Source organism: Klebsiella sp. JN_Kp127 (assembly GCF_040062505.1).
GTDB classification, from domain to species: Bacteria; Pseudomonadota; Gammaproteobacteria; order Enterobacterales; family Enterobacteriaceae; genus Klebsiella; species Klebsiella quasipneumoniae.
Genome location: NZ_JBEAHS010000052.1, coordinates 173,015 through 230,685 on the forward strand (window position 1 = coordinate 173,015; position 57,671 = coordinate 230,685).

Genomic DNA, 57,671 nt, shown 5'->3' on the forward strand with positions numbered 1-57,671 from the left:
CCGGCGGTCAACGGCAGCGCGCGGCGCTGGCCCGCTGTCTGGTGCGCCAGCAGCCAGTGCTGCTGCTGGATGAACCCTTCTCAGCGCTCGACCCGGCGCTGCGCCAGGAGATGCTGGCGCTGGTGGCTGATGTCTGCGAGCAGCAGCAGCTCACCCTGCTGATGGTCTCGCACAGCGTGGAAGATGCCGCACGCATTGCGCCGCGCTCGATTGTGGTCGCCGAAGGGCGCATTGTCTGGGATGGCGCTACCGCCGAGCTGTTAAGCGGCCACAGCAGCGCCTCGCATCTGATGGGGATCAGCGCGCAATAACCTTGTGCAGGATCGCCAGATAGACCGGCATCAGCGGATGGCGGAAGACAAACGTTAACGCCGTTGCCGCCAGCGCGACCATAAGCGGCGCCAGCCACAGCAGACGCCCGCGCGGCAGCCAGCGGGTCAGCCGATCACCAGACGTTTTCGCGCTCCGCCACAGCCGCCAGCACAGCCACCCCGCCAGCCAGGCGAGCAGCGCCGCCCCCAGCAGCAGCCATTTAAAGCTGGCGCTGTTTTCATCGGCCGGAATATCAATCGCCGCCCCGGCGAGAATGCCAGGCAGGAAATAGAGCGGCGGCCAGAGCAGGCAGCCGATAACATTTGGTAGCACGAATTTGGCCACCGGCAGGTCGAGCATCCCGGCGACCATCGGCACCAGCGGACGCGTCGGCCCAACAAAGCGGCCAATCAGGATGGTGATCATGCTGTGCTGGTGCAGCGCATGCTCGGTTTTCTCCAGCAGGGCGCGGTTTTTCTTCATGAACGACCAGCGGTGCAGCGGCTTTTTAAAGCGCCATCCGAGCCAGAATGAGATCCAGTCGCCCAGCAGACAGCCCACGATCCCCGCCAGCCACGCCTGCCAGAAGTTAACCTCACCGCCGCCAATCAGCGCCCCAAGGCCGGCCATCATCACCGTTCCGGGTAAGATAAGCCCCACCAGCGCCAGCGACTCGAGAAAGGCCACCAGCATCACGGCTAACAGCGAGTAGACCGCGGATTGGGTAATAAAGTGTTCGAGCAATGCTTGCATAATGTACCCGGTTAAAAAACGAAGCCCGGATTCTCCGAAGCCATCGCGCCGTCGTCAAGCCACCAATTGTCTTAATAGTTTACTGGCTGTGACATTTAAGCGGGTCATCATTTCACTTTCTTTACTTTTTATTCACATCCCGCGCGGAATTCGCTCGGGCTGGCGCCGGTGCATTTTTTGAACACGCGGGAAAAATAGAGCTGATCTTCAAAGCCGACGTTGCGCCCGACGGTGGCGATCGGCATCCGCGTGGTGCTCAGCAACAGTTTGGCCTGGCTGATACGCTGGTCCTCCCGCCAGCCGAGGACGCTGATCCCCAGCTGCTGGCGAAACAGGTGCGACAGGCGCGAGGGCGACAGGCAGACGTGCTGGGCGACGCTGGCGATATCAAAATGGCTGTCCGCCAGATGGTCGCTGATGTACTGGCAGGCGTCGCGCACCCGGTTATCCAGCGGCGGATGCAGCGATTCGTTGATCGCCTCCATCCGCCGCAGCAGGAGCTGTTCCAGCAGATTAATCGCCAGCAGTTCGGAATAGCGCCCCGCCCCTTGCCCGGCATCGACGATCTGGCCGAACAGTTCGCCAAAGCGCGCCTGCCACTGCTCGTCCGGACGGAAAAAGCCGGTCTGGGCGAAGATCGTCGGCCAGTTGAGCCACTCGTGCCAGTAGGCGCGCGGGCGGAAGTAGACCCACTGGTGATACCACTCGCTGGCGTCGGGATGGCGGCCGTAGTGATGGATCTCCCCCGGCGGGAACAGCAGCATATCGCCCGGCCGGCAGACAAACTGCTCGCCGTGGTTGTTGATTACCCCCTCGCCGCGGATCGTCAGGTTGAGGATATAGCCTTTCATACCCAGCGGGCGGTCGATAAAGAAATCCAGGTATCCCTGCGCCTCAATCGGCGTCAGGCCGGTGACCAGATGAGCGTTAAAAGAGTAGCCCGGCAGCAGCGGATCGTTTTGCGTTTCGGCCATACGCGTGGTTCTCCCGAAGGTATTAGTGACACCAATTGTCCATATTCATCATTTTATCGCTCTCGGCCCTGTCACGACTGCGACGGCGGTGGAAATTTCGCTAAAAAGCCGCACAGCAAGCGAAAAAAGCGCCAGCGGCGTGCATTCCACCGGGATATGCCGGGTAACAAAAGTGTCTATAAATACGGCAGGAAAGTCCACATCGAATATTTGCACGGCGTCACACTTTGCGAGGTGACAGCAAAATAATCCATAAGATTAGCGAATCCGGCCTGACGGATTTTGCCGGGGATATCTACTGTTGCTGCATGAATGATTTCTGCATGGAGTAACAAGATGGCAATTGCGATTGGCCTCGACTTTGGTAGTGACTCAGTCCGCGCCCTGGCGGTGGAATGCGCGTCCGGCGCAGAACTGGCGGCAAGCGTGGAGTGGTATCCGCGCTGGCGGGAAGGACAGTATTGCGATGGCGCGAACAACCGGTTCCGCCACCACCCGCGAGATTACATCGAGTCCATGGAAGCGGCGCTGAAAAGCGTACTTGCCTCCCTGAGCGCCGAACAGCGCGCCGACGTCGTGGGCATTGGCGTCGACAGCACCGGCTCAACCCCGGCTCCCGTTGATGCCGAAGGCAACGTGCTGGCGCTGCGCGAAGAATTCGCTGACAACCCTAACGCCATGTTTGTCCTGTGGAAGGATCATACCGCGGTCGAGGAAGCCGAGGCGATCACCCGCCTGTGCCACCAGCCGGGCAAAGAGGATTACTCGCGCTATATCGGCGGGATCTACTCCAGCGAATGGTTCTGGGCCAAAATCCTCCACGTCACCCGGGAAGATAGCGCCGTCGCCCAGGCAGCCGCCTCGTGGGTGGAGCTTTGCGACTGGGTGCCCGCCCTGCTCTCCGGCACTACGCGTCCGCAGGATCTGCGCCGCGGCCGCTGCAGCGCCGGGCATAAATCGCTGTGGCATGAGAGCTGGGGGGGTCTGCCGCCGGCCAGCTTCTTTGATGAGCTTGATCCCATCATTAACCAGCATCTGGCCTGGCCGCTGTTCACCGATACCTGGACGGCCGATGTGCCGGTCGGCACGCTAAGCGCAGAGTGGGCCCAGCGCCTGGGTCTGTCGCAGACCGTGGCCATCTCCGGCGGCGCCTTCGACTGCCATATGGGCGCCGTTGGCGCCGGCGCGCAGCCTAACGCGCTGGTGAAAGTCATCGGCACTTCCACCTGCGACATTCTGATTGCCGATAAAGAGAGCGTCGGCGACCGCACGGTCAAAGGCATCTGCGGCCAGGTCGACGGTAGCGTGGTCCCGCACTTTATCGGTATGGAGGCGGGCCAGTCCGCCTTCGGCGATATTTACGCCTGGTTTGGGCGCATCCTCGGCTGGCCGCTGGAACAGCTGGCCCAGCAGCATCCGGAATTGCGCGAACAAATCAAAGCCAGCCAAAAACAGTTACTGCCGGCGCTCACCGAAGCCTGGGCCAGTAACCCATCGCTCGATCATCTGCCGGTAGTGCTTGACTGGTTCAACGGCCGCCGCACGCCGAATGCCAACCAGCGCCTGAAAGGGGTGATCACCGACCTTAACCTGGCCACCGACGCGCCGGCGCTATTCGGCGGACTGATCGCCGCCACCGCCTTCGGCGCCCGCGCCATTATGGAGTGCTTCACCGAGCAGGGGATCCCGGTTAACAACGTCATGGCGCTCGGCGGTATCGCGCGGAAAAACCAGGTCATCATGCAGGCCTGCTGCGACGTGCTGAATCGTCCGCTGCAGATTGTCGCCTCCGATCAGTGCTGCGCGCTGGGGGCGGCTATCTTCGCCGCCGTCGCCGCCGGCGTCTATGAGGATATTCCAGCCGCCCAGCAGCGGATGGCAAGCCAGGTGGAAACCACCCTGCAGCCGCGCCCGGCGCAGGCACAGCGTTTCGAACAACTCTATCAGCGCTACCAGCAGTGGTCGGTCAGCGCCGAACAACACTATCTCCCTTCGGCTGCAAAGGCGGAAAAAGCCCCGCAATCTCAGGCAGCGCTCACCCATTAAGGATACGAAAATGACGATTTTTGATAACTATGAAGTATGGTTCGTTATTGGCAGCCAACATCTCTACGGCCCGGAAGCCCTGCGCCAGGTGACGAAGCATGCCGAACATGTGGTGAACAGCCTGAATGCGGAAGCCAAACTGCCGTGTAAACTGGTCCTCAAGCCGCTGGGCACTACCCCGGACGAGATCACCCATATCTGCCGCGACGCCAACTACGATGACAAATGCGCCGGGTTAGTGGTCTGGCTGCATACCTTCTCGCCGGCAAAAATGTGGATCAACGGCCTGACCATCCTCAACAAGCCGCTGCTGCAGTTCCATACGCAGTACAATGCCGCGCTGCCGTGGGACAGCATCGATATGGACTTTATGAACCTGAACCAGACCGCGCACGGCGGCCGCGAGTTCGGCTTCATCGGCGCCCGTATGCGCCAGCAGCACAGCGTGGTGACCGGCCACTGGCAGGATAAAGAGGCCCACCAGCGCATCGGCGGCTGGATGCGCCAGGCGGTCTCCAGACAGGATACCCGTCATCTGAAAGTGTGCCGTTTCGGCGATAACATGCGTGAAGTGGCGGTGACCGACGGCGATAAAGTCGCGGCGCAGATCAAGTTTGGCTTCTCAGTGAACACCTGGGCGGTCGGCGATCTGGTGCAGGTGGTCAACAGCGTCAGCGACGGCGATATCAGCGCGCTGGTCGATGAATACGAGAGCAGCTACCGTCTGACCCCGGCGGCGCAGGTTCACGGCGACAAGCGCCAGAACGTGCTGGACGCCGCGCGCATTGAGCTGGGGATGAAACGCTTCCTCGAACAGGGCGGTTTCCACGCCTTTACCACCACCTTTGAAGATCTCCACGGCCTGAAACAGCTCCCGGGTCTCGCCGTACAGCGCCTGATGCAGCAGGGCTACGGCTTTGCCGGCGAGGGCGACTGGAAAACCGCCGCTCTGCTTCGCATCATGAAGGTGATGTCAACTGGTCTGCAGGGCGGCACCTCCTTTATGGAGGATTACACCTACCACTTCGACAATGGCAACGATCTGGTGCTCGGCTCGCACATGCTGGAAGTGTGCCCGACGATCGCCACCGCCGAGAAACCGATCCTCGACGTCCAGCCGCTGGGCATCGGCGGCAAAGCGGATCCGGCGCGCCTGATCTTCAATACCCAGACCGGCCCGGCGATTGTCGCCAGCCTGATCGACCTGGGAGACCGCTTCCGTCTGCTGGTCAACACCATTGAAACCGTCCCGACGCCGCACGATCTGCCGAAGCTGCCGGTGGCCAACGCCCTGTGGAAAGCGCAGCCGGATCTGCGTACCGCTTCGGAAGCCTGGATCATCGCCGGCGGCGCGCACCATACCGTCTTCAGCCATGCGCTGAACCTCGACGATATGCGCCAGTTCGCCGAGCTGAATGATATCGAGCTGACCGTCATCGACAACGATACCCGTCTGCCGGCCTTCAAAGACGCGCTGCGCTGGAATGAAGTCTATTACGGTTCAAAACGCTAAAAGGTCGTCCCCTCACCCTACCCCTTTCCCCGCCGGGGAGAGGGTACCGGCCGGGCGCGATGCCGCCTTCCTCCCTCTCCCGCCGGGAGAGGGCCGGGGTGAGGGATACCCGACTCGCCTGCTATTCGGAGCACACTATGTTAGAAGATCTTAAACGCCAGGTTCTGGAAGCCAACTTAGCGCTGCCGCAGCATAATCTGGTGACCTTAACCTGGGGCAACGTCAGCGCCGTCGACCGCGACCAGGGCGTTCTGGTTATCAAACCCTCCGGCGTGGATTATCGCGTAATGACCGCCGACGATATGGTGGTGGTCAGTCTGGAGAGCGGCGAAGTGGTGGAGGGTAAGAAGAAGCCCTCGTCGGATACCCCGACCCATCGCCTGCTGTATCAGGCTTTCCCGACGCTGGGCGGCATTGTGCATACCCATTCGCGCCACGCCACCATCTGGGCGCAGGCCGGGCAAGCTATTCCGGCGACCGGCACCACCCACGCCGACTATTTCTATGGTCCGGTGCCCTGCACCCGGCTGATGACCGATGCGGAGATCAATGGCGAATACGAATGGGAAACCGGCAAGGTGATTGTTGAAACCTTCCGCCAGCGCGAGATCGACCCGGCGCAGATGCCTGGCGTGCTGGTTCATTCCCACGGCCCGTTCGCATGGGGTAAAAATGCCGAAGACGCGGTGCATAACGCCATCGTGCTGGAAGAGATCGCGTATATGGGCATCTTCTGCCGCCAGCTGGCGCCGCAGCTGCCGGATATGCAGCAGACCCTGCTGGATAAGCACTATCTGCGTAAGCACGGGGCTAAAGCCTACTACGGCCAATAATCACCCTGCTCGCGCTGCGCCTGGCAGGGCTACGGCTCTGCCGCGTCGGGTAGCCCGGATAAGCGCGCAAGCCGAAATCCGGCGCCACCTTAGCGCCGAGTACCTGTATAAAACCCCAGCACCCACTGAGAAACCAGGCTATAATCAGGCCTGGTTTTTTATCGTTGAGAGCACCCGTGACCCAGCCACGAGCAGGTTTTTTACTCACCCGTCACTGGCGGGACACTCCGCAAGGCACCGAGCTGTCCTTCTGGCTGGCCACCGACGACGGCCCGCTGCAGGTCACGCTGCCGCCGCAGGAGTCCGTCGCCTTTATCCCCGCCGCGCAGCGGGCGCAGGCTGAGCGACTGCTGCAGGGTGAGAAAGGCTTCCGCTTCGCCCCGCTGGCCCTGAAAGATTTCCACCGCCAGCCGGTGGTCGGCCTCTACTGCCGCGCCCATCGTCAATTGATGCGTCTGGAGAAGATGCTCCGCGATAGCGGCGTCACCCTCTATGAGGGCGATATCCGTCCGCCGGAGCGCTACCTGATGGAGCGCTTTATTACCGCCCCGGTGTGGGTGGAAGGCGAAACGCGTGGCCCGCATCTGGTCAACGCGCGCATGAAACCCCATCCTGACTATCGCCCGCCGCTGAAATGGGTGTCGCTGGATATCGAAACCAGCCGTCACGGCGAGCTGTACTGCATCGGCCTGGAAGGCTGCGGTCAGCGGGTGGTCTACATGCTGGGCCCCGAACCGGAAACGCCGCCAGACGTCGATTTCGATCTGGTCTACGTCGCCAGTCGCCCCCTGCTGCTGGAAAAGCTCAACGCCTGGTTTGCCGATCACGACCCCGACGTGCTGATCGGCTGGAACGTGGTGCAGTTCGATCTGCGCGTCCTGCAAAAACATGCCGAACGCTATCGTATCCCGCTGCGGCTCGGCCGCGGCAACAGCGAGCTGGAGTGGCGCGAGCACGGCTTTAAGAACGGCGTCTTCTTCGCCCAGGCCAACGGCCGGCTGATTATCGACGGTATCGAGGCGCTGAAATCGGCGTTCTGGAATTTCTCCTCCTTTTCGCTGGAGGCGGTGGCGCGCGAGCTGTTGGGCGAAGGCAAAGCCATCGACAACCCGTGGGATCGGATGGACGAGATCGATCGCCGCTTCCATGACGATAAACCGGCGCTGGCCATCTATAACCTACAGGACTGCGAGCTGGTGACGCGGATCTTCCACAAAACGGAGATCATGCCGTTTCTGCTCGAACGAGCGACGGTCAACGGCCTGCCCGCCGATCGCCACGGCGGCTCGGTCGCCGCCTTCAGCCACCTCTATTTTCCGCGCATGCACCGCCTGGGCTACGTGGCGCCGAACCTCGGCGACGTGCCGCCGCAGGCGAGCCCCGGCGGCTATGTGATGGACTCCCGCCCCGGCCTGTATGACTCGGTGCTGGTCCTGGACTACAAGAGCCTGTATCCGTCGATCATTCGCACCTTTTTAATCGATCCGGTCGGCCTGGTGGAGGGTCTGGCGCAGCCCGATGACCAGCACAGCATTGAGGGCTTCCTCGGCGCCCGCTTCTCGCGAGACAAGCACTGCCTGCCGGGGATTGTCAGCCAGATCTGGCATGGCCGCGATGAAGCCAAGCGCCAGCACAATAAGCCGCTCTCCCAGGCGCTGAAGATCATCATGAACGCCTTTTACGGCGTACTGGGCACCAGCGCCTGCCGCTTCTTCGACCCGCGTCTCGCCTCGTCGATCACCATGCGCGGCCACGCGATCATGCGTCAGACCAAAGCGTTAATTGAAGCCAAAGGCTATGACGTTATCTACGGCGATACCGACTCCACTTTCGTCTGGCTTAAGCGCCCGCACAGCGAAGCGCAGGCGGCGGAGATTGGCCGGACGCTGGTGAACGATGTCAACGCCTGGTGGGCGCAAGAGCTTGGCAAAAGCCAGCTTACCAGCGCCCTGGAGCTGGAATACGAAACCCACTTCTGCCGCTTTCTGATGCCGACGATCCGCGGCGCCGATACCGGCAGCAAGAAGCGTTACGCCGGCATGATTCAGGAGGGCGACGGCCAGCGCATGGTTTTCAAAGGGCTGGAAACGGTGCGCACCGACTGGACGCCGCTGGCCCAGCAGTTTCAGCAGGAGCTGTACCTGCGCATCTTCCGCAACCAGCCGTATCAGGATTATGTGCGGGAGACTATCGCCAGGCTGATGAACGGCGAGCTCGATGAGCAGCTGGTTTATCGCAAACGCCTGCGCCGGCCGCTGGCGGAGTATCAGCGCAACGTGCCGCCTCACGTGCGCGCCGCGAGGCTTGCCGATGAGCACAACCTGAAGCGGGGTCGGGCGCAGCAGTATCAGCAGCGCGGCACCATCAAATACGTCTGGACCACCGGCGGCCCGGAACCGGTGGATTATCAACAATCGCCGCTCGATTACGACCACTATTTGTCAAAGCAGCTGCAGCCGGTGGCGGAAGGGATCCTGCCCTTCGTCAACGACGACTTTGCTACAATAGTGACAGGACAGCTGGGGCTATTTTGATTTTTTCACACCCATTCCGCGGGCGCAGAAGCCTGAAAATGAACCGTGAGGAGGACGTGACGAACGTTCTGCCATCCAGTAATATAGCGCCCTTTCCATTCCTGGCCCCAATTTTGACGCATCTCCGGTTGTACATGGGGATGATCAACTATTGCCTGCAATTAAAGAACTAAAGAGCCGAACATATATGCCTTTTACACTTGGTCAACGCTGGATTAGCGACACAGAGAGCGAACTAGGATTAGGGACGGTGGTAGCGCTGGATGCGCGCATGGTCACTCTCCTCTTCCCCGCCATCGGCGAAAACCGTCTGTACTCACGCAACGATTCCCCGATCACTCGCGTGATGTTTAACCCGGGCGACACCATTACCAGCCACGAAGGCTGGCAGCTCCACGTTGACAAAGTGCATGAAGAGAACGGGCTGCTGTCCTACACCGGCACCCGCCTCGATACCCAGGAAGCGAACGTCACCCTGCGTGAAGTGCTGCTCGACAGCAAACTGGTGTTCAGCAAGCCGCAGGACCGCCTGTTCGCCGGCCAAATCGACCGCATGGACCGCTTTGCCCTGCGCTACCGCGCGCGCAAGTTCCAGAGCGAGCAGTACCGCATGCCGTGGAGCGGACTGCGCGGCCAGCGCACCAGCCTGATCCCGCATCAGCTGAACATCGCCCACGACGTGGGTCGTCGTCACGCTCCGCGCGTCCTGCTGGCCGATGAAGTGGGCTTAGGTAAAACCATCGAAGCCGGGATGATCCTGCACCAGCAGCTGCTCTCCGGCGCCGCCGAGCGCGTACTGATTGTGGTCCCGGAAACCCTTCAGCACCAGTGGCTGGTGGAGATGCTGCGCCGCTTCAACCTGCGCTTCTCGCTGTTTGACGACGAGCGCTACGCCGAAGCGCAGCATGACGCCTATAACCCGTTTGAAACCGAACAGCTGGTGATCTGCTCTTTAGACTTCGTGCGCCGCAGCAAGCAGCGTCTGGAGCATCTGTGCGACGCCGAGTGGGACCTGATGGTGGTCGATGAAGCGCACCACCTGGTGTGGAGCGAAGAGGCGCCGAGCCGCGAATATCAAGCCATTGAACAGCTGGCCGAGCGCGTGCCGGGCATTCTGCTGCTGACCGCGACGCCGGAACAGCTGGGGATGGAGAGCCACTTTGCGCGCCTGCGCCTGCTGGATCCGAACCGCTTCCACGATTTCGCGCAGTTTGTCGAAGAACAGCAGAACTACCGTCCGGTGGCCGACGCCGTCGCCCTGCTGCTGGCGGGCAACAAGCTGAGCGATAACGAACTCAATACCCTCGGCGATCTGATCGGCGAGCAGGATATCGAGCCGCTGCTGCAGGCCGCCAACAGCGATCGCGAAGACGCCCAGGCCGCGCGCCAGGAGCTGGTCTCGATGCTGATGGACCGCCACGGCACCAGCCGCGTGCTGTTCCGTAACACCCGTAACGGCGTCAAAGGTTTCCCGAAACGCGAGCTGCACACCATTCGCCTGCCGCTGCCGACCCAGTACCAGACGGCCATCAAAGTGTCCGGCATCATGGGCGCCCGCAAAACCGCGGAAGAGCGCGCGCGCGACATGCTCTATCCGGAGCAGATCTATCAGGAATTTGAAGGCGATACCGGCACCTGGTGGAACTTCGACCCGCGCGTCGAGTGGCTGATGGGCTACCTGACCAGCCACCGTTCGCAGAAGGTGCTGGTGATCTGCGCCAAGGCCGCCACCGCGCTGCAGCTGGAGCAGGTGCTGCGCGAGCGCGAAGGTATCCGCGCCGCCGTGTTCCATGAAGGAATGTCGATTATCGAACGCGACCGCGCCGCGGCGTGGTTTGCCGAAGAAGATACCGGCGCCCAGGTGCTGCTGTGCTCTGAGATCGGTTCCGAAGGACGTAACTTCCAGTTCGCCAGCAATCTGGTGATGTTCGATCTGCCGTTTAACCCGGATCTGCTGGAGCAGCGTATCGGCCGTCTCGACCGTATCGGCCAGGCGCACGATATCCAGATCCACGTCCCGTACCTGGAAAAGACCGCGCAGTCGGTGCTGGTGCGCTGGTACCACGAAGGTCTCGACGCCTTCGAACATACCTGCCCGACCGGACGGACCGTCTACGACAGCGTCCATGACGAGCTGATCAACTACCTTGCGGCGCCGGAATCCACCGACGGCTTTGACGATCTGATCAAGTCCTGCCGCCAGCAGCATGACGCCCTGAAAGCGCAGCTGGAGCAGGGCCGCGACCGTCTGCTGGAGATCCACTCCAACGGCGGCGAGAAAGCTCAGGCCCTGGCGGAGAGCATCGAAGAGCAGGATGACGACACCAGCCTGATCGCCTTCTCGATGAACCTGTTCGATATCGTCGGCATCAACCAGGACGACCGCGGCGAAAACCTGATCGTCCTCACCCCTTCCGACCATATGCTGGTCCCGGACTTCCCGGGTCTGCCGGAGGACGGCTGCACCATCACCTTCGAGCGTGACGTGGCGCTGTCCCGTGAAGACGCGCAGTTCATCACCTGGGAGCACCCGCTGATCCGCAACGGCCTCGACCTGATCCTCTCCGGCGATACCGGCAGCAGCACCATTTCCCTGCTGAAGAACAAGGCGCTGCCGGTCGGCACTCTGCTGCTGGAGCTGATCTACGTGGTCGAAGCGCAGGCGCCGAAGCAGCTGCAGCTCAACCGCTTCCTGCCGGCGACCCCGGTTCGCATGCTGCTGGATAAAAACGGCAACAACCTCGCCGGCCAGGTGGAGTTTGAAAGCTTCAACCGCCAGCTGAGCGCGGTCAATCGCCACACCGGCAGCAAGCTGGTCAACGCGGTTCAACAGGACGTTCACGCCATTCTGCAGCAGGGCGAAGCGCAAATCGCCAAGGCGGCGCGGGAGCTGATCGACGCGGCGCGTAGCGAAGCCGACGATAAGCTGACGGCGGAGCTCTCCCGTCTGGAAGCGCTGAAGGCGGTCAACCCGAACATCCGTGACGACGAACTGGCGGCGATTGAAAGTAACCGCCAGCAGGTGCTGGAGGCGCTGGGACAGGCCGGATGGCGTCTGGACGCGCTGCGTCTGATCGTCGTCACTCACCAGTAACGGAACGCAAAATGGCGATGGAAAACTACAATCCGCCGCAGGATCCCTGGCTGGTGATCCTGTATCAGGATGAGCACATCATGGTGGTCAACAAGCCGAGCGGCTTGTTGTCCGTGCCGGGTCGTCTTGATGAACATAAAGACAGCGTGATGACGCGCATTCAGCGCGACTTCCCGCAGGCCGAATCGGTGCATCGCCTTGATATGGCCACCAGCGGCGTGATTGTGGTGGCGCTGAATAAGGCGGCGGAACGCGAACTGAAGCGTCAGTTCCGCGAGCGCGAGCCGAAGAAGCAGTACATCGCCCGCGTCTGGGGCCATCCGCAGCCGGCGGAGGGCCTGGTGGATTTACCGCTGATTTGCGACTGGCCGAACCGGCCAAAGCAGAAGGTGTGTTATGAAACCGGCAAAGCGGCGCAGACCGAGTATGAGGTGCTGGAGTACGCGGAAGATAACACCGCCCGCGTGCGCCTGAAGCCGATTACCGGACGGTCGCACCAGCTGCGCGTGCATATGCTGGCGCTGGGGCATCCGATCCTTGGCGACCGCTTTTACGCCACGCCTGAGGCGCTGGCGATGGCCCCGCGCCTGCTGCTGCACGCTGAGACGCTCACCATTACCCACCCCGCCTACGGCAACGCGATGACCTTCCGCGCGCCGATCGACTTTTAGGACCTCCCCGGCAGCGCTTTGCCGCCGGGGAATACTGACCCGTTAATCGCGGGCAAACCACGCGTCAATCATCTGCTCAACGCGGGCAACGACGAGATCGGTGTCGTGACGACGACTGCGCGCGCAGGCGTGCGCCGGCTCATCGCACAGCAGGCAGCGGCGCTGCGACTCGCCCAGCGACTGGCGTCCCACCTGCCCGCTCTGCGGACAGATCACATCGATATCCCACAAGCGTCCCAGCGGATGGCTCTGCTCCAGCGTACTGCACATCGCTTTGATTTCGCTGGCCGGGTGCGCCACGCACCACAGCGCTTCAGGCCCGGTCGGCAGCCACAGCACCTGACGATCCAGCGTTTGCCAGCGGTGCTTCCACAGCAGTTGATCGCAGGCCTGGAGGGCTACGCCCATCATGTTGCGATAGCGAATGCTGTCCTTCACCGCCCCGGGGGTCACCAGGGTCAGGGAAATAACAGGCTGCTGATAATGGGCCAACCAGTCGGCCTGGCGGGCTGCACGCTGCTCTTTCGCCGCCAGCAATGCGTCGATGCTGACGCCCGCCTGGGCGGGAGTATCCACTGACATTAATTCCTCTCCTACATATGATAAATGCGACAGCGCCTGGACTGTCATGATGATGGTTGCGATAGCCGATCGCGCGCTGATTGTAACGCTAAATGCGGAGCATTTAGGATACAGAACGCAGATATTTTCGGCGTTCTGTAGCGGAAAATAGCAGGTTTATCGCTGAGCGTAGCGTTATATCACGCCAGATAGTGGCTGAGGAACAGCAACCCCAGAGAGACATTTATCGCCCCGCCAATCCGGGTAGCGATCTGCGCGAACGGCATCAGGCTCATGCGGTTGCCGGCGGTCAGGATCGCCACATCGCCGGTGCCGCCCTGCCCGCTCTGGCAACAGGAGACAATCGCCACATCGATCGGGTGCATCCCTATCTTTTTACCGACCAGGAAACCGGTCGCCACCAGCGCGGAGACGGTGCTGACGATCACCAGCAGGTTGGTGAAGGTGAAGGCGTTCACCAGCTCCTGCCACGGGGTGATCGCCACGCCGACGGCAAAGAGGATCGGGTAGGTGACCGCGGTGCGGAAGAATTTATACACCATCTGCGATCCCTCCTGCAGGCGCGGAGAAACCACATTAGCCAGCTTTAACAGCACCGCGAGAAACAGCATGCCCACCGGCGCCGGCAAACCAATCAGTTTGTGGCCGAGCATCCCCATCATATACAGCAGCACCGCCAGCAGCGCGCCGGAGGCCAGCGTCCCGACGTCGGTTTTGCCGCTCACGCCTTCGCTCTCGCCGAGGCTGCGGGTTTCATGGCTGCGGTTCGGCATCAGCTGCCCTTCGCCGGTCAGATGCGGGAAGCGCTTGCCGAGCTGGTTGAGGCAGCCGGAGATGACGATCGCCGTCAGGCTGCCGAGCATCACCATCGGCAACACCCGGCCCAGGGCCACTCCCTGCTCCATATGCATTAGCGCGGCGTAACCCATCGATAGCGGGATCGCCCCTTCTCCTACGCCGCCGGCCATGATCGGCAGCACGATAAAGAAGAACACCTGGAACGGCTCCATGCCCAAGAGCGTGCCGACGCCGATGCCCACCAGCATGCCGACCACCTCGCCGCACAGCATTGGGAAGAAGATCTTCAGGAAGCCCTGAATCAGGGTGGTGCGGTTCATACTCATGATGCTGCCGACGATAATGCAGCAGATATAGAGATAGAGGATGTTGGTGGATTTATAGAATTTGGTGGTGGATTCAACGACCACGTCCGGCAGCAGGCCGTAATGGACCAGCGCGGAAGGAATAAAAGTGGCGCAGATCGCCGCCGCGCCGAGTTTTCCCAGCACTGGCAGACGTTTGCCAAACTCGCCGCAGGCGAAGCCAAAGAAAGCCAGCGTAGCCACCATCACCACGATATCGCTCGGCAGTTTACCGCCAAGGCAGTCGAGAGCGATCAGCCCCCCGGCCAGCAGAAACAGCGGCAGCGGGACGATCCCTACCTTCCAGTTATCCATGATGTGCCACCAGCGCTGCCTGAGCGTGGTTTTCGGCGTATTGATCGGTTCTAGGGTTGCAGAGAATGCGTTGTCTGTGGTGCTCATAAATTCAGCCCTGTCGTTATTATTCATTTTCAGCGTAAAGGGACAGCGGCGTCGTTAATGTGAAGCTCCCCGAATTAAAAAAGAAGTTTTAATGGTCATTATGGTTTTTATGGTTTCTATTCGCTGATCCGCGCAGGGGTGATATATCTCTGATTTATTATTGTGGTTTTTATGGTTTTTATTTCCCGCCACGCGTTATTTCCGCCGCGACCACTGGCGGTAGCCCGCGCCTGCGCCGCTGATCACAACTTTCCCTTAACATTTACGTCACGTGACAGAAAAATGATAGAGTGCCGGTATGGTGAATACGTCGTCCGGGACCTATGAAATTATCTTTTCAATATAAGCTGTTTATTTCGCTGGTCGCTTTTTTCTCAGTCCTGTTTATCGCGCTGGGTATTTATTATTACTTTGACGCCAGCCGCCAGCTTTATCAGGAAATGAGCGCCCGGGCCAAAATTCAGGCCGAAGAGATAGCCCTGATGCCAAATTTACGTCAGCAGGTCAGCCGGCATGACCCACAGGCGATTCAGGCGTTTATGCAGCAAATCGCCGCCCATAGCGACGCCAGCTTTATCGTCATCGGCGACCGCCAGGGGATGCATCTGTTTCATTCCGTCCATCCGGAGTGGGTCGGCACGCGGCTGGTCGGCGGCGACAACCAGGCGGTACTGGAGGGAAAGTCCATTACCACCATTCGCAAAGGCGGCCTGGGCGTCTCGCTGCGCAGTAAAACGCCCATCATCGATGACGCGGGGCGGGTGATCGGCATTGTCTCCGTCGGCTACCTCACCAGCTATCTCGACAGCATTACCCTGAGCAAAGTGATCAATATTTTTATCGCCGCCGTCCTGCTGCTCACCGCCCTGTTTATCTTCTCCTGGTACTTTACCCGCAGCATCAAGAAACAGATTTTTTCGCTCGAGCCGCGGGAGATAGGCCTGCTGGTGCGCCAGCAAAAGGCGATGATGGAGTCGATCTTTGAGGGGGTGATCGTCATCGATCGCCAGCGGCGCATTGAGGTGATTAACCATGCCGCCCGCAGCCTGCTGGGACTCAGCCAGCCCGCCCGTCAGCTGCGCGGCCAGTCCATCGACAGCGTGATTTCCCCGCAGCCCTTTTTCGCCAGCGGCGACATGCTTGAGCGCGACACCCATGATGAGCTGTGCCGCTTCAACCAGTTGACCGTGCTCGCCAGTCGGGTGCGCATTATGCTGGAGAATACCCTGCAGGGCTGGGTGATTACCTTCCGTGACCGCAATGAAATCAATGCCCTCACCGCCCAGCTGAGCCAGGTGAAGCGCTATGTCGACAATCTTCGCATCATGCGCCACGAGCAGCTCAACCGGATGACCACCCTCTCCGGCCTGCTGCATATGGGCCATTATGACGAAGCGATCCGCTATATTCAGGCCCAGTCGGAGCATGCTCAGGAGCTACTGGACTTTATCTCCTCGCACTTCCACTCGCCGACGCTGTGCGGTCTGCTGCTCGGCAAAGCCACCCGCGCCCGCGAAAAAGGCGTGGCGCTGAGCTTCGACCCGGCCTGCCGCATTGACCGTCCGCTGCCGTCGCTGATGGAATCCGAACTGATCTCCATCATCGGCAACCTGCTGGATAACGCCATCGAAGCCACGCAGCGCGCCGAGCTTCCGCATGAGCCGGTGGAAGTTCTGATCCAGCTCAACGCCCGGGAGCTGATTATCGAAGTGGCCGACCGCGGCGTCGGCATCCGCCCCGATATCCGCGAGCGCATTTTTGAACGCGGCATCACCACCAAAACCCGTGGCGATCACGGCATTGGTCTGTATCTTATTGAACATTATGTCACTCAGGCGGGCGGCACCATCGAAGTCGCCGATAACGCGCCGCGGGGAACGATCTTCACCCTGTTTATCCCGGCCGACGCGCCCGCCTGTCCGCAACCGGAGGCCCACGATGCATCATGACCTGGTCGATGTGCTAATCATTGAAGATGAGAGCGAGTTGGCGCGCCTGCACGCCGAGCTTGTGCAAAAACACCCGCGCCTGCGGCTGGCGGGCATGGCGGCCTCCCTCGCTCAGGCCCGTCAGTTGCTCCACGCCACACCGCCGCAGCTGGTGCTGCTGGATAACTATTTGCCGGACGGCAAAGGGGTGACGCTGATGACCGACCCGGCGCTGGCGACCAGCCAATGCTCGGTGATCTTTATCACCGCCGCCAGCGATATGGAAACCTGCAGCCAGGCCATCCGCAACGGCGCCTTCGACTATATTCTTAAGCCGGTATCATGGAAGCGGCTGAGCCAGTCGCTGGAGCGTTTTATCCAGTTCTACGATCAGCAGCGGGAGTGGAAAATCGTCGATCAGCAGAACGTCGATTCCCTCTATCAATTGCAGGCGAAGAACTATCGTATGGATAGTGGCAGCAAAGGGATTGAAGAGAAAACGCTGGCGCTGGTGCAGGGTCTGTTTAGCGGCCGGGAAGCGCACTGCTTTTCCGTTGATGAGGTGGTCAGCGCCGCCGGGCTCAGCAAAACCACCGCCCGCCGCTATCTTGAACACGGCGTTGAGACCGGTTTTCTGGAGGTGGAGATGCTGTACGGAAAAATCGGCCATCCGCGGCGGCTGTATCGCCGCGCACAGGCCAAACGCTAATCCCCTCGCCGGGTGGGAGGGGCTGGAAAACTCAGAAACCGCGCTGCTCTTTAATCAGCTCCCAGGCCTTCTGGATCTCCTGGGCTTTCTGTTTGGCCATCTCCATCATCTCCGGCGGCAGCCCTTTCGCCACCAGCTTGTCCGGATGGTGCTCGTTCATCAGCTTACGATAGGCGCGCTTCACCGTCGCCGCGTCGTCAGTCGGTTTCACCCCCAGCACGTTGCAGGCGTCCTCCAGCGTTGGACCGCGCTGCGCCTGCTGCCAGCCGGCGTTGCCGCCGTGCTGACCATAAGATTGCTGCTGCGAACCGCCGCCGAACTGGGCGCCGCCCTGCATCATTCGCAGGAATTGATCGAACTGGGCGCGGGAGATGCCAAGCTCATCGGCGATGACGAACAGCACTTCACGTTCGTTAGGGTGCAGTTCGCCGTCAGCGAACGCCGCCTGCAGCTGAATTTCCAGAAACATCCGAATCAGATCGAAGCGGCCAAAGCAGACGCTGCGCAGCTGGCGCATCTTCTCGCGCAGCGGATAATTGTCGGCCTTGCCGTCGCGAAACGCCTGCTGCGCCGCGGTGCGCGAAGCGCCGTGCAGATTCATGCGATCCATCAGCACATTGGCGACGTGAATATCCGCTTCGGTAACGCGGCCCTTGGACTTGGTCAGATGACCCATCACTTCAAAGGTGGTGGAAAAGAAGAGCGACTGACGCTCCTGCTGATTGGCGAAGAGATTCAACCGGCGGCTGCGCGCCCGGTCAAACATATGGCCGACCAGGAAGCCGAGCACCACGCCCCAGAACCCACCGCCCATCAGCAAAGCCACTGCCACGCCAATCACTTTACCCAAATACTGCATAGACTCCCCAACTGTTTGTCGCCGTTAAGCACGAATATGACCGCACGTTACCCGGCACTCGCGCCTCGGTCAATTGTGGGACATAGCCTATAATTTGCTTTATCATACTCGTCATTCAACAGGGTGCCTAACGCTCGGGCTCGAAACGGGCAGGATTAACACTAGCGTGATAAAGTTGAGTAAGTTAGGCTCTGACCGTTTGCAAGCCGCTGCCACAAGATGATGGAACAATAAATACAACGTATGAAAAAACGTATTCCCAGCCTCCTGGCTACGATGATTGCCAGCGCCTTGTATAGCCAACAAGGCCTCGCTGCCGATCTCGCAACGCAATGTATGCTTGGCGTGCCAAGCTATGATCGTCCGCTCGTGGAAGGTCGGCCTGGCGATCTGCCGGTGACGATTAACGCCGATCATGCGAAGGGCAACTACCCGGACAACGCCGTCTTTACCGGTAACGTCGATATTAACCAGGGGAATAGCCGCCTCCGCGCCGACGAAGTTCAGCTGCATCAGCAGCAGGCCGCGGGCCAGGCGCAGCCGGTGCGCACGGTGGACGCGCTGGGCAACGTGCACTACGACGATAACCAGGTGATCCTCAAAGGGCCAAAAGCCTGGTCGAATCTGAATACCAAAGATACCAACGTCTGGCAGGGCGATTATCAAATGGTCGGACGCCAGGGACGCGGCACCGCTGACCTGATGAAACAGCGCGGCGAAAACCGCTATACCATTCTGGAAAACGGCAGCTTTACCTCCTGTCTCCCGGGCTCCGACACCTGGAGCGTCGTGGGCAGCGAAGTCATCCACGATCGCGAAGAGCAAGTTGCCGAGATCTGGAACGCCCGCTTCAAGCTTGGCTCCGTGCCGATTTTCTATAGCCCCTACCTGCAGCTGCCGGTGGGCGATAAGCGTCGTTCAGGCTTCCTGATCCCGAACGCGAAATACAGCACCAAAAACGGCGTGGAATTCTCCCTGCCGTACTACTGGAACATCGCGCCAAACTTCGATGCCACTATCACCCCGCACTATATGAACAAGCGCGGCGGCGTGATGTGGGAAAACGAATTCCGCTATCTGACCCAGCTCGGCAGCGGCTTAACGGAGTTTGACTACCTGCCGTCGGATAAAGTCTACGAAGACGACCACTCCAGCGACAGCAACAGCCGCCGCTGGCTGTTCTATTGGAACCACTCCGGGGTTATCGATCAGGTGTGGCGTCTGAACGCTGACTACACCAAGGTCAGCGATCCTGACTACTTCAACGATTTCAGCTCGAAGTATGGTTCCAGTACCGACGGCTATGCGACGCAGAAATTCAGCGCCGGGTATGTCAATCAGAACTTTGACGCCACGGTCTCAACCAAGCAGTTCCAGGTCTTCGATCGGGAGTCGAGCAACTCCTACTCGGCTGAGCCGCAGCTCGACATCAACTACTACCAGAACGATGTCGGTCCGTTCGATACCCATCTGTACGGCCAGGTCGCCCATTTTGTTAACTCGAACAACAACATGCCGGAAGCGACCCGCGTTCACTTCGAACCGACGATCAACCTGCCGCTGTCCAACGGCTGGGGGAGTCTGAATACCGAAGCCAAGCTGCTGGCGACCCACTACCAGCAGAGCAATCTTGATAAGTACAACGCCGCCAACGGTACGGACTACAAAGAGTCCGTTAGCCGCGTGATGCCGCAGTTTAAAATCGACGGCAAAATGGTCTTTGAGCGCGACCTGCAGGAGGGATTCACCCAAACGCTGGAACCGCGCATGCAGTATCTGTACGTGCCGTACCGCGATCAGAGTGAAATCGGCAGCTACGACTCCACGCTGTTGCAGTCGGACTACACCGGCCTGTTCCGCGACCGTACCTATAGCGGTCTGGACCGCATCGCGTCGGCCAATCAGGTCACTACCGGTATCACCTCGCGCGTGTATGACGCCGCCGCGGTGGAACGTTTTAACATTTCCGTTGGTCAAATCTACTATTTCACCGAGTCACGCACCGGTGATGACAACATCAACTGGGAGAACAACGACACCACGGGTTCACTGGTATGGGCCGGCGACACCTACTGGCGCATTGCCGATAACTGGGGTCTGCGCGGCGGGATCCAGTACGATACGCGTCTGGATAACGTCGCAACCGGCAACGGCACCATTGAATACCGTCGCGATGAAAACCGCTTAGTCCAGCTTAACTATCGTTACGCCAGCCCGGAATATATTCAGGCCACGCTGCCGTCATATTCCACTGCGGCGCAATATAAAGAGGGTATCTCGCAGGTGGGGATGACCGCCAGCTGGCCGATCGTCGATCGCTGGTCCGTGGTCGGGGCCTACTACTACGATACCAATACCCGGAAAGCAGCAAACCAGATGTTGGGTGTCCAGTATAACTCCTGCTGCTACGCCATCCGTCTTGGCTACGAACGTAAAGTCAACGGTTGGGATAGCAACAACAATGGCGGCGAGAGCAAATACGACAACACCTTCGGAATCAATATCGAATTGCGCGGTCTGAGCTCTAATTACGGCCTCGGCACCCAGCAGATGCTGCGTTCGAACATTTTACCGTACCAGAGCTCCCTGTGATGCGGCTGGTTTACAACATCATCCGCATTTGCGGTTAATCGAAATGGAAAAAGTATGAAGAACTGGAAAACGCTGCTTCTCGGTATCGCCATGATCGCGAATACCAGTTTCGCTGCCCCCCAGGTGGTCGATAAAGTAGCGGCCGTCGTCAATAATGGCGTCGTACTGGAAAGCGACGTCGATGGTTTGATGCAATCGGTTAAGCTCAATGCTGGTCAGGCTGGCCAACAGCTACCGGATGACGCGACCCTGCGCCATCAGATCCTCGAAAGACTGATCATGGACCAGATCGTGTTACAGATGGGGCAGAAGATGGGCGTGAAGGTCTCTGACGACCAGCTCGATCAGGCCATCGCCAACATCGCCAAACAAAACAATATGACCATGGATCAGATGCGCAGCCGTCTGGCCTATGAAGGCATCAACTACAACACCTACCGTAACCAGATCCGTAAAGAGATGCTGATTTCGGAAGTGCGTAACAATGAAGTGCGTCGTCGCATCACCGTGCTGCCGCAGGAAGTGGAAGCGCTGGCCAAACAGATCGGCGACCAGAACGACGCCAGCACCGAGCTTAACCTGAGCCACATCCTGCTCCCGCTGCCGGAGAACCCGACCTCTGATGAAGTCGCCGCGGCTCAGGAGCAAGCGAATGCCATCGTTGAGCAAGCACGCAACGGCGCCAACTTCGGTAAACTGGCGATCACCTACTCCGCCGACCAACAGGCGCTGAAGGGCGGCCAGATGGGTTGGGGTCGTATCCAGGAGCTGCCGGGCATTTTCGCCCAGGCGTTAAGCACCGCGAAGAAAGGGGATATCGTCGGTCCGATCCGTTCCGGCGTCGGCTTCCACATTCTGAAAGTGAATGACCTGCGCGGCGGGACCCAGAACATCTCCGTCACCGAAGTGCATGCCCGTCATATTCTGCTGAAGCCATCGCCAATCATGAACGATGCGCAGGCTCAGGCTAAGCTGGAGCAGATTGCCGCCGACATTAAGAGCGGGAAAACCACCTTCGCTAAAGCGGCGAAAGCGTATTCTGAAGATCCAGGCTCGGCGAACCAGGGCGGTGATTTAGGCTGGGCCACGCCGGATATCTTCGACCCGGCGTTCCGCGATGCGCTGATGCGTCTGAACAAAGGGCAGACCAGCGGACCGGTGCACTCCTCCTTCGGCTGGCATCTGATCGAACTGCTGGATAGCCGTCAGGTCGACAGAACCGACGCCGCGCAGAAAGATCGTGCTTACCGTATGCTGATGAACCGCAAATTCTCTGAAGAAGCGGCAACCTGGATGCAGGAACAGCGCGCCAGTGCGTATGTTAAAATTCTGAGCAACTAATATCGATGCCTGAAACCCGTAAAGTTGTTATCACTCCCGGCGAACCCGCCGGGATTGGCCCTGACCTGGTCGTGCAGCTTGCCCAGCGCGACTGGCCAGTTGAGCTGGTGATCTGCGCCGATGGCGCCCTGTTAACTGACCGAGCCCAGAGGCTCGGTCTTCCTTTATCTCTCCTGCCATATGATGCTGCGCAACCGCCCGTTCCGCAGCGTGCCGGTACGCTGACGCTGCTTAACGTACCGCTGAGCGTCCCGGCGGAGCCCGGCGTGCTGAACGTACAAAACGGCGCCTACGTAGTCGAGACGCTGGCGCGCGCCTGCGACGGCTGCCTGAGCGGCGAATTTGCGGCGTTAGTGACCGGCCCGGTGCACAAAGGCAACATCAACGACGCCGGCATCGCCTTCACCGGTCATACCGAGTTCTTCGAAGAGCGCGCGCAGGCCAGCAAAGTGGTGATGATGCTGGCGACCGAGGAGCTGCGGGTGGCGCTGGTGACGACCCATCTGCCGTTGAAAGCCATCAGCGAGGCGATAACGCCCGACCTGCTGCGCGAGATCATCACGATTCTCGATCACGACCTGCGCACGAAATTTGGCATTGCCCAGCCGCATGTGCTGGTTTGCGGGCTTAACCCGCACGCTGGCGAAGGCGGTCATATGGGAACGGAAGAGATAGACACCATCATTCCGGTGCTGGAAGAGATGCGCGCGAAGGGGATGCACCTCAGCGGTCCGCTGCCGGCTGACACCCTTTTTCAGCCCAAATACCTTGACCATGCCGATGCGGTACTCGCGATGTACCACGATCAGGGCCTGCCCGTGCTAAAATACCAGGGCTTTGGCCGCGGCGTGAATATTACGCTCGGTTTACCTTTTATTCGTACCTCCGTCGACCACGGCACCGCGCTGGAATTAGCGGGCCAGGGAACAGCGGACGTCGGCAGTTTTATCACGGCGCTTAATCTCGCCATCAAAATGATTGTTAATACCCAATGAATAATCGAGTCCATCAGGGCCATTTAGCCCGTAAACGCTTCGGGCAGAACTTCCTCAACGATCAGTTTGTGATCGACAGCATCGTCTCGGCGATTAATCCGCAGAAAGGCCAGGCGATGGTTGAAATCGGCCCCGGTCTCGCCGCGCTGACCGAGCCGGTCGGTGAACGCCTTGACCAGCTGACCGTTATCGAGCTGGACCGCGATCTGGCGGCCCGCCTGCAAACGCATCCGTTCCTCGGGCCGAAGCTGACCATCTATCAGCAGGATGCGATAACCATGAACTTCGGCGAACTGGCGGAGAAAATGGGTCAGCCGCTGCGCGTCTTCGGCAACCTGCCGTACAATATTTCGACCCCGCTGATGTTCCATCTGTTCAGCTATACTGATGCCATTGCCGATATGCACTTTATGCTGCAGAAGGAAGTGGTGAATCGTCTGGTTGCCGGACCGAACAGTAAGGCGTATGGTCGGTTAAGCGTGATGGCGCAATATTATTGCCAGGTGATCCCGGTACTCGAAGTGCCGCCGAGCGCGTTTACCCCGCCGCCTAAGGTCGATTCCGCGGTGGTCCGCCTGGTGCCGCACAGCACGATGCCATATCCGGTCAAAGAGATCCGGGTGCTGAGCCGCATCACCACCGAAGCGTTCAACCAGCGCCGCAAGACCATCCGCAACAGTCTCGGCAATCTGTTCAGCGTGGACGTGCTGACCGAGCTGGGCATCGACCCGGCCATGCGTGCAGAAAATATTTCCGTGGCGCAGTACTGCCAGATGGCCAACTGGCTGTCTGACAATCTGCCATCGAAGGAGAGCTAACCATGATCAATTCGCCTCGTGTTTGCGTTCAGGTGCAAAGCGTCTATATCGAATCGCAGTCTTCTCCGGAAGAAGAGCGCTACGTCTTCGCTTATACCGTCACCATTCGCAATCTGGGGCGGAGTCAGGTTCAGCTGCTTGGCCGCTACTGGCTCATCACTAACGGCCACGGTCGTGAGACTGAAGTTCAGGGTGAAGGGGTGGTCGGCGAGCAACCGCATATTCCCGCCGGCGGTGAATATCAATATACCAGCGGCGCGGTCATTGAAACGCCGCTGGGAACCATGCAGGGTCATTATGAGATGATCGATATCGACGGCGCGCCGTTCCGTATCGAGATCCCTGTTTTCCGTCTCGCAGTTCCAACGCTCATTCATTAAAACAATGTCAACATACCTTATTGGCGACGTTCACGGTTGCTACGATGAACTGATCGCATTATTAGCGCAGGTTGAATTCGACCCGGCGATCGATACGCTGTGGCTGACCGGCGATCTGGTGGCCCGTGGCCCGGGGTCGCTGGAGGTTCTGCGCTATGTCAAATCTCTGGGCGACAGCGTGCGACTGGTGCTGGGCAATCATGATTTACACCTGCTGGCGGTCTTCGCCGGCATCAGCCGCAACAAGCCGAAGGATCGTCTGAAATCACTGCTGGAAGCGCCGGATGCCGATGAGCTCCTCAACTGGCTGCGTCGTCAGCCGCTGCTCCAGGTGGACGAAGAGAAAAAGCTGGTGATGGCCCACGCCGGCATCACCCCGCAGTGGGATCTGGAGACTGCCCAGCAGTGCGCGCGCGATGTAGAAGCGGTGCTCTCCAGCGACTCCTACCCTTTCTTCCTCGATGCCATGTACGGCGACATGCCGAATCACTGGAGCAACGAGCTGAGCGGCCTGGCGCGCCTGCGCTTTATCTCTAACGCCTTCACCCGCATGCGCTACTGCTTCCCGAACGGCCAGCTGGATATGTACTCGAAAGAAGCGCCCGAGGACGCCCCGGCGCCGCTGAAGCCGTGGTTTGCCATTCCGGGACCGGTCAGCAGTGCCTACAGCATTGCCTTTGGCCACTGGGCGTCTCTGGAGGGACGCGGTACGCCGGAGGGCATTTACGCGCTGGATACCGGCTGCTGCTGGGGGGGGGAACTCACCTGCCTGCGCTGGGAGGATAAGCAGTACTTTACCCAGCCGTCGAACCGGCAGAAAAGCCTCGACGAAGGCGAAGCCGTCGCGTCCTGAAGAAACAGGCGCCGTCCCCCAGGCCCGCGCAAGCGCAGCGCCGCCGGGCAAGAACTGCGGGCGCGGAGCCTCGTTTGTGTCGGGTGGCGTCTAACGCCTTACCCGACCTACGTTTACGTGCCATTTGTCACCCCGGGCAGCGCGCCGGAAAAACGCCCCCCGCGACGGGAAACCTGGCGTAGAAAAAATAGTGGCAGCGGCATCCGCGCTGAATTCACGCCAAAGAAAACCCCGGTCACGCCAGACGCGACCGGGGTTTTTTCATTGCTATCCTTCCCGCTTAACGGCGTTCGAGGATCTCAAAGCAGTAGCTGTGGGAGTTCTGCGCGTCGGCGTCATGAAACTCGCTGAACACCGATTCCCACTGGTCCGGATCGTAATCCGGGAAATGGGTATCGCCTTCCACTTCCGCATCGATATGGGTCAGATAGAGCTTCTGCGCCTTCGGCAGGAACTGCTCATAAACCCGACCACCGCCGATCACCATGATCTCTTCCACATCGCCGCAGGCGGCAATCGCTTCGTCAACGGAGGAGACCCACTGCACGCGATCGTCGCTGCCTGGCTTGCTGCTGATCACGATATTTTTACGCCCCGGCAACGGGCGCCCAATGGATTCCCAGGTCAGACGCCCCATCACTACCGGCTTATTTAATGTGTTGCGTTTGAACCAGGCGAGATCGGCAGGCAGGTTCCATGGCATGGCGTTTTCCATACCAATGACGCGATCTACCGCTAACGCCGCAATCAGACTGATCATTCATTCATTCCTGAGTACAAAAAATTGTCGCCACTATACGGAAAGCGTACAACTTCGTCGACTGGCCGGAGGGTAAAGAATAAGAAAATTTTCTGATTTGCTGGCAAGCCCACGTTCGTGCCGTGGGCCGCCAGAACAGGATCCAAACGAAAACAAAATGTTACTGATTAACGTCAGGCGGAGGGCTTATTTTCCGGCTCATCGGCGATATCGCCGGTGTGCCTGCCCTCTTCCGTCCCCTGCCAGCCGTGACGCTGCACCAGCGACAGATGATGACGATCTTCGTTGATGATGCCAGTCAGCATATCGCTGGTCCGCTTGAAGACCGCCACCCGCGACGCCGCATCGTTTTCCGCCATCGCCACCATCTCTTCGACCATCTGCAGGTTGAAGCGACGGAACAGATCGGCCCGCTCGCGCGCTTCATACGCGCCGAGCCCCAGCGCCTCCAGCGTCATCCGGCCGGATTTCAGCGCCGCCTCGAAGGTTTCACGCTCCGGGGCTTCGACGCCAGCCTGACGCAGCTGGATATAGTGATCGACATCGCGGGCGCGGGAGATAATCTGCAGATGCGGAAAATGCTCTTTTACCCTCGCCACCAGCTCCAGGCTGACGTGCGGATCGTCAATGGCATTGATCAGCACCTCCGCCTTTTCGGCGCCAGCCGACTCCAGCAGATCGACCCGGGTGGCATCGCCGTAGAAGACCTTCATATCAAATTTGCGCAGAGTATCGACATGGTCCGGGTCGTGATCGAGGATCACCATCTTCACCCCGCTGGAGAGCAGCAGTCGCCCGGCGATCTGTCCGAAGCGGCCAAAGCCGGCGACAATCACCCGCGGCTGCTCTTCATCAATCTCGTCCGCATCCCGCGCCTGGCCGCTGGAGGATTTCTCCAGACAGGTCAGCAGCACCAGCAGGATGGGGGTTGCCGCCATCGACAGCGCCACCGCCAGGGTCAGCGCCTTTGCCCATTCGCCGTCCAGCACCTCCGCCATCCGCGCGGCGCCAAAGACCACAAACGCGAACTCACTCCCCTGCCCCAGCAGCACCGCAAACCAGCGGCGCTGGGCGCGAGGCACGCCAAGCGGTCTGGCGATAAGCCACAGCATCAGCATTTTTATCGCCAGGAAACCCACCAGCAAAATCACAATACGCAGCGGGTGGGTAACCAGGGTGCCGAAATCAATCGACATCCCGACGCCGATAAAGAACAGCCCCAGCAGCAGGCCTTTAAACGGCTCAATATCGCTCTCCAGCGCATGGCGATACTCGGAGCTGGCCAGCAGCACCCCGGCGAGAAACGCCCCCATCGCCATCGACAGCCCCACCTCTTCCAGCAACAGCCCGAAGCCGAAGACCAGGAACAGGGCCACGGCGCTGAACACTTCGCGCAGACCGGAACGGGCGACAAAGCGCAGCAGCGGACGGGTCAGATAGCGCCCCAGAACCACCACCAGCGCCAGCGCCGCGGCCACCTTCAGCGCGGAGAGGGCAAAAGCCATCAGCGAAGTGGCGCCGCCGCTGGCCGCCAGCAGCGGGATCATCGCCACCAGCGGGATCGCCGCGATATCCTGGAACAGCAGCACCGCGAAGGCGCTGCGCCCCATCTGCGACATCGTCAAATTGCGCTCATTCATCGCCTGCATGGCGATAGCGGTTGAGGAGAGCGCCAGGGTCATACCGATCAGCTCGGCCACCTGCCAGCGCAGGCCCAGCAGCATGCAAAAGAGGCCGATCAATACCCCACAGGCCACCATCTGCAGCGCGCCGCCGCCAAACACCGAAGCGCGCAGCTTCCACAGACGCTGCGGATCCAGCTCCAGACCAATGACGAACAGCATCAGCACCACGCCAATCTCGGCAAAGTGCAGAATCGCCTCGGCGTCGGTCACCAGCCGCAGCCCCCACGGCCCGATAATACAGCCGGCGATGAGATAGCCCAGCACCGACCCAAGCCCAAGGCGGACGGCGATGGGCACAATCAGCGCCGCGGCGCCCAGGTAAATCAGCGCCTGTATCAGCGTATGGCTATCCATTCTGATGTGCCTCCTGCCAGTCGATTAAGCGTTGACGATAGTGGCGGGCCTGCGCCTGCAGCGTTTCGTCATCGCAGATAAAGGTGCAGTGCATGGCGAACGGCGGCAGCCATTTCATCCCGCAGTAAAGCGCGGTGGCCTGCAGCGGCTGCGCCAGCACCGGAAAACCGGGAAACGAACCGATATCAAAGTGGCTTTCACCGCCGCCGGTGGTCACCGCCCACATCAGCGATTTACCGCGCAGCGCAATACCGTTATGGCCATAGGCCCAGCCGTGCGACAGCACTTTGTCCATCCACAGCTTCAGCAGCGGCGGCACGCTATACCACTGCATCGGGTGCTGCCAGATAACCAGATCGGCACGGGCGAGCGCCGCCTGCTCGGCGGCGACATCGATATTAAAGTCGGGATAGAGTTGATAAAGGGAGCGTATCTCTACGCCTTCAAGCGTCCCTGCTTGTTCAAGCATTCGCTTATTCGCATGAGAATGCTGCGGATAAGGATGCGCATAAATTATCAGAATCATTGATTGGCCTGCGTTAGCTCTTGTCGTAATCAGCAAGAGTGTAGACAGTTAAGCGAACCGCTTACAATGATAACTGTGATTTATGTCGCGGTGGTGTACGTAACGCGCGCCTGAATGGCAAACGTCAGGCCTTAATTATCCAGCTCATCCATGGATTTCACCTGATCGCGGTTAATCTGCTCCACGCGTCCGGTTTCGGCATTTTTGTAGGAGACCAGACCGGTATCATCATCCACCTGCGGTTTACCGCTGGTGACAATGGTCTTGCCGTCGGTGGTTTTGATCGACTGATTCGATGAGCAACCGGCCACGAACATGATTGCCGTCGCTGCCAGCGCGGATGCCACCAGAATATTGTTGCGCATTGTATCCTCCTGTCTTTTCATCAATAGGTATCGTTATGGTGCTAACTATAGTTAGCCTGACCCGACAGGGGGTTAAAAGCAGAACTCTCTGAAGATGGCCGCAGCCCAAAAAAATGGGCTGACGATGTCGTCAGCCCAGGTTTGTTGCTATCCGGCCAGGCCGGAGCGCTTATTTGGTGATTTGCGCGTGCATTTCCTGAACCGAAATCACCTTGTCGGTGGCGTCAGCGTTCAGCGCCATCGCGGTGGCAAAGCCGCCGTTCAGGGTGGTGTCATAGTGCACTTTGTACTGCAGGGCGCTGCGGCGAATCAGCTTGGAGTCTTCAATCGCCTGACGACCTGCGGTGGTGTTGATGATGTAGGTGTATTCGCCATTCTTGATACGGTCCTGAATGTGCGGACGACCTTCATGCACCTTGTTCACCAGACGCGGGTTGATGCCCGCTTCGCCCAGCACAATCGCGGTACCGTGGGTTGCATCCAGCTCGAAACCAAACTTCAGCAGCTTCGCCGCCAGGTCGACCACGCGCTCTTTGTCGCCTTCGCGGACGGAGAGCAGCGCGCGCCCCTGTTTCTTCATGGTCGAGTTGCTGCCCAGCTGCGCCTTGGCGAACGCTTCGGCAAAGGTGCGGCCGACGCCCATCACTTCCCCGGTGGAGCGCATTTCTGGCCCTAACAGCGGGTCAACGCCCGGGAATTTGTTGAACGGCAGAACCACCTCTTTCACCGAGTAGTACGGCGGGATGATCTCTTTGGTCACGCCCTGCTGCGCCAGCGTCTTACCGGCCATCACGCGCGCCGCCACTTTCGCCAGCGGTACGCCGGTGGCTTTGGAGACGAACGGCACGGTACGCGCCGCACGCGGGTTGACTTCAATCAGATAGACTTCGTTATCTTTCACCGCGAACTGGACGTTCATCAGACCGCGAACCTGCAGCTCGAAGGCCAGCTTCTGCACCTGCTCGCGCATCACATCCTGAATCTCTTTGCTCAGGGTGTAGGCTGGCAGGGAACAGGCGGAGTCGCCAGAGTGAACGCCTGCCTGCTCGATATGCTCCATGATGCCGCCAATCAGCACCATTTCACCATCGCAGATAGCATCGACATCCACTTCAATCGCGTCGTCGAGGAAGCGGTCCAGCAGCACCGGCGCGTCGTTGGAGACGCTGACCGCAGTCTGGAAGTAGCGGCGCAGATCCTGCTCGTCATAGACGATCTCCATCGCCCGACCGCCCAGCACGTAAGACGGACGCACCACCAGCGGGTAGCCAATCTCTTTCGCTTTCTCTACCGCCTGTTCAATGGCGGTGACGGTGGCGTTCGCCGGCTGCTTCAGCTTCAGACGGTCAACCGCGTGCTGGAAGCGCTCACGGTCTTCCGCACGGTCGATAGCGTCCGGGCTGGTACCGATAACCGGTACGCCTGCGGCTTCCAGAGCGCGCGCCAGCTTTAGCGGCGTCTGGCCGCCGTACTGCACGATAACGCCTTTTGGCTTCTCGATACGCACGATTTCCAGCACGTCTTCCAGGGTGACCGGCTCGAAGTACAGACGGTCGGAAGTGTCGTAGTCAGTAGAGACGGTTTCCGGGTTACAGTTGACCATGATGGTCTCGTAACCGTCTTCGCGCAGCGCCAGCGAGGCGTGTACGCAGCAGTAGTCGAATTCGATACCCTGACCGATACGGTTCGGGCCGCCGCCGAGGACCATGATTTTATCGCGGTCAACGGACGGGTTGGACTCGCACTCTTCTTCATAAGTGGAGTACATATAGGCGGTATCGGTGGCGAATTCCGCGGCGCAAGTGTCCACACGCTTGTAGACCGGGTGCAGATCATACTGGTCGCGCAGTTTGCGGATTTCCGCTTCCCGCACGCCCGCCAGCTTCGCCAGACGCGCATCGGCAAAGCCTTTACGCTTCAGGGTACGCAGGAAGTCAGCGTCGAGGCCGTTGATGCCCACTTCCGCCACTTTCTCTTCCAGACGGACCAGCTCTTCAATCTGCACCAGGAACCAGCGGTCGATGTTGGTCAGGTTGAAGACGCCGTCAACCGAGAGGCCCGCGCGGAACGCGTCGGCGATGTACCAGATACGCTCAGCGCCGGCGTCTTTCAGTTCACGGCGGATTTTAGTCAGCGCTTCCGGATCGTCGAGGCTCACTTTCGGGTCGAAGCCAGTGGCGCCCACTTCCAGACCGCGCAGCGCTTTCTGCAAGGACTCCTGCTGGGTACGGCCAATCGCCATCACTTCGCCGACGGACTTCATCTGGGTGGTCAGTCGGTCGTTGGCGCCGGCGAATTTTTCGAAGTTAAAGCGTGGGATTTTCGTGACCACGTAGTCGATGGACGGCTCGAAGGAAGCCGGGGTACGGCCGCCGGTGATGTCGTTCATCAGCTCGTCGAGGGTGTAACCTACCGCCAGCTTGGCGGCCACTTTAGCAATCGGGAAGCCGGTGGCTTTGGAGGCCAGCGCCGAGGAGCGGGAAACGCGCGGGTTCATTTCGATAACGATCAGGCGACCGTTTTTCGGGTTGACTGCGAACTGAACGTTAGAGCCGCCGGTTTCGACGCCGATTTCACGCAGCACCGCCATCGAGGCGTTACGCATGATTTGGTACTCTTTGTCGGTCAGGGTCTGCGCCGGCGCAACGGTGATGGAGTCACCGGTGTGGATCCCCATGGCGTCGAAGTTTTCGATAGAGCAGACGATGATGCAGTTGTCGTTCTTATCGCGCACCACTTCCATCTCATACTCTTTCCAGCCGATCAGCGATTCATCAATCAGCAGCTCGTTGGTGGGAGAGAGATCCAGGCCGCGGGTACAAATCTCTTCGAACTCTTCGCGGTTATAGGCGATGCCGCCGCCGGTGCCGCCCATGGTGAACGACGGACGGATGATGCACGGATAGCCGACGTCAGCCGCTACCGCCAGCGCCTCTTCCATGGTGTGGGCGATACCGGAACGCGCGGTGTCGAGACCGATTTTTTTCATCGCGATATCGAAACGGCGACGGTCTTCGGCCTTGTCAATCGCATCGGCGGTGGCGCCAATCATGGTCACGCCGAATTCAGCCAGCACCCCCTGACGCTCCAGCTCCAGCGCGCAGTTCAGCGCCGTCTGGCCGCCCATGGTCGGCAGCACCGCGTCCGGGCGCTCTTTTTCGATGATTTTGCGCACCACTTCCCAGTGAATCGGCTCGATGTAGGTGGCATCGGCCATTTCCGGGTCGGTCATGATGGTCGCCGGGTTAGAGTTCACCAGGATAACGCGGTAGCCCTCTTCGCGCAGGGCTTTACAGGCCTGGGCGCCGGAGTAGTCAAACTCGCACGCCTGACCGATAACAATCGGGCCCGCGCCCAGAATCAGGATACTTTTTATGTCTGTACGTTTTGGCATGGCTCTTTTACTCCTGATTATTTCGCGGACTGACGGTATTGCTCAATTAACTCGATAAAGTGGTCGAACAGCGGCGCGGCATCGTGCGGCCCCGGGCTCGCTTCAGGGTGGCCCTGGAAGCTGAACGCCGGCTTGTCGGTGCGATGGATCCCCTGCAGGGTGCCGTCGAACAGCGACTTGTGGGTCACGCGCAGGTTGGCCGGCAGCGTCGCCTCATCCACGGCGAAACCGTGGTTCTGGGCGGTGATCATCACCACGTTATTATCAATATCTTTCACCGGGTGGTTGCCGCCGTGGTGGCCGAACTTCATCTTAATGGTCTTGGCGCCGCTCGCCAGCGCCAGCAGCTGATGGCCGAGGCAGATGCCGAACACCGGAATATCGGTCTCCAGGAATTTTTCAATCGCGTCGATAGCGTAATCACACGGCGCCGGGTCGCCAGGACCGTTGGAGAGGAAAATGCCGTCCGGATTGAGCGCCAGCACATCCGCCGCCGAAGTCTTCGCCGGCACCACCGTCAGGCGGCAGCCGCGGCCAACCAGCATGCGCAGGATGTTGCGTTTCGCGCCGAAGTCATACGCGACGACGTGGAACGGCAGCTCGCTTTCCGCTTTCGCTTCCGGCAGGTCGCCCGCCAGGGTCCAGCTGCCTTGCGTCCAGCTGTAGGTTTCTGCGGTGGTCACTTCTTTCGCCAGGTCCATGCCGTTCAGGCCAGGGAACGCTTTCGCTTTTTCCAGCGCCAGCTGGGCATCCGGACTGTCGCCCGCGATGATGCAGCCGTTCTGCGCCCCTTTCTCACGCAGCAGACGCGTCAGCTTGCGGGTATCGATATCGGCAATCGCCACGATGTTATGGCGCTTCAGATAGGAAGAGAGGTCTTCGGTACTGCGGAAGTTGCTGGCAATCAGCGGCAGGTCGCGAATAACCAGACCCTGAGCATGTACCTGAGAAGATTCTTCATCGGCGGCGTTGGTGCCGACATTACCAATATGAGGATAAGTAAGAGTGACGATTTGGCGGGAATAGGAAGGATCAGTGAGGATTTCTTGATAACCGGTCATTGAAGTATTGAAAACGACTTCCCCAACCGCCGTGCCGGTTGCCCCGATGGCCCGACCGTGAAACTGGGTTCCGTCTTCCAGAACCAATAGCGCTGACTTAATCAAAACATCCTCCAGAGAATATCCACTCACTTTATTTGCATATTAATTCATAAACACGATCTGAATCAATGCAAATCTGTTGCCCGCAGATTTTTGGCAAACGGCGGCATTCTGGAGAGATGTCGGATAAAAGTCAACTTAAAGCGGAGATTTTTAATGTCATTTTACGCCACTGGCGCATAACACGTGATTTTTACGCCAAAAAGATCAACAAACCTGGCTGAGAAAACGCTTGCGGACGGCGAAGAGTGTAAAACCTGGCGCTGAACGGCAAAAAAGTGGACCAAATGGTCAAAATTTACATTTAGTTCACTAAAAAACCGAACAACATCAAAACTTATAGCCTTCTCAGATGAAAAACAAACAAAAACAGCTAAAAATAAAAAAGGGCAACAAAATATTGCCCCTTGCATCAATAACTTATTGATAGCAATAACCACATCACGATGGGTAATAATCGTTATAAACTATTCAGTTCCAGCACGTCGCGCATATCAAATAGGCCATTTTTCTTGCCTTTCAGCCACAATGCAGAGCGAACCGCGCCATTAGCAAATGTCATCCGACTGGAGGCTTTATGGGTGATCTCAATACGTTCGCCAATATCAGCAAACATCGCTGTATGTTCACCGACGATATCCCCCGCGCGGACGGTCGCGAAGCCAATGGTGCCCGGGACGCGTTCGCCAGTGTGGCCTTCACGACTGTAGACCGCGCAGTCCTTGAGATCTTTGTTCAATGCCCCGGCGATCGCTTCGCCCATCGCCAGCGCGGTGCCTGACGGCGCATCCACTTTATGCCGATGGTGCGCTTCGATAATTTCGATGTCGGTGTAGTCGCCCATCACCTTCGCCGCCTTCTCCAGCAGCTTTAACAGAACATTGACGCCGACGCTAAAGTTAGCGGCAAAGACAATGGCAATCTCCTGCGCGGCATCGCTAATCGCCTGCTTGCCAGCGTCGTCAAAACCGGTGGTGCCGATGACCATCCCTTTGCCGTGGTCGCGGCAAAACGCCAGATGGTTCAGCGTGCCTTCCGGGCGGGTAAAATCGATCAACACGTCGAAATCATCTTTTACCGCCGTCAGGCTGCTCTGCACCGTGACGCCCGCTTTGCCGGCGCCCGCCAGCTCGCCGGCGTCGCTGCCCACCAGGCTGGATCCTTCACGCTCCAGCGCCGCGCCCAGCGCCACTCCATCCATCTGCAGCGCAGCCTGAATTAACTGGCGTCCCATCCGGCCGCCCGCGCCGGCGATGGCCACGCGGATTTGTGCATCATGCATAGCTATTCTCTTTTGTTAACATTACGTAAATTGTTTTCAGAGTAACCAGCCCGTCAGCGGGCCGCTACTCAAAAACGCCGATAATTAGAAATTTATGACAAACGGCGGACGATATCAGTAAAAACTATATGATTGTGCCGCAATTCCTCGTTTACGCAGTGAGAACCAGGATGCGAATGATGATGCCCCGCCCGCACGGTGCGGGCGAGGACGATGTTGCAGAGGGTTACAGCGGGAAAAGCGCGCCGGCGGGAAACGCGGATAAAAACCAGGTCACCGCCAGCAGATCGGCGCTACCGCCGGGGCTAAGATGGCGGGCAATCAGATCGTCATCAAACTGGCGCAACGCCTCCAGCCCACCGTCAGCCAGCACGCCGCCCTGCCACAGCAGCCGCTGCGCCTCCTGCTGGACATAGTTCAATCCGGCCAGCCCGCCGCGTGACACCAGGTTGGTGTCATCATTCCATGCCATCAAATGCAGCAGGGTTTGCAGTAGCGCCAGATTGCTGTCGCCGGTCTCCTCCATCATGCGGTTAAAGACCGGTAATGCCTGGGTGCGCACAGTCAGGAATCCGCTCTCCGCCTCGCCGCGGGCGCCGGAGAAGCCGTAACGCAGAAAATGCATCTCGCCTTTGCTCAGCCGTTCCCCACTGGCGGAGGACAATTCCTGCATAACCATGCCGCGACAGAAGCGCGCCACCTGGTCGCAAAGCCGGTGCTGCTCTATCGGCTCGCCTTTCGAGACCAGCCTGCCCGCTGCCGCGCTGAGCAGACCAAAAGCGAAGATCGCCCCACGATGGGTATTCACCCCGCCGGTGACCTCCAGCATATCGTTCTCGCAGGCCATTCCCACCGGACGCAGCATCATCAACACCTGCTCCGGCGCGACCGCCGCGGTATCGTGGCCCATGATAAAAAACTTCTCCATCCACGGCGCCACCACCGCGGTACTGGCCTCAAACGAGGCCAGATCCATATCCCGGTGCGCGCCAGCGTTACGAATATCCACCAGCCCGGGCTTAGGGGTCAGGCGAACTTCGGTCAACAGCGCGCGCTCTACCGCGCTGACCACCTCTTCGGCGCTCAGTGGTTTTCCGCGTAGCACACGCGGAGGTTGAATTAACACGTCGCTCATAGCCTTTCCCCTCTGCGCTTAGTCGCTGTTTTTCACCTGATGGATCACATCGATGACCGAACCGTCGCGATAGCGGACTACCGCCACCACCCGATCGGTAAATTCGATCGCTTTCGGTTTGCCCGTCAGCAACTCCGCGCGCTGCTGCAGTTCCTCAATGGTCATCAGCGCAATACCGGCGTTGCGTAAATTGTCGATCAGGTCCTGGCGCGCCGGGTTTACCGCAATGCCATGGTCGGTGACCAGCACATCCACGCTGGCTCCCGGCGTCACGCGGGTCAGCACCTTTTCCACGACGCAGGGAATGCGGCCGCGAACTAACGGCGCGGTAATGATGGTCAAATCCGCGCCGGCGGCGGTATCGCTATGGCCGCCTGACGCGCCGCGCAGCACGCCATTGGAGCCGGTCATCACGTTGACGTTAAAGTCGGTGTCAATTTCCAGTGCGCTGAGCATTACCACGTTTAAGCGCTCGCAGGAGGCCCCTTTGGAACCCGGGCTGGCATACTGATTGGTAGAGATTTCGACGTGGTTCGGGTTCTGCGCCAGCGAGCGCGCCGCATCGCCATCGAACGACTGGGTGTCGAGCAGCGTTTTAATCAGCCCTTTCTCATGCAGATCGACCATCGTCCCGGTGATGCCGCCAAGGCCGAAGCTGGCGGTGATACCGTTGCGGCGCATTTTGTCTTCCAGGAAGCGGCTCACCGCCAGCGAGGCGCCGCCGGTGCCGGTCTGCAGCGAGAACCCCTCTTTAAAGTAACCGGAGTGTTCAACCACCTTCGCCGCCTGGCGGGCGATCAGCAGCTCGCGCGGGTTGCTGGTCAGACGAATGGCGCCAGCGGTGATTTTTTCCGGATCGCCTACTTCGTCCACCTGAACGATCAGATCCACCTGATCCTGGGCGATACTGGCCGGGTAGTTAGGGTAGTCCACCCACTCTTCGGTCAACAGCACGACGCATTTGGCATGTTCCGCATCAACGCGCGCGTAGCCCAGCGAGCCGCAGCGCGACTTACCGCTAAAGCCGTTGGCATTGCCAAACTCATCGCAGCAGGGAACGCCGAGGAACGCCACGTCAATGGACAACTCACCGCTTTGGATCAGCTGTACGCGACCACCATGAGAGTGGATCTGCACCGGATTTTCCATCAGCCCGGCGGAGATCTCCTCGCCGAGCTTCCCGCGCAGGCCGGAGGTGTAGATCTGGCGGATCACGCCGTTTTTAATATGCTCGATCAGCGGCCAGTGAGCGTCGATAAGCGAACTGGACGCCAGGGTCAGATCGCGAAAGCCCATTTCCGCCAGCTTCGCCACCACCATATTGACCACTTTGTCACCGCCGCGAAACGCGTGGTGGAACGAGATGGTCATGCCGTTTCGCAGGCCGGAACGACGGATTGCCGTTTCCAGCGAGTCGCAGATTTTACGCCGCCGCTTTTCCGTCTCACTGGCCAGCCATGGGCTTTTCGCCGTCACGCCGCTGTAAGGGGTCAATCCTTCCGGCATCACATACTGCTGATTAAGCATTGCTACTGTCTCTTTCATCTTATTCCCCTTAATCACGAATACCGGAAGCTGAAAGCGCCACCACTTTGCGCGCGTGGTCGATAATCGGTCCATCGATCATCTTGCCGTTCAGCGACACCACGCCCAGACCGCGCGACTCTGCCTCTTCCGCCGCGGCAATCACCTCCAGCGCATGGTCGACCTCTTTTCGCGTCGGGGCATAGACCTGGTGCAGCAGTTCGATCTGGCGCGGGTTGACCAGTGATTTCCCGTTGAAGCCGAGGTTCTTCGCCAGATTCGCTTCCGCGAGGAAGCCCTCTTCATTATTAATATCCGACCACACGACGTCATAGGCGGCGATGCCGGCGACCCGCGCAGCATGCAGCACGGCGCAGCGGGCATAGAACAACTCAGTGCCGTCGCCGCGGGAGGTGCCCATATCCATAACGTAGTCGAAGGCCGCCAGCGCGATGGCCGACAGACGCGGGCTGGCGCGGGCGATCTCGACCGCGTTTACCACCCCCAGCGCCGACTCGATGGCCGCCATAAGCCTGGTGCTACCCACTTCCCGGCCGCACTCGCGTTCAATCCGCTCAACGTGGGCTTCCAGTTCATGAATATCTTCTTTGCTGTCGGTTTTCGGCAGACGTACCATGTCCACACCCGCGCGTACCACCGCTTCCAGATCGGCCAGACCAAACGGCGTATTTAGCGGGTTAATGCGCACCACGGTTTCGATATCCTGATACAGCGGATGCTGCAGCGCCTGATACACCAGCAGGCGAGCGGTATCTTTCTCGCGCAGCGAAACGGCATCTTCAAGGTCGAACATCACCGCATCGGCGCCGTAAACGAATGAAGTACTTAACATGGCGGCATTGGCGCCGGGGATAAACAGCATACTGCGACGTGGTTTCATAGCTGGCTCCATTGCAATTGAGACTGTTGCGCCGCGCGCAGGGCCGCAGCCTGAACCCGGGCGCGCAGAACGCACTCCAGCGCCCCTTTATCATCCACCACCACGTTGGCCTGGCTAACGCCGAGCTGCGTCAGGGTTTCTCTGACCACCTGCTCAATCGCATCGCCAAACTGCTGCTTCACAATGCTGTCGATCTCCAGTTGAATGCCCGGCTGCGTCGCCGGCCCAATCCTGACCATCACATCGCTGGACTCCAGCGTGCCGGCCAGGGCGTCAATCTTCATTTCCATAGAGGCAAATCCTTTGTTATGGCGTAAAAATCAGGCGGTTTGATGTTCGCTTTCCGCCAGTTGCATCAGAAAAGAGAGGGTTCCCGGCGGCACCAGCGCCGCCACCGCCTGCCAGTTGCGCTGCCGGTACAGTTCGCGCACCCTGGAAGCCGATATCGGCCCGCCGTTTTTTTCGATCCGCGCCAGCTCAACCACCTCAACAGGCGGCGCGTCGCCTGGCGCTGCCAGCAACGCTTTCATGCGCTGGTTGTAATGGCGAGTCAGCGAACACAGCGGCTCAGTGCCGACAAAACGATGGGTTATCTTCAGCGCCGGGGCTAAATGTTCGCGGAACAGCTGGAGATCGATCTGGTTGTGGCAGTCGTCCACCACCCCCTGTTCTTTGAGGAAGTAGCCAGGGAAGGTGGCCCGCGAGATGAGGTATGCCGAACCGGGATGCAGCGTTACCTTGTCGATGCCGGCAATCCCTTTTTCGATTAGCGTGTAGCGATCCTGATACGTGAAACGGGAGGCATCCTCTTTCACCACAAACAGGTGTAGCCAGTCGCACTGACGGGCCGCCTGCTCCACCAGCCAGCGGTGGCCGAGCGTGAACGGGTTGGCGTTCATCACGATAGCGCCTATTTTGCGTCCCGGCTGACGGTACATCGCCAGCTGGCGGCAGTAGCGGGTCAGCCGTTCGCGGCTATTTTCCAGTAACACGGCGAGATCGCCGGCCTGCGCGATTGGCCAGAATCCGGCGCCGGCAAAGAGCGCGACGTTACAGGGCTTAGTGAATAAAAACAGTTCACTGCGCCCCAGCTCGTAGGCCAGGGTGAGTAATTCTGTCAGTAGCTTAAGGCTCAGCCCCTCCCCCTGCAGCGAGGGGTCGATAGCGATACACTTCAGGACGTTGCCGGCGATGGCGCCGCAGCCGACCAGCCGCTGCTGATACTCGGCGACAATGGCCATTTCGCAATCAGCCTCTAATGAGAGCTGATGCTGACGGAGAAAGAGGTCAATCGCCTCTCGCCGCGATTTATCCTTCCGTAGCAGAACGCGTTTTAATATCAGAGTCATTTTTTAGCGCTTCGTTATTCCAAAACGACCTGTATTTCGCCAGCGTTCGGCTATCGATTCTTGTATTTAAATCACAATTTTTCCCGTCGCTTAATTGGCTTTATGGTTTTTATGTTGTTAATTCATTCAGCATAATAAAAATAATTAAATTAATTAAAAACACGAGTATTCAGTGAAGGTTATCACACCTTAACACTGAATCTATTTATTACTATGCGCCGGTCTTATTACTTCATTGATAAACAGGATAACGTTTATGACTAACATGAGCCAGGCTCCGGCGACGGAGAAAAAGGGCGTAAGCGACCTGCTGGGATTTAAAATCTTCGGCATGCCGTTACCCCTTTATGCGTTTGCGTTAATTACGCTATTACTTTCCCACTTCTTTAATGCGTTACCCACCGACCTGGTTGGCGGCTTTGCCATTATGTTTATTATCGGCGCCATCTTTGGCGAGATTGGCAAACGGCTGCCGATATTTAATAAATATATTGGCGGCGCGCCGGTGATGATCTTTCTCGTCGCCGCTTATTTCGTTTACGCAGGCATTTTTACTCAAAAAGAAATTGATGCAATCACTAATGTGATGGATAAAAGCAACTTCCTGAACTTATTCATCGCAGTTTTGATAACTGGCGCCATTCTCTCGGTTAACCGTAAACTACTGTTGAAATCGCTGCTGGGTTATATTCCGACGATCCTTATGGGGATCCTCGGCGCATCTATCTTCGGGATTATCATCGGCCTGTGCTTCGGTATTTCCGTAGACCGCATCATGATGCTGTACGTCCTGCCGATTATGGGCGGCGGCAACGGCGCAGGCGCGGTTCCGCTGTCTGAAATTTATCACTCCGTCACCGGCCGCTCCCGTGAAGAGTACTACTCCACCGCGATTGCCATTCTGACCATCGCCAATATCTTCGCCATCGTTTTTGCCGCGCTGCTCGATATTATCGGTAAAAAACACACCTGGCTGAGCGGGGAAGGCGAACTGGTACGTAAAGCCTCCTTTAAAGTTGATGATGATGAAAAAGCAGGCCAGATTACCCATCGCGAAACGGCAGTCGGCCTGGTGCTCGCCACCACCTGTTTCCTGCTGGCCTACGTCATTGCCAAGAAAATTTTGCCAAGCATTGGCGGTGTCTCAATCCACTATTTCGCCTGGATGGTGCTGATCGTCGCGGCGCTGAACGCTTCCGGCCTCTGCTCGCCGGAGATCAAAGCCGGGGCCAAACGCCTGTCTGACTTCTTCTCTAAGCAGCTGCTGTGGGTACTGATGGTCGGGGTCGGCGTGTGCTACACCGACCTGCAGGAAATTATCGACGCGATTACCTTCGCGAACGTCATCATCGCTGCGGTAATCGTCGTGGGTGCTGTCGTCGGGGCGGCCATCGGCGGCTGGATGATTGGCTTCTTCCCGATCGAATCCGCCATCACCGCAGGCCTGTGCATGGCTAACCGCGGCGGCTCAGGCGACCTGGAAGTGCTCTCTGCCTGTAACCGTATGAATCTTATCTCTTATGCGCAAATCTCCTCCCGTCTGGGCGGCGGTATTGTGCTGGTCATCGCCAGCATTGTGTTCGGCATGATGATGTAACCAACACGCACGATGGCGATGTTTGAGCGTCAACCACAGCGATGCCAGTTAGGGGCCAGAGCCGGGGGCGGCTTCGGGAAATCCCCCCTACTCCTTAGCCGGAAGTATCGTTTGGTTAGCCTTCAAACACGCCGTCGTGCCCTTACTTTAGGGTCTTTCAATGACTGAAGCTGTACTGCTGGGTGAAGGCTTCACCCTGATGTGCCTCGGCATGGGGTTCGTGCTGGCGTTTCTGTTTCTGCTGATTTTCGCCATCCAGGGGATGTCCGCCGCCGTCAACCGCTTCTTCCCCGAACCGGCTGCGGCGCCGAAAGCGACGCCACTGCCCGCCGTTGCGCCCGCCGACGACTTCGCCCGCTTAAAGCCGGCGATTGTCGCCGCCATTCACCACCACCGCCGTCTTCACCCTTAATTCACGGAGGAATTCATGACCGTTGCCATTACCGATGTCGTCCTGCGCGACGCCCACCAGTCCCTGTTCGCCACCCGTCTGCGTCTCGACGATATGCTCCCCGTCGCCGCTCAGCTTGACGACGTCGGCTACCGCTCGCTTGAGTGCTGGGGCGGCGCCACCTTCGACGCCTGCATCCGCTTCCTCGGCGAGGACCCGTGGGTCCGCCTGCGCGAGCTGAAAAAGGCGATGCCGAAGACCCCGCTGCAGATGCTGCTCCGCGGCCAGAACCTGCTCGGCTACCGTCACTACGCCGACGACGTGGTCGAACGCTTCGTGGAGCGCGCCGTCAAAAACGGCATGGACGTCTTCCGCGTCTTCGACGCCATGAACGACCCGCGCAACATGCAGGCCGCCCTGCAGGCGGTCCGCAGCCACGGCGCCCACGCCCAGGGCACCCTGAGCTACACCACCAGCCCGGCCCACACCCTGCAGACCTGGCTCGACCTCACCGAACAGCTGCTGGAGACCGGCGTCGACTCCATCGCGATTAAAGACATGTCCGGCATTCTCACCCCCGGCGCCGCCTTTGAGCTGGTCAGCGAAATCAAAAAACGCTTTGCCGTCACCCTGCACCTGCACTGCCACGCCACCACCGGCATGGCGGAGATGGCCCTGCTGAAGGCCATTGAAGCCGGCGTCGACGGCGTCGATACCGCCATCTCCTCGATGAGCGCCACCTACGGCCACCCGGCCACCGAAGCGCTGGTGGCCACCCTCACGGGTACTGAGCACGACACCGGGCTGGATATCCACAAGCTGGAGAGCATCGCGGCGTACTTCCGCGAGGTGCGTAAGAAGTACCACGCCTTCGAGGGCCAGCTGAAAGGCACCGACAGCCGCATTCTGGTCGCCCAGGTCCCGGGCGGGATGCTCACCAACCTCGAAAGCCAGCTGAAGCAGCAAAATGCCGCCCACCGTCTGGATGAAGTGCTGGCGGAAATCCCCCGCGTGCGCGAGGACCTCGGCTTCATCCCGCTGGTCACCCCGACCTCGCAGATTGTCGGCACCCAGGCGGTGCTCAACGTCCTGACCGGCGAGCGCTACAAAACCATCGCGAAGGAGACCGCCGGTATTCTGAAAGGTGAGTACGGCCACACGCCGGCGCCGGTGAACGCCGCCCTGCAGGCCCGGGTGCTGGACGGCGCTGAAGCCATCACCTGCCGCCCGGCGGACCTGCTGAAGCCGGAGCTGGCGCAGCTGGAAGCCGATGTGAAGCGCCAGGCGCGGGAGAAGAATATTCAGCTGGCGGAGAACGCCATCGACGACGTGCTCACCGTGGCCCTGTTCCCCCAGCCCGGCCTGAAGTTCCTCGAAAACCGCCATAACCCGGCGGCCTTTGAACCGGTGCCGCAGGTGGAAGACGCCAGGCCTGCCGCGCCGGCGAAAGCCGCCGCCTCCGGCGTCTACACCGTGGAAGTGGAAGGCAAAGCCTTTGTGGTGAAGGTCAGCGACGGCGGCGACGTCAGCCAGCTGACGGCGGCCACCCCGTCTTCCGCACCGGTTCCGGCCGCCGCCCCGGCCGGCGCCGGCACCCCGGTCACCGCGCCGCTGGCGGGCACTATCTGGAAGGTCATTGCCGCGGAAGGCCAGACGGTGGCCGAAGGCGAGGTGCTGCTGATTCTGGAAGCCATGAAGATGGAGACCGAAATCCGCGCCGCTCATGCCGGGACCGTCCGCGGTATCGCGGTGAAAGCCGGCGACGCGGTGGCGGTCGGCGACACCCTGCTGCAGCTGGCGTAACGACGAGGAGCGGAAATGGAAAGTCTGAACGCCCTGATTCAGGGGATGGGGCTGATGCACCTGGGGTTCGGCCAGGCGGTGATGCTGCTGGTCAGCCTGCTGCTGCTCTGGCTGGCGATCGCGAAGAAGTTCGAGCCGCTGCTGCTGCTGCCGATAGGCTTCGGCGGCCTGCTGTCGAACATCCCGGAGGCCGGCCTGGCGCTGAGCGCCCTGGAGAGCCTGCTGGCCCACCACGACCCGGCGCAGCTGGCGGTGATTGCCGCGAAGCTCCACTGCGCGCCGGACGTCCACGCCATTAAGGAGGCGCTGGCCCTGGCCCTGCCGTCGGTGCAGGGGCAGATGGAGAGCCTGGCGGTGGACATGGGCTACTCCGCCGGGGTGCTGGCCATCTTCTATAAGGTGGCGATTGGCTCGGGCATCGCGCCGCTGGTGATTTTTATGGGCGTCGGGGCGATGACCGATTTCGGCCCGCTGCTGGCCAACCCGCGGACCCTGCTGCTGGGGGCGGCGGCGCAGTTCGGTATCTTCGCCACCGTCCTCGGGGCGCTGACGCTGAACTACTTCGGCCTGATTTCGTTCACCCTGCCGCAGGCGGCGGCCATCGGCATCATCGGCGGCGCCGACGGACCGACGGCCATCTACCTGTCGGGCAAGCTGGCGCCGGAGCTGCTGGGGGCCATCGCGGTGGCCGCCTACTCCTACATGGCGCTGGTACCGCTGATCCAGCCGCCGATCATGAAGGCGCTGACCACGGATAAGGAGCGGAAGATCCGCATGGTGCAGCTGCGTACGGTGAGTAAGCGGGAGAAGATCCTCTTCCCGGCGGTGCTGTTGCTGCTGGTGGCGCTCCTGCTGCCGGACGCCGCGCCGCTGCTGGGGATGTTCTGCTTCGGCAACCTGATGCGCGAGAGCGGGGTGGTGGAGCGGCTGAGCGATACGGTGCAGAACGCGCTGATCAACATCGTGACCATCTTCCTCGGGCTGTCGGTGGGGGCCAAGCTGGTGGCGGACAAGTTCCTGCAGCCGCAGACCCTGGGGATCCTGCTGCTGGGGGTGATCGCCTTCTGCGTGGGGACCGCCGCCGGGGTGCTGATGGCGAAGCTGCTGAACAGGTTCAGTAAGAACCCGATCAACCCGCTGATCGGTTCAGCCGGGGTGTCGGCGGTGCCGATGGCGGCAAGGGTGTCGAACAAGGTGGGTCTGGAAGCGGACGGGCAGAACTTCCTGCTGATGCACGCGATGGGCCCGAACGTGGCGGGGGTGATCGGCTCGGCGATCGCCGCCGGGGTGATGCTCAAGTACGTGCTGGCGATGTAGGCCGGCGTCCTCCCCGGAGGCGTGGCCGTTGCCCCGCCTCCGGGTCAGGATTAACAACGCCCCTTTGCCATCGATCACTTTTCTGAAATTAGCGGTTCTGTGCGCCATCTGCGGGTTCTCGGGCCGCGAAACGGGGAAACTAATCATTTAATGTCTATTGGCGCTATGTATACCCGAAAAATCACCCACTGGTTTGCCAGGCGATCGTTTCAGAATCGCATCTTCCTGCTGATCTTATTCACCTCGACGATCGTTATGCTGGCGATGTCATGGTATCTGACCGACATTACCGAAGAGCGTCTGCATTACCAGGTCGGGCAGCGGGCGCTGATTCAGGCAATGCAGATTTCGGCGATGCCGGAGCTGGTTGAGGCGGTTCAGAAACGCGACCTCGCCAGAATCAAAGCGCTTATCGACCCCATGCGTTCGTTCTCCGACGCCACCTATATCACCGTCGGTGATGCTAACGGCCAGCGCCTCTATCACGTCAACCCTGATGAAATCGGCAAATCGATGGAGGGCGGCGATAGCGATGAAGCACTATTAAACGCGAAAAGCTACGTGTCAGTGCGCAAAGGCTCGCTGGGCTCCTCGCTGCGCGGTAAATCACCGATTCAGGACGAGACCGGCAAGGTGATCGGCATTGTGTCGGTAGGCTATACCATTGAACAGTTAGAGAACTGGCTCAGCCTGCAGATAAGCTCGCTGCTGATCCCGATGGCGATCATGTTACTGCTCCTGCTCTACTGCGCCCGCCGCTTCTCGTTGCATATCAAAAAGCAGATGCTGAATATGGAACCCCAACAGCTGTCGCAGCTGTTGATCCAGCAAAGCGTATTGTTTGAATCCGTGTTCGAAGGGCTTATCGCCATCGACTCCCGTTACAAGATCACCGCGATTAATCAGACTGCCCGCCGGCTGCTCAACCTGAGCCAACCGGAAACAACGCTTATTGGTAAAGGGATCAGCAGCGTGATTTCGCAGGAGGCTTTCTTCTACGATGCGCCGCAGACCAATAAAAAAGACGAGATCGTCACCTTCAATCAGATCAAAGTGATCGCCAGCCGGATGGCGGTGATCTTAAATAATGAGCCACAGGGCTGGGTGATCAGCTTTCGTAGTAAAGACGATATCAACACCCTCAGCCTGCAGCTTAGCCAGGTACAACAATATGCCGATAACCTGCGCGCCGTGCAGCATGAGCATCGCAATCTGATCTCCACCATCGCCGGCCTGCTGTTTCTTAAACGCTACGATCATGCGCTGGATCTGATCCAACAGCAGTCGGAAAGTCACCAGAAGGTCATCGATTTTATCGCGCGTAATTTCCAGGACAACCACCTGGCCGGGCTGTTGATCGGCAAATATTACCGGGCCAAAGAGCTTGGACTTGAGCTGATTTTCGATCCGGCCTGCTTCGTCGACAGATTACCCACCGCCCTTTCTCACAACGAATGGATCTCGATCGTGGGGAATCTGCTTGATAACGCCTACAATGCCAGCCTGCAACAGCCGCAGGGCTCAAGGCAGATAGAGTGCCTGATCAACAGTGACGGCCACGAGGTGATTATCGAGGTCGCCGATCAGGGATGCGGCATTGACGAGACGCTGCGCGATCGGATCTTCGAGCGCGGCGTCACCAGCAGCGTCAGCAAAGATCATGGCATCGGACTCTGGCTGGTTCGCAGCTACGTGGAACAGGCAGGCGGCAGCATCGTCGTCGAAAATAACATACCTTTTGGCACCATCTTTACTCTTTATATTCCCCTGACCCGAGATGAACATCATGGATAGCATCACCACTCTTATCGTTGAAGACGAACCTATGCTGGCGGAGATCCTGGTGGATAACATCAAACAGTTTCCCCAGTTCGACGTCATTGGCATTGCGGATAAACTCGAGAGCGCCAGGAAACAACTCAGACTGTATCAACCGCAGCTGATCCTGCTGGATAATTTCTTACCTGACGGCAAAGGTATCGACCTGATCCGCCATGCGGTCAGTACCCATTACAAGGGGCGGATTATCTTTATTACCGCTGATAATCATATGGATACCATCAGCGAAGCACTGCGCCTGGGGGTGTTCGACTATCTGATTAAGCCGGTGCACTATCAGCGCCTGCAGCACACCCTGGAGCGTTTCGCTCGCTATCGCAGCTCGCTGCGTTCCAGCGAACAGGCCAGCCAGATCCACGTCGATGCGCTGTTTAATATTCAGGCTCGGGAACAGACGGAACCGGCCAGCGCGCCGCTACGCGGAATCGATGAAAGCACCTTTCAGCGCGTACTCCAGCTGTTTGCCGACCCGGCGGTGGTGCATACCGCCGACTCGCTGGCGCGTATCCTTGGCAGCAGCAAAACCACCGCCCGCCGTTATCTGGAACAAGGGGTGAAGAACGACTTTCTGGAAGCGGAAATCAGCTACGGCAAGGTTGGTCGACCGGAGCGTATTTATCGCGGCAAACAGACCTCCCCTGAGCAGGTCTGAAACGTTTACGCCAGGGAATAGCTGACCACCAGCTGCCCCTTCTTCATCTTAATCTCACTGATAAGAATGTCGCCCAGCTCCGCCAGGCGGGCGACATGTGTGCCACCGCAGGGATAGGCGGGCAGTTCGCCAAACCCCACCATGCGCAAACCCTCAGCGAAGATCACCTGACGCGGGAGGTCCTGCGCCTGCCATGCCTTCACCTGGCTCAGCAGCGCGCTGGCGTCGGGTATCACGGCGTGGTTCCCGCCGGTGAAAGCGATCCGCCCCTCGCCAGGCCAGTGGTGCGCTTTCACCGGTTGCCAGCCAAGCTGTTCGCCCGCCAGGCCAAGCAGGTGGCCGGCGGAATGCAGGCGGGCATGCAGTTGTCTCGCGGAGGCATCTATTCTCATCTCCACTTCACCGAGGGGAAGCGGTTGCGACAGAATATGCAGCACGCTGTCGCCACGCACAATAACCGTCTCAATGGCCTGACCAGCTATCCAGCCGCGATCCGCCGGTTGACCGCCCCCTTGCGGGTGAAACAGCGTCCGATCCAGTTCGATGGCGTAGCGGCCATCCGCTTCCGCAGTGCAGGCGATGATCTGGGCGCGCCCATCGGTAGCGTCGCTGGTGTAATAAACCCGTTCAGTCATAGTGATTCTCCTCTCTGTCCGCCCAGTATATTATTAATACCGACAGCGATAATCCTATCACCAGCCAATGCACTCTTGCTCCGGGAGCACAAATGAATCTCAGCCTCCTGCCCGACCTTGCCCTTTTCGTCCAGATCGTCGACCAGGGCAGCTTCTCCGCCGTCGCCCGCCAGAGCGGCATTACCCCTTCCGCCGTTAGCCGCAGCGTGTCGCGGCTGGAGCGAGAGATGGGCTGCAAACTGCTGCAGCGTACCACCCGCAAGCTGCGTCTGAGCGATGCCGGGGAAACGGTGTATCAGCATGCCCAGCAGATGCTGGAAGCGGCGCGACAGGCGATGGATTCCGCCGGCAGTCGCCAAACGGTCGCCCAGGGAAAGCTGACGCTCAGCGTGCCGAAAGCCGTCGGCCGCTTCGTGATCCATCCGCTGATGATAGCGTTTTTTCAGCGTTACCCGCAGGTTGACGTCTGCCTGCGGCTGGAAGATCGCCCTCTGGATTTTATCGATGACGGTATCGATCTGGCGTTACGCATCACCGATACCCCCTCGCCCGGTCTGCATGGCAAACCGTTGATGCCAGTCACGCACGTTATCTGCGCCACTGAGGTCTATTTACAGCGCCACGGTATGCCGCGCACGCCGCAGGAACTGCGCGCGCACAGCTGCATCAGCCTTGGCGAAACGCCCGCCGACGCGCGCTGGAAGTTCCGTCGGGAAGGGAAAACCGAAACGGTGCAAACATACGGGCGGTACGCCGCCAACCATACCGCCGTGCGCCTCGACGCGGTCAGGCAGCATTTAGGGATCGGCAGCCTGCCGCTGTTCACCGCCCGCGAGGCGCTGGCGAATGGCGATATCGTGCAGGTGCTGCCCGAATGGGAATTTATCAGCAGCTACTCCGGCGATCTGTGGCTGCTCTGGGCGGGAGATAAGCATATGCCCGCCAGAATGCGGGCGATGATTGATTATCTCAGCGAGACGGTGCCGGCGCTGAACGCAGGCAGCATAGCGCCAGCGAAATAACCGCAAACCACGGAATGATACCCCCCAGCACGAACCAGAGCCCGGAGCGGCCGATATCATGCATCCGCCGGCAGCCGATCGCCAGCAGAGGGAGAGTCATCAGCAGCAACCACAGCGCAGCAAAGGGAATAACAACAAAACTGAGGATGCCGTATTGAGGGTTAAAGCTGGTTGCCAGCCACCAGACGGCCAGCGGCGCGCTGGCGATCAGTAGATTGATAAGAAAAAACGTCCAGAACTGCTGTCGGCTGGCCCGGCCGCTAAAATTAAAGGTCTCTTTCCAGCCGCTTAAATACGCCTGTCCATAGGTCATTGCCTCTCTCCATGAGAATAACGTCACTGGTCGCAGGCCTGATTGAGCGCCTTAGCCCCACGAAATAAAAGGCAGATTAAATGATTATCCAGCTGCGATTCCTGTGCTGGCACAAAAAAGCGGGTTTTGGCGACAAAGAATGGCTGGCAGCGAGCAGGCTGCCAGCACGGGAGAAAACCAATTAATGACCAGTAGTTAATTGTTTTTTATTATAATTAATGAGTCCGCCGGCTTGAATAATCGCCTGCTCGTCGGCAGTTAATTTCTCCATATAGAGGCTAATCTGCTGAATCGGCTTTTTCTCACTGACGACATAAGCGGTGATATCGCTCAGCTCGCCCGCCAGCGCGCTTTTTATTCCCGGAATGAAGATAAAGTCGCCGACCTCGAAGTCTGGCGCCTGCTTCATCTGCAGCGGCAGCATTCCCCAGTTAATGATATTCGAGCGATAGCGCTTGGTCGCATATTCCTGACAGATATTGGCCAGGCCCCCGAGTACCCGCTGGCAGCTCGCGGCTTGTTCGCGCGCCGAGCCATCGCCGGGTTTGACGGCATAGACCATGCTACCAATCTCCGTCTGTTCAACGGAAATCTGTTCCTGGCCAGGTAGCAGTCGCAGTTGTGAGAAAATATTGCCCAGCTGCGGACAGCTGCTATACAGATCCTCACCGTTAACGCGCTGTTGCTCCATAGCGGCAATAGCTTTGCTGCGCCCAACATAGTCAGGATCGCGACGGGACAGCGTAAATTCAGCCAGCCCTAACGGATTAGAACGAAACGATGACGTTTCACCGGATGGGATCAGTTCGTCAGTGGTGGTCACTGGATCCATTATCTTTGACGCCACCACCAGCAGAATATTTTCCGTTAGCGCATTCATTTCCGGCCAGTCTTTAATATTCGGGCCATAGATCATTGGCTGATCCGTCACCCCTTTTACAAAGCCCTGATAAACCCGGCTCTTGTAGGACGAAGCATCAAATTCATATTCTGGCGCGTCCTGCCAGCAATCGAGCTCTGCTGCAGACGTCAACAACCCGCCGTTGATGGCCGTAGCGGCAATCGAGCGGGCATCCATTAATGCCACCGCGGACATTTGGCCATTGCCCGGTTTAGAGCCTTCACGGTTGGGAAAATTACGCGTCGTGTGCCGGATACTTAAGCCATTATTCATCGGCGTGTCGCCGGCGCCAAAGCAAGGGCCGCAGAATGCCGTGCGAACAATTGCCCCTGAGCTCATTAAATCGTTAATTAACCCCTTTTTATTTAACGCCATCAGCACCGGTTGCGAGGAGGGATAAACAGAGAGCGAGAAAATATTATCCCCACAGGCGTGGTGCTTCAGAGCTTGAGCCGCCTGGGCCACGTTGACATAGTTACCTCCGGCGCAACCGGCAATGATCCCCTGCTGGACGCGTAATTTGCCGTTCTCAATTTTGTTTAACAGCGACAGCTTTGCGCGGCCAAGAGAAATTTTCTCCGACTCCACTTCCACTTCACGTAAAATGTCCGTCAGGTTTTCATTAAGCGTGGCGATTTCATAAACATTGGCAGGATGAAACGGTAACGCGATCATCGGCTTAATGGCGCTTAGATCGACCTCAATGCAACCATCGTAGTACGCCATGTCTTTTGCCGACAGCGCCCGATAGTCTTTCTCCCTGCCATGAAGGCGTAAGAAATGGTGCGTCTCATCATCCGTCTGCCAGATAGAGGACAGACAGGTGGTCTCGGTGGTCATCACATCAATGCTGTTTCGGAAATCAGTCGACATACTGCCCACGCCGGGGCCGACGAACTCCATGACCTTATTCTTGACATAGCCGCTCTTGAACACCGCGCCGATAATCGCTAATGCAATATCCTGCGGCCCGACCCCAGCCGCCGGTTTGCCGGTTAAATACACTGCGACAACCTCAGGGTAATCAATATCCCAGGTACTGCCGAGCAGCTGTTTGACTAACTCCCCGCCCCCTTCGCCCACCGCCATCGTGCCCAGAGCGCCGTAGCGGGTATGACTATCCGACCCCAGTATCATTTGACCGCAGCCAGCCATCATCTCACGCATATACTGGTGAATAACGGAAATATGTGGCGGAACATAAATTCCGCCGTATTTCTGTGCCGACGTTAAGCCAAAAATATGATCATCACTGTTTATTGTGCCGCCCACCGCGCAAAGTGAATTATGGCAATTGGTTAAAACATATGGCAGCGGAAAGCGCGTCATCCCGGACGCTTTCGCTGTCTGAATAATGCCAACGAAGGTAAGATCATGGGAGGCCATGGAATCAAATTTAATTTTTAACTTCCGTTCATCGCCTGAACGACTGTGGGATGACAAAATTGACCACGAAATAGTTCCCTTGCGTGCAATTTCCTTTTCGACGGGAAATGAACATGATTGTTCCGCAATAATACCGTGCTGCTGGGATAAATAAACCCCATGCTCGTGTAATGTAATCATGACTTGCGTCCTTTGCTGTAGATAAAATGATAAAGTTTCCCTACCTCTCTACGCCTACGGATAGAAGGGGAAAAAGAGGGGGAGTAAAATAAAACTCACAATAATCGATATGACTATTAGCGGCAGACCAACCCGTACATAATCGATAAACCGATAGCCTCCTGCGGAAAAAATCATCATATTCGCCGGGGTGCCTACTGGCGTCGCATAGGCGCATGAACAGCCGATCACGATGGCCATCAGCACCGCCCGCGAGTCAGCCCCCATTGAATTGGCGATAGACAAACCAATCGGGATAAGTAAGGCGGCCGTTGCCATATTTGACATAAAATTGGTTAACAGGCAGGAGATAATCAATACTGCGCTTAACAGTAAGAATGGCGAAGCCTGCTGGCCAAGCAGATCGATAACAGAGCGCGCCATGATTTCTCCAGCGCCGGTGGTTTCAAGCGCTTTCGCTAACGCTAAGGTTCCGCCGAACAGAAAAATAGTCTGCGAGTCGATAGACTGATAAGCCTGCTTTTCCGTAATCACACCGCTGATCACCAGCAGTAAAGCGCCAACGGAGCCAATAACCGCAATGGGTAAGCCGATGATATTTTCGAAAATCATTCCCAGCACGGTAAATACCAGGACCAGCACGGCAATCACTTGCTTATATTTTGGGCAGCTAACTTTTTTGCTCTTGCTGGCATTTGCACTACTATGGCCCGATTTTGCCGGTAGCAGTTTATAGCCGATAGTCAAAAAGTAGATGATCCCGCAAAGCAGCATGGGAATACCGAGTTTGGCATACTCGAAAAAATCAAAGCGTTGCCCAACTTGCTCAAGCGCCGACTGCGCAATCAAATTTCCCGGCGAGCCGATCAGGGATAAGTTTCCCCCCAGCGCCGAAGCGAACGCCAGCGGCATAAGCAGACGAGATTGCGCATAGCCAGATTTGATAGCGGTACCGATGACCACCGGTATCAGTACCGCAGCCGTTCCGGTATTGGATAAAAACCCGGAAAGAATGCCACACACCAGCATAATAATAACGATGAGCTGCCTCTCAGACCTGGCGTAACGCGTCACTATGCCGCCAATCTTATCGGTGACCCCGGTTTCAAACAGGGCGCCACCGACCACGAACATCGCCACAAATAAAATGACGTTTTGATTAATAAATCCGGCAAACGCCATTTTCACATCAAAAATGCCGGTTACGACTAAAGCAATGCACACAATCATTGCCGTGACAGCCAGCGGAATCTTTTCCCAAATAAACATCACAATTGAAAATAACAGCAGTGACAAGGTAATTGCGACTGGTGACATCAATAGATAATTCCTTATTCAAAAGATATACATTATTAAAAGCAGGTGATGCAAATAACTCACAGGCGCTTAACGCTTCAAATCCAAATTAGATTATTTTCCAGTACATTAATATCTCCCACCACCACACGCCTACGGTGATATGTAAGAGGAAAGTCAGCAGGGTCAATATACCGCCAATAATCCACCACGACTTAATATCATTGTATCCCACGCCAAAAATAACCGGACCTGCCGCACCGCCATAATGAGTGACCATTCCGCCATAGGAATTACTAAACAGCAGAGCAAGAGCTGTGAGCATAATCGGCGCACCAGAGACATTAGCCAGCATAGCGAAAACCGGCACCATCGCCACAATATAGGCGCTACCGGAAGCAAAGAAATAACGGACCACAATGCTCAACGCTACGATGATGATGAAGGCAAGCGTGCAGTGTGTGCCAAAAGAAATGTTATTTTTCAGCAAATCCGCCAGCCATAAGAAAAAACCCACGCTGGACAACAATGAGCTTAAGCCGATAATCCCGCCGTACCAAATTAAGGTGTTCCAGCCACCTTTGTTCTTAATCACGTCATCCCAGCTGACGATTTTTAACACCAACATCAAGGCCATCACACAAATCGCGACCGTTGATTCGTTCACGCCCAGCGATTTACTGAATACCCAACCGCCCAGCGCCATGACAAACAGGAGGGAGAGCATTTTCTCCCGTAACGTCATCGGCCCTAAGGCTTCAATCCCGGCTTTGGCTATCGCTTTGTTATCGACCTTCTTCAGCTCAGGTGGATAAAGCTTATAGATAATCAGCGGCGTCACTAACAGCATTATGATGCCTGGCAACACGCCGGCCAGCGCCCATCCGCCCCAGCTTAATTTGATATGACAAATATCTTCAATCATCTTGAGCGCCAGAATATTGCCGGCCATCGCCGTAAAAAACATATAGCTGGTGGTTTTGGTGACCATATAGACGTTCATCATCAGATAATGACCAACGCGCTTCGCACTATGTTCAGGTTCCGAGCCCAGAGCCACGGCCACGCTATTTATGATCGGTAAAACGATACCGCCGGCGCGCGCGGTATTTGATGGCGTCGCGGGCGACAGGATCAGATCCAAAAAAGCGGTGACATAGCCTAATCCCAGCGTGGTGCTGCCTATCTTGCCAATGAGAATATAGGCGATGCGTTTGCCCAGACCGGTAATGACAAATGCAGCACTGAGAGTGAAAGCCGAGAAAACCAGCCAGGTGGTGCCGGAAGCATAGCCGCTTAAGACACTCGATGTTTTTATGGTGCCATCACCTAAATTACCGATTACCACCATGGAGGCCGCAACGGCGATTAACAAGACAACCGGTTCGGAAAAGGGTTTAATCACTAACCCAACGATCGCTGCCAGATAAATACCTGACAGTATCCAGGCCAGCTCGGTCAACCCTTCTGGCGCGGGAAATAAACTAATGAGTAGCGGTATGGCTATAATAACGACTAACTTCCATAACGATTTTTTATCCATTTTAATTCCATCCCAGAATTAATCATATTAAGACATTGATAAAACGTCAGTGAAGAGAGAGTTTCCCGTTCAAATAACCTGTAAATTGTCTGGAAAGATGATTAATCAGGCAGGTAAACCATTCCCGAAAGGATCTTACGGGCCGTACGAATAACCGATGCGCGAATGCTTTCTGGCTGCCCATCAGTATTACTCAGACTCACATCAATGCTCCCGCTGGGATGCTCAACTTTAATTAAGCCATCCCCCGCCATGCGGGTCATTTCGTTAACCACGGTATCCACAATAATGCAGGCGCTCGCCAGGCCGATGGCGCCGGTGATCGCTAACGATTTATGGCAACTATGCGGCATAAAATAACGCACGCTTAAGGTTCCGCCCTGCAGTGGCGGCGCCACCAGCACAGGTTTAGGGATTACCATATTTGATACGTCGCCAAATCCCATTGCCGCGCCGGCTTGTTTACGGATTGATTCAAGACGTTGAAAAAAGTCTTTATCCTGATCTAATTCATTTGCTGACTCATATCCTGTTTTGCCCAGGCTATGCGCCGGAATAATCACCATCGGCATAGCCATATCGATACACGTCACGCGAATATTATCAAAAATATCCACCCGATTGCCGGTGGGGAAAAGCTGGCCGGACTTTGCCCCTGCAGCGTTCAGAAAAGTCAGGCTAACGGGCGCGGCGTGTCCCGGCACGCCATCAATATGCGTGCTTCCTTCATAAACCACCTGTCCATTCGGGGTCTGAATATCTGCGTCAACAAAGGTATTGGTGTTCACGTTCCTAATGCGCACCCGTGTTATCGGAGAGGTTGCCGCGACAAGTCCTTTTTCGATGGCAAATCCCCCCACGGCGCAGAGCATATTGCCGCAATTTGGCGTAGTATCCACTCGCCGCTCATTGACAATGACCTGAACAAACAGGTAATCCACATCCGCCTGCTGACTGGCTGATTGACTGACAATCGCCACCTTACTGGTTTGCGGGCTCCCGCCGCCAATACCATCGATTTCCAGCTCATGGCCAGAACCCATAATGGTTAATAACGCCTCGTCACGTTGCTGCGTATCCTGCGGGAGATCGTCCGCTAACAGAAAGGCCCCTTTTGATGTGCCGCCACGCATGAGTGCGCACGGAATTTTTTTCATAACACGCTCCTTACAAATAGAGAAGATGAAATCAAATAAACGTCAGGCGCGTATTTAATACACTTAATGAATTTAAAGTTTTTTATTAACTTTATTATTTCATTGTTCGCCAAACCGTTTACCCGAGAATTCTACTTGCAAGGGTTTTGGTGATTGATAACATTAAAAAATAAGATTTATTCCTACAAAACATGAATAACAAATATCACCACTATGATAATTAACGCTGCCTTACTATAAGGTTTAAAGCCTCTTTACGCTTAGGGAGTCATAATGCACAATGAACTATCCGGTATGAAAGCCTTTGTTACCGTGGCTGAACTTGGCTCGTTTAGTAAAGCCGCCGAGATCCTTAATCTGACACAGCCAGCATTGACGCGAAAAATAAAAAAATTAGAAAGCAATCTCAATACTGCCCTGTTCCAGCGTACCACCCGAAAAATCCAGCTTACGCAGGCGGGAGCAATGTTGTTACCGAAAGCAAAATCGCTGATTGCCAGTCTGGATGCCGCCATCTTTGACGTCAGCAACCTGACTTCTCATGTCCAGGATACGATTACACTTTCCTGTATTCCCACCGCCGTCTTTTATTTTTTACCTCGCGCTATCGTTCAATTTAATCAGCGCTATCCGCATATCAAAGTACAAATTTATGAACAAGGTATAGAAAATTGCATGGCTTCGGTGAGAAAGGGGGAAGTCGATTTTGGTATAAATATGAACTTCATCACACATCCCGATATCGAATTTAGTCCACTGGTCAACGAACCCTTTGTCCTGGCCTGCAGAATGGATCATCCGCTGGCCAGTAAAAAACTGGTGGAATGGCGGGAGCTCACCTCGCAAAGGTTAATTGGCGTCAGGCGTTCGAGCGGTAATCGGCAGCTGATTGAAAGTTGCCTGGCGGATAAGCCGTGGAAGCTGGACTGGTTTTATGAAGTGAGACATTTATCCACCTCCCTGGGTCTGGTGGAAGCGGGACTTGGCGTATCGGCACTACCCTGTCTGGCTATGCCGCAAAATACTAAGGGCACAGTGGTAAGCGTACCGCTCGTGGAACCCGTCATCAGACGAACGCTTGGCATGATCCGTGTAAAAAATCGCCCACTTTCCGCCGCCGCAGAACGCTTCGCTTCGCTGTTACTCCTGATGTGGACGGATGAAGCGAGCGAACTGTGGTGTAACGTGGTGGATCCGCATCAACAGGTATGAACCGCACGCCATCAACGATCACGGCGCCAGGGCGATCACCTCCGCCGCCCAGCGCTGAAACCCTTCGACATCGATATCCAGCGCCACCTGGGCATTGGACGGCTGGCCCAGTCGCCCTTCGATATCCACCACCGTGGCGCCGGCGGTCCAGGTTCCCTGCGTCTCCACCGCCACAAAACACGGCTGTAGGGTGAACAGTTCCGGGCGGACCAGCCAGGCGATAGCGCAGAGATCGTGCATTCTCAGACCACTACTCATGCTGCCGCTGCGATAGTGGCTAAACAGCGCATGGAGCATTTTACCGGTCTGATTCAGCGTCGGCAGGGTCGCCAGATAATCCGCCGTCAGCAGCGCCCGATTGGTGACGTCCAGCCCACACATGACAATCTCCAGCCCGCTGTGGAAGACTTTCGCGGCGGCTTCCGGGTCGATGGCAATATTGAATTCGGCATTCGGCGTAAAGTTGCCCCGGCCCGCCGAGCCGCCCATGATCACCAGCCGGCGAATGTTGAACAGGCATTCCGGATACTGGGTCAGCAGCAGCGCAATATTGGTCAATGGGCCAATCGCCACCAGAGTGATCGGCTCGGCAGCATGCATCAGCGCATCGCGGATCGCCTGGAAGGCCGGCTTCGCCAGCGGCTGCCGGTGATGCTCA

General features: G+C 58.1%; 47 protein-coding genes (2 of these 47 running past the window's edge). 23 read left to right on the forward strand and 24 right to left on the reverse strand.

Annotation, left to right across the window (positions count from 1 at the left end; all coding sequences use genetic code 11):
- Positions 1-311, forward strand: the end of a protein-coding gene (thiQ, locus tag ABLV04_RS21560) for a thiamine ABC transporter ATP-binding protein ThiQ (protein ID WP_023291962.1). Its footprint begins 391 nt before the window's first position; 311 of the gene's 702 nt are visible here — the last part of the coding sequence; its start codon lies beyond the left edge, outside the window; its stop codon occupies positions 309-311.
- Here the strand turns inward: thiQ and ABLV04_RS21565 are convergent.
- Both ABLV04_RS21565 and araC read right to left on the reverse strand, forming a co-directional pair.
- Entirely contained in the window at positions 298-1,065 is a 768-nt protein-coding gene (locus ABLV04_RS21565; protein WP_180266011.1) for a DedA family protein, read from the reverse strand. The two genes, thiQ and ABLV04_RS21565, sit on opposite strands and share 14 nt — an antisense overlap.
- 128 nt (positions 1,066-1,193) lie before the next feature.
- Positions 1,194-2,039 (reverse strand): arabinose operon transcriptional regulator AraC, encoded by an 846-nt coding sequence (gene araC / locus ABLV04_RS21570; RefSeq protein WP_004204301.1) that lies wholly within the window; start codon positions 2,037-2,039, stop codon positions 1,194-1,196.
- A 336-nt stretch (positions 2,040-2,375) separates the two neighbouring features.
- Between araC and araB the strand changes: the two genes are divergently transcribed.
- From araB to rluA, 6 genes are all read left to right on the forward strand, one after another.
- Positions 2,376-4,085, forward strand: a complete 1,710-nt coding sequence (gene araB, locus ABLV04_RS21575) for a ribulokinase (RefSeq protein ID WP_023291960.1) — start codon at positions 2,376-2,378, stop codon at positions 4,083-4,085.
- A 10-nt stretch (positions 4,086-4,095) separates the two neighbouring features.
- Positions 4,096-5,598: an L-arabinose isomerase gene (araA, locus tag ABLV04_RS21580; protein WP_023291959.1), complete on the forward strand. Its 1,503-nt coding sequence runs from the start codon at positions 4,096-4,098 to the stop codon at positions 5,596-5,598.
- 137 nt (positions 5,599-5,735) lie between these two features.
- Positions 5,736-6,431, forward strand: coding sequence for an L-ribulose-5-phosphate 4-epimerase (gene araD / locus ABLV04_RS21585; RefSeq protein WP_017901201.1), 696 nt, complete (start codon positions 5,736-5,738; stop codon positions 6,429-6,431).
- A 176-nt stretch (positions 6,432-6,607) separates the two neighbouring features.
- On the forward strand, positions 6,608-8,965 hold the full coding sequence (gene polB, locus ABLV04_RS21590) for a DNA polymerase II (RefSeq protein WP_048296673.1): 2,358 nt from the start codon (positions 6,608-6,610) through the stop codon (positions 8,963-8,965).
- A 187-nt stretch (positions 8,966-9,152) separates the two neighbouring features.
- Positions 9,153-12,059 carry an RNA polymerase-associated protein RapA gene (gene rapA, locus ABLV04_RS21595; RefSeq protein ID WP_180266012.1) on the forward strand — a complete coding sequence of 969 codons (2,907 nt, stop codon included), beginning with the start codon at positions 9,153-9,155 and terminating at the stop codon, positions 12,057-12,059.
- Between the two features lie 11 nt (positions 12,060-12,070).
- The gene (gene rluA / locus ABLV04_RS21600) at positions 12,071-12,730 is read left to right on the forward strand and encodes a bifunctional tRNA pseudouridine(32) synthase/23S rRNA pseudouridine(746) synthase RluA (protein ID WP_023291957.1); all 660 of its coding nucleotides are present in this window, start codon (positions 12,071-12,073) and stop codon (positions 12,728-12,730) included.
- A gap of 42 nt (positions 12,731-12,772) precedes the next feature.
- Here rluA and citX read toward each other — a convergent pair whose 3' ends face one another.
- Entirely contained in the window at positions 12,773-13,312 is a 540-nt protein-coding gene (gene citX, locus ABLV04_RS21605) for a citrate lyase holo-[acyl-carrier protein] synthase (protein WP_004204286.1), read from the reverse strand.
- A 179-nt stretch (positions 13,313-13,491) separates the two neighbouring features.
- Positions 13,492-14,856, reverse strand: a complete 1,365-nt coding sequence (locus tag ABLV04_RS21610; protein ID WP_023291956.1) for a 2-hydroxycarboxylate transporter family protein — start codon at positions 14,854-14,856, stop codon at positions 13,492-13,494.
- Positions 14,857-15,179: 323 nt separating this feature from the next.
- Between ABLV04_RS21610 and ABLV04_RS21615 the strand changes: the two genes are divergently transcribed.
- Both ABLV04_RS21615 and ABLV04_RS21620 read left to right on the forward strand, forming a co-directional pair.
- Positions 15,180-16,805, forward strand: a complete 1,626-nt coding sequence (locus ABLV04_RS21615; protein ID WP_032453827.1) for a sensor histidine kinase — start codon at positions 15,180-15,182, stop codon at positions 16,803-16,805.
- Positions 16,795-17,493 carry a response regulator gene (locus ABLV04_RS21620; protein ID WP_023291954.1) on the forward strand — a complete coding sequence of 233 codons (699 nt, stop codon included), beginning with the start codon at positions 16,795-16,797 and terminating at the stop codon, positions 17,491-17,493. Before ABLV04_RS21615 ends, ABLV04_RS21620 begins: the two co-directional genes overlap by 11 nt.
- 31 nt (positions 17,494-17,524) lie before the next feature.
- Here ABLV04_RS21620 and djlA read toward each other — a convergent pair whose 3' ends face one another.
- Positions 17,525-18,352, reverse strand: coding sequence for a co-chaperone DjlA (djlA, locus tag ABLV04_RS21625; protein ID WP_008807470.1), 828 nt, complete (start codon positions 18,350-18,352; stop codon positions 17,525-17,527).
- A 243-nt stretch (positions 18,353-18,595) separates the two neighbouring features.
- Between djlA and lptD the strand changes: the two genes are divergently transcribed.
- Genes lptD through apaH form a run of 6 tightly spaced genes read left to right on the forward strand, consistent with a single transcriptional unit; the run spans position 18,596 to position 25,331 of the window.
- Positions 18,596-20,944 (forward strand): LPS assembly protein LptD, encoded by a 2,349-nt coding sequence (gene lptD, locus ABLV04_RS21630; protein WP_032429098.1) that lies wholly within the window; start codon positions 18,596-18,598, stop codon positions 20,942-20,944.
- Between the two features lie 54 nt (positions 20,945-20,998).
- On the forward strand, positions 20,999-22,285 hold the full coding sequence (gene surA / locus ABLV04_RS21635; RefSeq protein ID WP_023291952.1) for a peptidylprolyl isomerase SurA: 1,287 nt from the start codon (positions 20,999-21,001) through the stop codon (positions 22,283-22,285).
- A gap of 5 nt (positions 22,286-22,290) precedes the next feature.
- Positions 22,291-23,280 (forward strand): 4-hydroxythreonine-4-phosphate dehydrogenase PdxA, encoded by a 990-nt coding sequence (gene pdxA, locus ABLV04_RS21640; RefSeq protein WP_023291951.1) that lies wholly within the window; start codon positions 22,291-22,293, stop codon positions 23,278-23,280.
- Positions 23,277-24,098 (forward strand): 16S rRNA (adenine(1518)-N(6)/adenine(1519)-N(6))-dimethyltransferase RsmA, encoded by an 822-nt coding sequence (gene rsmA, locus ABLV04_RS21645; protein WP_180266013.1) that lies wholly within the window; start codon positions 23,277-23,279, stop codon positions 24,096-24,098. The genes pdxA and rsmA overlap by 4 nt, the downstream gene beginning before the upstream one ends.
- A gap of 2 nt (positions 24,099-24,100) precedes the next feature.
- The gene (gene apaG, locus ABLV04_RS21650; RefSeq protein WP_004204274.1) at positions 24,101-24,478 is read left to right on the forward strand and encodes a Co2+/Mg2+ efflux protein ApaG; all 378 of its coding nucleotides are present in this window, start codon (positions 24,101-24,103) and stop codon (positions 24,476-24,478) included.
- Positions 24,479-24,482: 4 nt separating this feature from the next.
- On the forward strand, positions 24,483-25,331 hold the full coding sequence (gene apaH, locus ABLV04_RS21655) for a bis(5'-nucleosyl)-tetraphosphatase (symmetrical) ApaH (protein ID WP_023291949.1): 849 nt from the start codon (positions 24,483-24,485) through the stop codon (positions 25,329-25,331).
- Positions 25,332-25,611: 280 nt separating this feature from the next.
- On the opposite strand, the gene folA is transcribed toward apaH, so the two are convergent.
- The 12 genes from folA to citC form a co-directional block, all read right to left on the reverse strand.
- Positions 25,612-26,091: a type 3 dihydrofolate reductase gene (gene folA / locus ABLV04_RS21660; protein WP_004204271.1), complete on the reverse strand. Its 480-nt coding sequence runs from the start codon at positions 26,089-26,091 to the stop codon at positions 25,612-25,614.
- Between the two features lie 173 nt (positions 26,092-26,264).
- Positions 26,265-28,130: a glutathione-regulated potassium-efflux system protein KefC gene (gene kefC, locus ABLV04_RS21665; protein ID WP_064155371.1), complete on the reverse strand. Its 1,866-nt coding sequence runs from the start codon at positions 28,128-28,130 to the stop codon at positions 26,265-26,267.
- Positions 28,123-28,656, reverse strand: a complete 534-nt coding sequence (gene kefF, locus ABLV04_RS21670; protein WP_004204269.1) for a glutathione-regulated potassium-efflux system oxidoreductase KefF — start codon at positions 28,654-28,656, stop codon at positions 28,123-28,125. The genes kefC and kefF overlap by 8 nt, the downstream gene beginning before the upstream one ends.
- A 131-nt stretch (positions 28,657-28,787) precedes the next feature.
- Positions 28,788-29,021, reverse strand: coding sequence for a YgdI/YgdR family lipoprotein (locus ABLV04_RS21675; RefSeq protein ID WP_002888059.1), 234 nt, complete (start codon positions 29,019-29,021; stop codon positions 28,788-28,790).
- 169 nt (positions 29,022-29,190) lie between these two features.
- Positions 29,191-32,415 (reverse strand): carbamoyl-phosphate synthase large subunit, encoded by a 3,225-nt coding sequence (gene carB / locus ABLV04_RS21680; RefSeq protein WP_004204267.1) that lies wholly within the window; start codon positions 32,413-32,415, stop codon positions 29,191-29,193.
- 17 nt (positions 32,416-32,432) lie between these two features.
- Positions 32,433-33,581: a glutamine-hydrolyzing carbamoyl-phosphate synthase small subunit gene (gene carA, locus ABLV04_RS21685; RefSeq protein ID WP_348816176.1), complete on the reverse strand. Its 1,149-nt coding sequence runs from the start codon at positions 33,579-33,581 to the stop codon at positions 32,433-32,435.
- A gap of 457 nt (positions 33,582-34,038) precedes the next feature.
- The gene (gene dapB / locus ABLV04_RS21690; protein WP_023291944.1) at positions 34,039-34,860 is read right to left on the reverse strand and encodes a 4-hydroxy-tetrahydrodipicolinate reductase; all 822 of its coding nucleotides are present in this window, start codon (positions 34,858-34,860) and stop codon (positions 34,039-34,041) included.
- A gap of 226 nt (positions 34,861-35,086) precedes the next feature.
- Positions 35,087-35,995 carry a triphosphoribosyl-dephospho-CoA synthase CitG gene (citG, locus tag ABLV04_RS21695; protein WP_032453157.1) on the reverse strand — a complete coding sequence of 303 codons (909 nt, stop codon included), beginning with the start codon at positions 35,993-35,995 and terminating at the stop codon, positions 35,087-35,089.
- An 18-nt stretch (positions 35,996-36,013) separates the two neighbouring features.
- A complete protein-coding gene (gene citF / locus ABLV04_RS21700; protein WP_032429096.1) occupies positions 36,014-37,540 on the reverse strand; it encodes a citrate lyase subunit alpha in 1,527 nt (508 codons plus the stop codon).
- Between the two features lie 10 nt (positions 37,541-37,550).
- A complete protein-coding gene (citE, locus tag ABLV04_RS21705) occupies positions 37,551-38,420 on the reverse strand; it encodes a citrate (pro-3S)-lyase subunit beta (RefSeq protein ID WP_023291941.1) in 870 nt (289 codons plus the stop codon).
- Entirely contained in the window at positions 38,417-38,710 is a 294-nt protein-coding gene (gene citD, locus ABLV04_RS21710; RefSeq protein WP_023291940.1) for a citrate lyase acyl carrier protein, read from the reverse strand. Before citD ends, citE begins: the two co-directional genes overlap by 4 nt.
- Before the next feature lie 30 nt (positions 38,711-38,740).
- Complete coding sequence (citC, locus tag ABLV04_RS21715) at positions 38,741-39,769, reverse strand: [citrate (pro-3S)-lyase] ligase (protein ID WP_032429095.1); 1,029 nt, start codon at positions 39,767-39,769, stop codon at positions 38,741-38,743.
- A gap of 256 nt (positions 39,770-40,025) precedes the next feature.
- On the opposite strand from citC, the gene citS reads away from it, so the two are divergent.
- From citS to ABLV04_RS21745, 6 genes are all read left to right on the forward strand, one after another.
- Positions 40,026-41,366 (forward strand): citrate/sodium symporter CitS, encoded by a 1,341-nt coding sequence (gene citS, locus ABLV04_RS21720; RefSeq protein WP_023291938.1) that lies wholly within the window; start codon positions 40,026-40,028, stop codon positions 41,364-41,366.
- Between the two features lie 160 nt (positions 41,367-41,526).
- The gene (locus ABLV04_RS21725) at positions 41,527-41,778 is read left to right on the forward strand and encodes an oxaloacetate decarboxylase subunit gamma (RefSeq protein WP_050533897.1); all 252 of its coding nucleotides are present in this window, start codon (positions 41,527-41,529) and stop codon (positions 41,776-41,778) included.
- A gap of 15 nt (positions 41,779-41,793) precedes the next feature.
- Positions 41,794-43,560: a sodium-extruding oxaloacetate decarboxylase subunit alpha gene (oadA, locus tag ABLV04_RS21730; RefSeq protein ID WP_180266015.1), complete on the forward strand. Its 1,767-nt coding sequence runs from the start codon at positions 41,794-41,796 to the stop codon at positions 43,558-43,560.
- A 15-nt stretch (positions 43,561-43,575) separates the two neighbouring features.
- Entirely contained in the window at positions 43,576-44,877 is a 1,302-nt protein-coding gene (locus ABLV04_RS21735) for an oxaloacetate decarboxylase subunit beta (protein WP_023291143.1), read from the forward strand.
- A 165-nt stretch (positions 44,878-45,042) separates the two neighbouring features.
- On the forward strand, positions 45,043-46,671 hold the full coding sequence (locus ABLV04_RS21740) for a sensor histidine kinase (protein ID WP_086075196.1): 1,629 nt from the start codon (positions 45,043-45,045) through the stop codon (positions 46,669-46,671).
- Positions 46,664-47,368 carry a response regulator gene (locus ABLV04_RS21745; protein WP_048296651.1) on the forward strand — a complete coding sequence of 235 codons (705 nt, stop codon included), beginning with the start codon at positions 46,664-46,666 and terminating at the stop codon, positions 47,366-47,368. The genes ABLV04_RS21740 and ABLV04_RS21745 overlap by 8 nt, the downstream gene beginning before the upstream one ends.
- A gap of 5 nt (positions 47,369-47,373) precedes the next feature.
- On the opposite strand, the gene ABLV04_RS21750 is transcribed toward ABLV04_RS21745, so the two are convergent.
- Positions 47,374-48,003 carry an alanyl-tRNA editing protein gene (locus ABLV04_RS21750; RefSeq protein ID WP_110238206.1) on the reverse strand — a complete coding sequence of 210 codons (630 nt, stop codon included), beginning with the start codon at positions 48,001-48,003 and terminating at the stop codon, positions 47,374-47,376.
- A 92-nt stretch (positions 48,004-48,095) separates the two neighbouring features.
- Between ABLV04_RS21750 and ABLV04_RS21755 the strand changes: the two genes are divergently transcribed.
- Positions 48,096-49,025 (forward strand): LysR family transcriptional regulator, encoded by a 930-nt coding sequence (locus tag ABLV04_RS21755; RefSeq protein ID WP_048336380.1) that lies wholly within the window; start codon positions 48,096-48,098, stop codon positions 49,023-49,025.
- Here ABLV04_RS21755 and ABLV04_RS21760 read toward each other — a convergent pair.
- The 5 genes from ABLV04_RS21760 to ABLV04_RS21780 form a co-directional block, all read right to left on the reverse strand.
- Positions 48,973-49,338: a DUF805 domain-containing protein gene (locus tag ABLV04_RS21760; protein WP_048336379.1), complete on the reverse strand. Its 366-nt coding sequence runs from the start codon at positions 49,336-49,338 to the stop codon at positions 48,973-48,975. The two genes, ABLV04_RS21755 and ABLV04_RS21760, sit on opposite strands and share 53 nt — an antisense overlap.
- 181 nt (positions 49,339-49,519) lie before the next feature.
- Complete coding sequence (locus tag ABLV04_RS21765; protein WP_048336378.1) at positions 49,520-51,805, reverse strand: hydratase; 2,286 nt, start codon at positions 51,803-51,805, stop codon at positions 49,520-49,522.
- Between the two features lie 54 nt (positions 51,806-51,859).
- On the reverse strand, positions 51,860-53,122 hold the full coding sequence (locus ABLV04_RS21770; protein WP_048336377.1) for an SLC13 family permease: 1,263 nt from the start codon (positions 53,120-53,122) through the stop codon (positions 51,860-51,862).
- 88 nt (positions 53,123-53,210) lie between these two features.
- Complete coding sequence (locus tag ABLV04_RS21775; protein WP_180266018.1) at positions 53,211-54,644, reverse strand: anion permease; 1,434 nt, start codon at positions 54,642-54,644, stop codon at positions 53,211-53,213.
- Positions 54,645-54,745: 101 nt separating this feature from the next.
- Entirely contained in the window at positions 54,746-55,801 is a 1,056-nt protein-coding gene (locus ABLV04_RS21780; RefSeq protein WP_117136456.1) for a 4-oxalomesaconate tautomerase, read from the reverse strand.
- 273 nt (positions 55,802-56,074) lie between these two features.
- Here ABLV04_RS21780 and ABLV04_RS21785 point away from each other — a divergent pair, with 273 nt between their 5' ends.
- Positions 56,075-57,013, forward strand: a complete 939-nt coding sequence (locus tag ABLV04_RS21785) for a LysR family transcriptional regulator (protein ID WP_048336374.1) — start codon at positions 56,075-56,077, stop codon at positions 57,011-57,013.
- A gap of 18 nt (positions 57,014-57,031) precedes the next feature.
- Here ABLV04_RS21785 and rihC read toward each other — a convergent pair whose 3' ends face one another.
- Positions 57,032-57,671, reverse strand: the 3' portion of a protein-coding gene (rihC, locus tag ABLV04_RS21790; RefSeq protein ID WP_180266019.1) for a ribonucleoside hydrolase RihC. It continues 275 nt past the right edge of the window; only the last 640 of its 915 coding nucleotides appear in the window; its start codon lies beyond the right edge, outside the window — the gene reads right to left on this strand; its stop codon occupies positions 57,032-57,034.

Excerpts from the sequence above, each read along its gene's own strand:
- ABLV04_RS21565 (WP_180266011.1), bottom strand. The coding sequence starts at position 1,065 with ATGCAAGCATTGCTCGAACACTTTATTACCCAATCCGCGGTCTACTCG.
- araC (WP_004204301.1), bottom strand. The coding sequence starts at position 2,039 with ATGGCCGAAACGCAAAACGATCCGCTGCTGCCGGGCTACTCTTTTAAC.
- araB (WP_023291960.1), top strand. The coding sequence starts at position 2,376 with ATGGCAATTGCGATTGGCCTCGACTTTGGTAGTGACTCAGTCCGCGCC.
- araA (WP_023291959.1), top strand. The coding sequence starts at position 4,096 with ATGACGATTTTTGATAACTATGAAGTATGGTTCGTTATTGGCAGCCAA.
- araD (WP_017901201.1), top strand. The coding sequence starts at position 5,736 with ATGTTAGAAGATCTTAAACGCCAGGTTCTGGAAGCCAACTTAGCGCTG.
- rapA (WP_180266012.1), top strand. The coding sequence starts at position 9,153 with ATGCCTTTTACACTTGGTCAACGCTGGATTAGCGACACAGAGAGCGAA.
- rluA (WP_023291957.1), top strand. The coding sequence starts at position 12,071 with ATGGCGATGGAAAACTACAATCCGCCGCAGGATCCCTGGCTGGTGATC.
- citX (WP_004204286.1), bottom strand. The coding sequence starts at position 13,312 with ATGTCAGTGGATACTCCCGCCCAGGCGGGCGTCAGCATCGACGCATTG.
- ABLV04_RS21610 (WP_023291956.1), bottom strand. The coding sequence starts at position 14,856 with ATGAGCACCACAGACAACGCATTCTCTGCAACCCTAGAACCGATCAAT.
- ABLV04_RS21615 (WP_032453827.1), top strand. The coding sequence starts at position 15,180 with ATGAAATTATCTTTTCAATATAAGCTGTTTATTTCGCTGGTCGCTTTT.
- ABLV04_RS21620 (WP_023291954.1), top strand. The coding sequence starts at position 16,795 with ATGCATCATGACCTGGTCGATGTGCTAATCATTGAAGATGAGAGCGAG.
- djlA (WP_008807470.1), bottom strand. The coding sequence starts at position 18,352 with ATGCAGTATTTGGGTAAAGTGATTGGCGTGGCAGTGGCTTTGCTGATG.
- lptD (WP_032429098.1), top strand. The coding sequence starts at position 18,596 with ATGAAAAAACGTATTCCCAGCCTCCTGGCTACGATGATTGCCAGCGCC.
- surA (WP_023291952.1), top strand. The coding sequence starts at position 20,999 with ATGAAGAACTGGAAAACGCTGCTTCTCGGTATCGCCATGATCGCGAAT.
- pdxA (WP_023291951.1), top strand. The coding sequence starts at position 22,291 with ATGCCTGAAACCCGTAAAGTTGTTATCACTCCCGGCGAACCCGCCGGG.
- rsmA (WP_180266013.1), top strand. The coding sequence starts at position 23,277 with ATGAATAATCGAGTCCATCAGGGCCATTTAGCCCGTAAACGCTTCGGG.
- apaG (WP_004204274.1), top strand. The coding sequence starts at position 24,101 with ATGATCAATTCGCCTCGTGTTTGCGTTCAGGTGCAAAGCGTCTATATC.
- apaH (WP_023291949.1), top strand. The coding sequence starts at position 24,483 with ATGTCAACATACCTTATTGGCGACGTTCACGGTTGCTACGATGAACTG.
- folA (WP_004204271.1), bottom strand. The coding sequence starts at position 26,091 with ATGATCAGTCTGATTGCGGCGTTAGCGGTAGATCGCGTCATTGGTATG.
- kefC (WP_064155371.1), bottom strand. The coding sequence starts at position 28,130 with ATGGATAGCCATACGCTGATACAGGCGCTGATTTACCTGGGCGCCGCG.
- kefF (WP_004204269.1), bottom strand. The coding sequence starts at position 28,656 with ATGATTCTGATAATTTATGCGCATCCTTATCCGCAGCATTCTCATGCG.
- ABLV04_RS21675 (WP_002888059.1), bottom strand. The coding sequence starts at position 29,021 with ATGCGCAACAATATTCTGGTGGCATCCGCGCTGGCAGCGACGGCAATC.
- carB (WP_004204267.1), bottom strand. The coding sequence starts at position 32,415 with ATGCCAAAACGTACAGACATAAAAAGTATCCTGATTCTGGGCGCGGGC.
- dapB (WP_023291944.1), bottom strand. The coding sequence starts at position 34,860 with ATGCATGATGCACAAATCCGCGTGGCCATCGCCGGCGCGGGCGGCCGG.
- citG (WP_032453157.1), bottom strand. The coding sequence starts at position 35,995 with ATGAGCGACGTGTTAATTCAACCTCCGCGTGTGCTACGCGGAAAACCA.
- citF (WP_032429096.1), bottom strand. The coding sequence starts at position 37,540 with ATGAAAGAGACAGTAGCAATGCTTAATCAGCAGTATGTGATGCCGGAA.
- citE (WP_023291941.1), bottom strand. The coding sequence starts at position 38,420 with ATGAAACCACGTCGCAGTATGCTGTTTATCCCCGGCGCCAATGCCGCC.
- citD (WP_023291940.1), bottom strand. The coding sequence starts at position 38,710 with ATGGAAATGAAGATTGACGCCCTGGCCGGCACGCTGGAGTCCAGCGAT.
- citC (WP_032429095.1), bottom strand. The coding sequence starts at position 39,769 with ATGACTCTGATATTAAAACGCGTTCTGCTACGGAAGGATAAATCGCGG.
- citS (WP_023291938.1), top strand. The coding sequence starts at position 40,026 with ATGACTAACATGAGCCAGGCTCCGGCGACGGAGAAAAAGGGCGTAAGC.
- ABLV04_RS21725 (WP_050533897.1), top strand. The coding sequence starts at position 41,527 with ATGACTGAAGCTGTACTGCTGGGTGAAGGCTTCACCCTGATGTGCCTC.
- oadA (WP_180266015.1), top strand. The coding sequence starts at position 41,794 with ATGACCGTTGCCATTACCGATGTCGTCCTGCGCGACGCCCACCAGTCC.
- ABLV04_RS21735 (WP_023291143.1), top strand. The coding sequence starts at position 43,576 with ATGGAAAGTCTGAACGCCCTGATTCAGGGGATGGGGCTGATGCACCTG.
- ABLV04_RS21740 (WP_086075196.1), top strand. The coding sequence starts at position 45,043 with ATGTATACCCGAAAAATCACCCACTGGTTTGCCAGGCGATCGTTTCAG.
- ABLV04_RS21745 (WP_048296651.1), top strand. The coding sequence starts at position 46,664 with ATGGATAGCATCACCACTCTTATCGTTGAAGACGAACCTATGCTGGCG.
- ABLV04_RS21750 (WP_110238206.1), bottom strand. The coding sequence starts at position 48,003 with ATGACTGAACGGGTTTATTACACCAGCGACGCTACCGATGGGCGCGCC.
- ABLV04_RS21755 (WP_048336380.1), top strand. The coding sequence starts at position 48,096 with ATGAATCTCAGCCTCCTGCCCGACCTTGCCCTTTTCGTCCAGATCGTC.
- ABLV04_RS21760 (WP_048336379.1), bottom strand. The coding sequence starts at position 49,338 with ATGACCTATGGACAGGCGTATTTAAGCGGCTGGAAAGAGACCTTTAAT.
- ABLV04_RS21765 (WP_048336378.1), bottom strand. The coding sequence starts at position 51,805 with ATGATTACATTACACGAGCATGGGGTTTATTTATCCCAGCAGCACGGT.
- ABLV04_RS21770 (WP_048336377.1), bottom strand. The coding sequence starts at position 53,122 with ATGTCACCAGTCGCAATTACCTTGTCACTGCTGTTATTTTCAATTGTG.
- ABLV04_RS21775 (WP_180266018.1), bottom strand. The coding sequence starts at position 54,644 with ATGGATAAAAAATCGTTATGGAAGTTAGTCGTTATTATAGCCATACCG.
- ABLV04_RS21780 (WP_117136456.1), bottom strand. The coding sequence starts at position 55,801 with ATGAAAAAAATTCCGTGCGCACTCATGCGTGGCGGCACATCAAAAGGG.
- ABLV04_RS21785 (WP_048336374.1), top strand. The coding sequence starts at position 56,075 with ATGCACAATGAACTATCCGGTATGAAAGCCTTTGTTACCGTGGCTGAA.